Genomic DNA, 54,182 nt, shown 5'->3' on the forward strand with positions numbered 1-54,182 from the left:
ATCCGCATACCGGTGCGACGGGATGTCGTAGTGGTCCCGCTCGAAGGCGCGCGAGGGGACGCCCAGCTTCTCGGCGAACGCGTGCAGTTCGTCGAAGGAGACGTCGCTGATCAGGTGGGACCACATGCGACCGTGGCCGGGCCAGGTCGGTGGGTCGATGTACACGGTCACGAGGACGACGACCCGCCCGTTGCGGTGCCCAGCGTGCCGACCGGGGCGACCTTCACGCCCGCCTTGTGGCAGACCCAGTGCGGGTCGGGGCCGAGCTCCGGCTCGACGTCGAGGGCGTGCGGGTCGCCGCCGCCGCAGACCGGGCACAGGGGCCAGCGGCCGTATGTCTCCAGCAGGGCGTCCTGGACGTCCTGCGCGACCAGCCCGGCGACGTACTCGACGCCCTCCGGCCACTGCTCCACCCACCATCGCCGCTGGACGACGGACTCCTCGACCATGGACACCACGTCCGCCGCGGCGACCTCGCCCGCGGCCAGATCGGCGAGTACGAGGGCGCGTGCCGCGTGCAGCGCCTGCTCCAGGGGGCTGATGGGGTGCATGCCCCCATTGTGCGCACTCTTGACCGGGACACCGCGCCGAAAATATCTTTCATGAGTGACCCAGGACGTGAAGGAAATTTTCTCCGGTGCGGCAGGCCGGGCGAGCGCGCCCCCCGCTCCCGCCGCCCTCGCCGCGAAGGTGCGCACGCTCGCACCCTCCATGACCCGCTCCATGCAGCGCGTCGCCGAGGCCGTCGCGGGCGACCCGGCCGGCTGCGCGGCCCTCACGGTCACCGGCCTCGCCGAGCTGACCGGCACCAGCGAGGCGACGGTCGTACGGACGGCCCGGCTGCTCGGGTATCCCGGATACCGGGATCTGCGGCTCGCGCTCGCCGGGCTCGCGGCGCAGCAGCAGTCGGGGCGGGCGCCCGCCATCACCACCGACATCGCGGTCGACGATCCGATCGCCGACGTCGTGGCGAAACTCGCGTACGACGAGCAGCAGACGCTGGCCGACACGGCGGCCGGGCTGGACACGGTGCAGTTGGGGGCGGCGGTCGCCGCGGCGGCGGTCGCGCGGCGCATCGATGTGTACGGCGTCGGGGCGTCCGGCCTCGTCGCCCAGGACCTCACCCAGAAGCTGTTGCGGATAGGGCTGATAGCCCAGGCGCACAGTGATCCGCATCTGGCCGTGACGAACGCGGTGCAGTTGCGGTCGGGGGACGTCGCCATCGCGATCACGCACTCCGGGTCCACCGGGGACGTCATCGAGCCGTTGCGGGTCGCCTTCGAGCGCGGGGCCACGACGGTGGCGATCACGGGCCGGCCGGACGGGGCGGTCGCCCAGTACGCCGACCATGTGCTGACGACGTCGACCGCGCGGGAGAGCGAGTTGAGGCCCGCGGCCATGTCCTCCCGGACCAGTCAACTCCTCGTGGTGGACTGCCTGTTCGTGGGGGTGGCGCAGAAGACGTACGAGACGGCGGCGCCGGCGCTGGCCGCTTCGTACGAGGCACTGGCGCACCGGCACCGCAGGTAGTCACAGGTAGTCACAGCAGACGTCGTAGGCAGTGCAGGCAGTCGCAGACACGAGACCGGACCGCACATCTGAAAGAGCCGCCCCCATGACCTCCACCTCCAACCCCCGTGATCTCCGCGCCGAGTTGGAATCGCTGACCACCGAGGCCTTCCGGCCCGAGCTCGCCGAGATCGACCGGTTGCCCACGCTCGACATCGCCCGGCTCATGAACGGCGAGGACGCCACCGTCCCGGCAGCCGTGGCCCGGCAGCTTCCGGCCATCGCCGCCGCGATCGACGCCGTCGCCGAGCGGATGGCGCGGGGCGGGCGGCTGATCTACGCCGGTGCCGGCACCGCCGGCCGGCTCGGCGTGCTGGACGCCTCCGAGTGCCCGCCCACCTTCAACACCGACCCGGAGCAGGTCGTCGGCCTGATCGCGGGCGGCCCCGACGCCATGGTCACCTCCGTCGAGGGCGCCGAGGACTCCGCGGAGCTCGCCCGCAGCGATCTCGACGCCCTGCGCCTGCTCGCCGCCGACACCGTGGTCGGCGTCTCCGCCTCCGGCCGCACCCCGTACGCGATCGCCGCCGTGCGGCACGCTCGCGCGCGGGGAGCGTTGACCATCGGCCTCGCCTGCAACGCCGACAGCGCGCTGGCGGCGGCCGCCGAGCACGGCATCGAGGTCGTCGTCGGCCCGGAGCTGCTCACCGGCTCCACCCGCCTCAAGGCGGGCACGGCGCAGAAGCTCGTCCTCAACATGCTCTCGACGATCACGATGATCCGGCTCGGCAAGACCTACGGGAACCTGATGGTCGACGTACGCGCCTCGAACGAGAAGCTGCGCGCCCGCTCGCGCCGGATCGTCGCCCTCGCCACGGGCGCCTCGGACGACGAGATCGAGCGCGCCCTCGCGGCCACCGACGGCGAGGTGAAGAACGCGATCCTCACCCTCCTGGCCGACGTCGACGGCCCCACGGCGGCCCGCCTGCTGGAGGACTCGGACGGGCATCTACGGGCGGCGCTGGCGGCTGCGGCCCGCTGACCGTCAGGGCTGCAGGCAGGCATTCTGCAGGCCCTGTATCACTCGTTCCGGTGACCGTCGCCCACCACAGAGTTTATGCTGTTGGCGACATAATACGGTGCGCGGCATGAACGACCTGTACGTGATCGAGTTGGAGCCCGAGGTGCGGTCCTGGCTTGAGCTGCTTCCCGACAACCAGCACCGGAAGGTGGAGGAGTACGCCGATGTGCTCGCCACCCTGGGGCCGCGGACACCCATGCCATTCGCTCGGCCTCTGGAAGAAGGGGTGTACGAACTGCGCCCCACGCTGGGCGGTGTGGCCACGCGGATCACGTACTGGTTCGCACCGGAGCACCGCATCGTGTTGCTCACCGTCTTCCGCAAGACCCGGATGCACGAGGCGGCACAGGTTGCCCGTGCGGTGGCCACCCGTAAGGTGTGCGCCGACGGGCACGGACCGGCTCACAGGACGTACAGCCGCGGCGAGGAAGGAGCCCCGCGATGAACCACACCCACTGGAGGCTGGCCCGCGAGAAGAAGCTGGCCGAGGGGGACACGGAGTCCCCGGAGGTCGCGGCCGAGCGCGCGGAGATCCGGCTGGCCATGGCCTTCGCCAAGGCCGTGTACGACCGCCGCAAGGAACTGGGGTTGTCCCAGGCCGAGCTCGCCGAGCGCGCCGGGCTCACCCAGGCGAAGATCTCCCGCGTCGAAGGCGCCGACACCGTACCGACTCTCCCCTTGCTGCGACGCCTGGCCCTGGCCCTGGACGCTTCCCTGAACATCGCCTTGGACGACGATCGCGAGGAGGTCACTTTCGTCGCACATTCGGCTGCCTGACACCGAGGCTGCGGTGTACTCACCCCTCAGCAAGGCAGCCGGCCTTCGTTGTTGGCCCTGCGCACCCGAGCCCGCAGCACCTCCTCCGGCGGCGCCACCCCCACCGCCTCCGGCGGGCACTCCCACTCCCGGCCGCCGCCGACCGGCCGCAGCTGCACCCGCCCGCCGACATGCCCCATGACCTCACCGAGCCGCCCGTCCCGCACATCGGTTGCGTACGCACCGACCGCCGGCCGCTCCCCGCGCAGCACGGACGCCAGCTTCTCCGCCGTACGGACATTGCAGCGCCCGAGGTCGACGAGCGCGAACGGCTCCTCGCTCGCCGCGGTCACGGGATCGACGCACAGGGACGGCAGCGCCACCCCGACGCCCGTGAGGGCCTCCCGCAGGCTTTCGACGACTTCTTCGGTCGACCGCACGTCGCTCCTACCTCCACGCTGAGTTTGCTGTTCACAACACAGCGTGTCCGCAACGCCCCTAACCTGGCCATACGAAACGTTCCAACAACCCCCTCCGTCCGACAGGGAGTTGCACATGCCGGGACCGAAGGACCTCGATCCGTCGTCATCGCCACGGGCTCTGCTGGGCGCGGAATTGCGGCACGCGCGCGAGAAGGCCGGGTTGAGCCAGGAGGAGCTGGGGCTACGGCTGTTCGTGAGCGGGTCTTTCATCGGGCAGTTGGAGGCGGGGACTCGGCGGATGCAGCCGGAGTATGCGCGGTTGCTGGATGAGGTGTTGGAGACGGGGGGCTTCTTCGCCCGGAATTGCAAGGCGGCGGCCAAGTCCAAGTATCACGAGGACTTCGTGGAGGCAGCGGAGGCCGAGGCCCACTCGACGATGATCAGGCAGTACGCGCAACTCCTGATTCCCGGGCTGCTCCAGACACCCGCGTACGCACGGGCCGTGAACCGCGCGTACGACCCCACGGCGTCGGAGGAAACCATCGACGCCTGGGTAGAAGGCCGCATGGACCGGACCCGCCTGCTCGACCACCCAACAAAGCCGGTGTTGTGGACGGTGATTGACGAGGCGGCCCTGCGCCGGGAGACCGGGGGTCGAGAGGTGATGGCGGAGTCGATGCGCCACATCACCTCCCTGATCCGCCGAAGGCGGGTCATCGCTCAGGTGCTGCCATTCGGCGCGGGGGCGCACGCGGCGATGGAAGGTGCCCTGAGACTGATGGAGTTCGAGGACGCGCCACCGCTGGTCTATTTCGAGGGGCCGGGCACCGGGCGGCTGGAGGACGACCCGGCCACGGTCTCTCGACTGAGGTTCAGGTTCGACCTTCTCGTGGCCTCCGCACTCCCGCAGGAGAAGTCCCTGGCCCTGATCGAGGCGTTGGCGCAGGATTACGCCCATGAGGAACATCCCTGACTACGACCTGATCGCGGCCACCTGGTTCAAGTCGAGCTACAGCGGCGGCGGCGGCAATGAGTGCCTGGAGGTCACCGACGCCCACCCCGGCGTCGTCCCCGTACGCGATTCCAAGAACCCTGACGGCCCGAAGCTCGCTTTCGGTACGGCGGCCTGGGCGGCGTTCGTCGAGGGCGTGGCGTCGATGACGTGACCGGCGCCGGGGTACCGGGTCCGGGCATCGCCGCCTTGTGAAGCTGTTCCATCTCCCAGCCCCCGGCGCGGTCCGGCTCGTCCCCGGTGAACACGACGACCACGCTGCCGTCCTGCGCCTTCACGGTGCTTCTGGTTCCCGCGTCGATGCCCTCCCCGGTGCTCCTCTCCCATTTCTGGTGGTGGATGGTGAGCTCGGTCCAGCGATAGGCCCTCAGGACACCTCGGGTGGCCACCACGACACCGTGCTGGAAGCAGTACAGCCGGGGAGTGGGGCCGCCCACGCGGCGCTCGATGCGGTCCGAGAAAGTGGCGTAACCCGAGACCAGGGTCACGAATACACCGAGGGGGGCGAACCAGCCGTGCCCGATGCCGCCCTCCCCTCTGACGATGTGCACGAGATCGAGCGTGGTGCCCCACCCCATGAACGCGGCCGGGGGCCCGAAGAAGATCCAGGCATTCGAAAAGGCAGGGCAGGCGAACCGCACGTAGCGGCCATAGGCAGCGTCCGCCCCCATGGCCAGCGCTCTGTCACGCTCCCGCTTACCCTTGCCCATGACGCCTCCCCGTGTTCCTGAGGGATGTTGCCCACCCTGAGCCCCCGAGCAACGGAAGGACCGGGCCGACCGACCATGAACCACGCCCAACTGACCGCCCTGGGCCGCGCCCTCCGCCTCCTCGGCGAGCACGGCGAGGCCCTCACCGCGGACACCCCCGACTCCAGGCTCCACGAGGTCAAGGCCGACCTCCGCCGCGCACTGGACCTGCTGGACGAGAGCGTCACGTCCGCCGCGCCCGCCACCCGCTGCCGCGAGCACCCGAACGGCCCGGTCGACGAGAACGCCCACGACCTCTGCCTGCTCTGCGAGACCCGGCGCCGTGCGGCCCGCCGCGCCGAGTTCAACGGCGGCCCCGTTCCCGCGCACGCCACCGAGACCGCCCCCTCCCGCTACGGCGTCAGCGCCGACCGCCCCCAGCCCCAGCAGCGCTGGCTGCCGGAGGCGTGGAACGGCCAGACCTGGCACCTGTGCGGGACGCCGAGACGGGACCGGCGCGAGGCCGAGCTGTATCTGGCCGCTCAGCGCCGCGGGCCCCGCCCCGCGATGGCGTACCGGCTGGTGCACGAGTTCACCGACTACGAGGTGCTGCGCGTCTGGGGCACACCCGTGAAGGTCGACATCGAGCCGCTCGGAAACCTCTAGCGCCGTCTACTTGAGCAGCGGGAGGGGCGCGAACTCGTACCCCTCCCACAGCCGTCGTGAGGTCTCCTCCGGATACGGCCCGACCTGCGCCTTCGGCCCGGCGTCCAGCACCTGGACCAGGCGCTCCCCCGGCTCGAACGCCGGCCAGCCCGGATCCCCGGTCCGCGCGAACGCCGTCCAGGACTCCCGGAAACGGGACGACAGCGCCTCCCCCTCCGCGGTGGCCCCCGTACCCGCGAACAGCAACTGCCCCAGGTCCGCCTGGAACGTGCCGAACAGCAGCGGAATGTCCAGCCCGTGGCAGGCGCCGAGGCCGCCCCCGCCGCCGGGGGCCGCCCAGGTCAGCTCGTACAGGTGAGCGCGACCGCCGCCCGCGAGCTGCGCCTCGGCCAGATGCAGGGAAGGCATGTTGAACAGCCAGTCCGTCTGCACGCGCTCGAACAGCTCACCCGGCGTGGCCTCCGGGAAGGCCGCGCGGTACGCCCGCTCCCCGTCCGGCCCCGGCCCGAACGTCCGCAGCGCCCAGCCCGCCTGCTCCTCCCCGATCTTGCCCAGCATCCCGCCGAGCGCGAGGAACAGCCGGAACTCGTCCCGGTTGTGCCCGACGAGCAGGTCGACGTCCTTCGCCGCGCCCGCCCTCAGCGCCTGCCAGGGCGTGCACGGCAGCACCTCGCCGTCGACCACCGGCGAGAAGGGGGTGGCCGTCGGCGCCACCTGCCCCCACCGGTCCGCGTACGACATCATCCGCGCGCTCAACGCCTCGCCCACCGAGGTCAGTTGCAGGGGATCGACGGTCGCGAGATCGGCCGCGGTCGGCCGCAGTCCCGCCTCCTCCGCGATGGCGGAGGCGATGTCACGGGCCAGCTCGCCGGAGAAGTAGGTGCCCGGCACGCTCTGCGCGACCGCCCGCCGGAAGAGGCCCCGCGCGCTCGGCATGGCCAGCAGCGAGGCCACCGACCCGGCCCCCGCGGACTCCCCGAAGACGGTCACCTGCCCGGGGTCCCCGCCGAACTCGGCGATGTTGTCCCGCACCCACTCCAGCGCGGCCACCTGGTCGAGCAGCCCGCGGTTGGCAGGCGCCCCCTCGATGAGCGCGAACCCCTCGATCCCCACCCGGTAGTTGAGCGTCACGACGACCAGGTCACCGTCACGCGCGATGCGCTGCGCGTCGTAACCGGGACTGCCGGAGTGCCCCAGCTTGTAGGCCCCGCCGTAGATCCACACCATCACCGGCCGAAGACCGCCCGAATCCGCCTCCGGAGTCCAGACATTGACGGTCAGCCAGTCATCGCCCTCGGGGACGTTCAGCACGGCCCTGCGCCCCTGGAAGCCGGACTCCTGGGGAGGCGGCGGCCCGAACTCGTACGCCTCCCGGGTCCCCTCCCAGGCCCGCACCGGCCGCGGCGCCCCGAACCGGTCCTTCCCGACGGGCGGTTCGGCGAACGGAATGCCGCGGAACACCGTCAGCCCGTCCTCACGGCGCCCACGCACGGCTCCGGCGACGGTACGCACGACAGTGGTCGTCATCATCAACTCCTGGTCTGGACTGCTGCGGGCCGCCACATGGTCGTCACCACCTGGCCGGTGGCAAGGGTGATCTCGTCCCTCACGGTAAATCCGACGCTCTCGTACCGCTCGAGATTGGCGGGGTTGGTCGACTCCAGGTAGGCGGGGGCTCCGAGGGCGTCGATCCGGGCGAGGCTCTCGGCGAGCAGGGCCATCCCGAGCCCCTTGCCGCGATGATCGCTGTGCGTGCCGAGGATGGTGAGGTAGAAGAACGGCTCGCTGGGATGTGCCGCCTCGAACTGCTCCCCGATCCGCATGACCGCCCGCGCCACCTCGGGGCTCGTGACCCCGGCCAGACGCCCCTCCAGCCCCTCCGCCTCCTCAGCCGTGAGTTCGACCCCGCCCGGCGGAATCCAGACGGCGGCAGCCTCGACGCCCGGCGTCACCAGTGTCCACGGATACCGCAGAGCGGACCCCGCATAAACCCGCCACATGACCGCCGCCTGCTCGGCCCGCCGCCCCTCGTCGGGAAAGGCGGGCCCCCACACCGGGTCGTGAAGGAAGGCGGAGGTGAAGACGGAGACGATGGCATCGATGTCGGCGGGCGTGGCGAGGCGGGCTGGAGTGTGCGTCATACGCCCATCTTCAACCAGCCCGTACGGCCGCTGTTTTCAGCCCGTCCGGCGTTTGAGGACGAGGCCCAAGGCCGATGGGGGGTCTGGGTGCGCACCCCCCAAGGGCCGCGCACCCCCACCGGCCCGCACCGCACAGCTCAGCTGCTCAGCTCAGCGTCTTCAACGCACTCGCCGAGTACGGCTGAAGCTCATCACTCCGCCCGGCCAGCACCTTCGCCGCCCACTCGGGATCCTGCAGCAGCGCCCGTCCGACGGCGACGAAGTCATACTCCTCGCGCTCCAGCCGGTCCAGCAGGTCATCGATGCCCCGGACCGGCGACCCCTCCCCGGCGAACCCGCGGATGAAGTCCCCGTCGAGCCCGACCGACCCGACGGTGATGGTCGGCCGCCCGGTCAGCTTCTTCGTCCAGCCCGCGAGGTTGAGGTCGGAGCCGTCGAACTCCGGCAGCCAGTACCGCCGCGTGGAGGCGTGGAACGCGTCCACACCGGCGGCGGCCAGCGGCGCGAGGATGGCCTCCAGTTCCTCCGGCGTCTCGGCGAGCCGGGCGTCGTACGCCTCCTGCTTCCACTGCGAGTACCGGAAGATGACCGGGAACTCCGGCGAGACGGCCTCCCGTACGGCCGCCACGATCTCCGCCGCGAACTTCGTACGGGCCACGGGGTCGCCGCCGTACGCGTCCGTACGCCGGTTGGTGCCGGCCCACAGGAACTGGTCGAGGAGGTAGCCGTGCGCGCCGTGCAGTTCGACGCCGTCGAAGCCGATGCGCTCGGCGGCGACCGCGGACTCGACGAACGCGCCGATGACGGCGTCGATGTCGGCCTGCGTCATGGGGGTGGCGTCCTCGACGCCGGTGACGCGCAGACCGGAGGGGCCGTGCGAGGGGGCGTCCGGGTAGGGGCCGTCGCCCTGGTTGCGGACCGTGCCGATGTGCCACAGCTGCGGAACGATCGTGCCGCCCGCCGCATGCACCGCCTCGGCGACCTTCTGCCAGCCCGCGAGCTGCTCCTCGCCGTGGAAGCGCGGTACGCGGTCGCTGTTGCCGGCCGACTCGTGGCCGACGTACGTGCCCTCGGTGACGATCAGTCCGACACCGGCGGCGGCCCGGCGGGCGTAGTACGACACCACGTCCTCGCCGGGTATGCCGCCCGGGGAGAACATGCGTGTCATGGGGGCCATGACGATGCGGTTGGGGACGGTCAGTCCGTTGATCGCGGTGGGCCGGGAGAGGACCTCGGCGGCGCGGGAGGGGGCGGTGGTCACGTGGGTGGGCTCCTCGTGCGGTGGCTGCGTCAACCGTCTGGTATGTGCACACGCATTGTTGCACCCGCTTAAGCAACTCTCCTATGACCTCGAACACGCCCGAGGGCGGCACCCCCTGTTTCCAGGGAGTGCCGCCCTCGGTTGGAACCCGAATCAGCCGGAGGCCGATCAGAAGTCCATGTCACCGCCCGGCATACCGCCACCGGCAGGCGCGGCGGCCTTCTCCGGCTTGTCGGCGATGACGGCCTCGGTGGTGAGGAAGAGCGCGGCGATGGAGGCGGCGTTCTGCAGGGCAGAGCGCGTGACCTTCGCCGGGTCGATGATGCCTTCCTTGACCAGGTCGACGTACTCGCCGGTCGCGGCGTTGAGGCCGTGACCCGGGGTGAGGTTGCGGACCTTCTCCACCACGACGCCGCCCTCGAGGCCGGCGTTGACGGCGATCTGCTTCAGCGGGGCCTCGAGCGCGATGCGCACGGCGTTGGCGCCGGTCGCCTCGTCACCCTGCAGGTCCAGCTTCTCGAAGACGGAGGACGCCTGGATGAGCGCGACGCCACCACCGGCGACGATGCCCTCCTCGACGGCGGCCTTCGCGTTGCGGACGGCGTCCTCGATGCGGTGCTTGCGCTCCTTGAGCTCCACCTCGGTGGCGGCACCGGCCTTGATGACCGCGACACCGCCGGCGAGCTTCGCCAGGCGCTCCTGCAGCTTCTCGCGGTCGTAGTCCGAGTCGCTGTTCTCGATCTCGGCGCGGATCTGGTTGACCCGGCCCTGCACCTGCTCCGTGGAGCCGGCGCCGTCGACGATGGTGGTCTCGTCCTTGGTGATGACCACCTTGCGGGCGCGGCCCAGCAGGTCGAGGGAGGTGTTCTCCAGCTTGAGACCGACCTCCTCGGAGATGACCTCGCCACCGGTGAGGATGGCGATGTCGTTCAGCATCGCCTTGCGGCGGTCGCCGAAGCCGGGGGCCTTGACCGCGACGGACTTGAAGGTGCCGCGGATCTTGTTGACGACCAGGGTCGACAGGGCCTCGCCCTCGACGTCCTCGGCGATGATCAGCAGCGGCTTGCCCGACTGCATGACCTTCTCCAGGAGCGGGAGCAGGTCCTTGACGGAACCGATCTTGGAGTTGGCGATCAGGATGTACGGGTCGTCGAGCGACGCCTCCATCCGCTCCATGTCGGTGGCGAAGTACGCCGAGATGTAGCCCTTGTCGAAGCGCATACCCTCGGTGAGCTCCAGCTCCAGACCGAAGGTCTGGGACTCCTCGACGGTGATGACGCCTTCCTTGCCGACCTTGTCCATGGCCTCGGCGATGAGCTCGCCGATCTGGGTGTCGGCGGCGGAGATGGAGGCCGTGGAAGCGATCTGCTCCTTGGTCTCGACATCCTTGGCCTGCTCGAGCAGGGCACCGGAGACGGCCTCGACGGCCTTCTCGATACCGCGCTTGAGGGCCATCGGGTTGGCGCCGGCGGCTACGTTGCGCAGGCCCTCCTTGACCAGGGCCTGGGCGAGAACGGTCGCGGTGGTCGTACCGTCACCGGCGACGTCGTCCGTCTTCTTGGCGACTTCCTTGACCAGCTCGGCGCCGATCTTCTCGTACGGGTCCTCGAGTTCGATCTCCTTGGCGATGGAGACACCATCGTTGGTGATCGTGGGGGCGCCCCACTTCTTCTCGAGGACGACGTTGCGGCCCTTGGGGCCGAGCGTCACCTTCACGGCGTCCGCGAGCTGGTTCATGCCGCGCTCGAGGCCGCGCCGCGCCTCCTCGTCGAACGCGATGATCTTGGCCATGTGAAGTGGTCCCTCCAGGACTGGGGGTGATTCCTTCGGACCGCGCCCGCGCCCGCGACGGACGGCACGCATGCCTCGTGGTTCCTTGCCCCACCTGGCCTGCGGGCCTCACCGACCCGGTCCATCTTTGTCACTCTCACCTTCAGAGTGCTAACGCCAATGATTAGCACTCGACCCATGCGAGTGCAAGCGGCTCTCGCGAGGTGGCCCCTCCTCCGCGGCCGCCCCCGGACATGCCGAAGGGCCCGCTCCCTCAGGTGCGGACCCTTCGATCAAGAACAGAAGAACGTCGCTGCAGTTAACCCGGCGCGTGCTTCAGCTGGTCGCCAGACGGACCATGTCCGCCTGCGGCCCCTTCTGGCCCTGCGAGATCTCGAAATCGACCCGCTGACCCTCTTCCAGGGTGCGGTAGCCGTCCATCTGAATCGCACTGTAGTGGACGAAAACATCCGCACCACCGTCGACCGCGATGAAGCCGTACCCCTTCTCCGCGTTGAACCACTTGACGGTGCCCTGAGCCATGCCTAACTCCCCTATTACTGGCCCTTGCACGGATCCACACTTCGCGGATCCGGGTCAGACCTCACCCCCCACGGTTGGGGGCGTGCGCCGGAACGCGTCGACCGCGGCTGAATGTATCTGTCCAACTGCCGTCTGCAACAGGTCAATCGGACGAGAATTCCGGGCACGAGCGGTCCGGACTTTAGGGAGAATTCGCCCGAATTCAGGGCAAGTCGGGCCCCATAAATGGAGCATAAGACGCAAAAAACCTGCACACTTTGGCTACTTCTCGCTGCCCGAGAAGTGAGAACTCATATGCATGCGGCAAGCGGAGTCGAGCAGGTTCCCCAACTGTACCGCGCTCAACCATGCAGAATTGCCCCCTCCGCTTCTCTCACGGAGGGGGCAATTCGATGAACTCTCGGTAATCAACGTTACCGACGGTAATAATCGGTCGTCCGACCTGTTTCGGTCAGCCTCCGGCCACGGCCGGGATGATCGAGACGCCCGCCCCGTCCGGAGTCGCCGTCTCCAGCCCCTGCTCGAACCGCACGTCGTCGTCGTTCACGTACACGTTGACGAAGCGGCGCAGCTTCCCCTGGTCGTCGAGAACGCGAGCGGCGATCCCGGTGTGGTTCTTCTCGAGATCGGCGATGACCTCGCCGAGGGTGCCGCCTTCGGCAGTCACCTCGGCCTGCCCGCCGGTGTAGGTGCGCAGGATGGTAGGGATACGAACGTTGACGCTCACGATGAACCTCCGGTCAGGGTGTGGCTTTTGAGGGGCGCGGGGCTGTGTCCATGTGCGGCTCCGCCGCGGGGCGCAACTACGCGAGCCCCGCCTCACGGAACGACTCAAGGCTCGGGCGAATCGTCGCAGTGAGCCCCGTACCGGCCACCGCGTCGAGGGTCTTGAGGCCATCGCCCGTGTTCAGCACGACAGTCGTGAGAGCGGGGTCGAGAACACCGTTCTCGATCAACTTGCGGGTCACACCCACGGTCACCCCACCGGCGGTCTCCGCAAAGATCCCCTCGGTCCGGGCGAGCAGCCGGATCGCGTCCACGATCTGCTCGTCGTTCACGTCCTCCACCGCCCCGCCGGTACGCCGGGCAATGTCGAGGACATAAGGACCATCCGCCGGATTGCCGATGGCCAGCGACTTGGCGATCGTGTTCGGCTTCTGCGGCCGTACGACGTCGTGCCCCGCCTTGTACGCGACGGAGACAGGGCTGCACCCCTCGGCCTGCGCCCCGAAGATCTTGTACGGCTTGTCCTCGACGAGCCCGAGCTTGATCAGCTCCTGCAGCCCCTTGTCGATCTTCGTGAGCTGAGAGCCGGAGGCGATCGGCACGACCAGCTGGTCCGGCAGCCGCCAGCCGAGCTGCTCGCAGATCTCGTACGCCAGGGTCTTGGACCCCTCCGCGTAGTACGGCCGCAGGTTGACGTTGACGAAGCCCCAGCCCTCGCCGGCCGGGTCGCCGATCAGCTCGGAGCAGAAACGGTTCACGTCGTCGTAGTTGCCGTCGATGCCGACGAGCTCGCCGCCGTAGACCGCGGCCATGACGACCTTGCCCTGCTCCAGGTCGTGCGGGATGAACACACAGGAACGGAAGCCGGCACGGGCGGCCGCGGCACCCACCGCACCGGCCAGGTTGCCGGTCGACGAGCAGGACAGGGTGGTGAAGTCGAAGGCGCGGGCGGCCTCGATGGCCTGGGCGACGACCCGGTCCTTGAAGGAGTGCGTCGGGTTGCCGGAGTCGTCCTTGACGTACAGGCCGCCGGTCACGCCCAGCTCGCGGGCGAGGTTGTCGGCCTTGACGAGCTTGGTCCAACCGGGGTTGATGTTGGGCTTGTCCGCCACGTCCGCCGGGACGGGCAGCAGCGGCGCATAACGCCAGATGTTCGCGGGACCCGCCTCGATCTGCTTGCGGAGCTCCTCGGTCTCGTAGGCCGAGAAGTCGTACGCGATCTCGAGCGGGCCGAAACACTCCTCGCAGGCGAAGACCGGGCCGAGGGGCACCTGGTGACCGCACTCTCGGCAGGAGAGCGCCGCGGCGGGACCGAGGTCGACGGTCGTGGAGTCGGTGGTGCTTGCAACAGTCTGCGCAGCCATGTGAGGCGAGGCCCTTTCTCCTCATCTTCCTCACGACGCATCTCGCCGTGAGACGGATTTGGCACCTTCCCTAGCCGGGAGCCTCGCGGAACGATCAGCATCGATCGGTACGAGACCGGCTGGAGGGTTGCCGGGGCTTCATCGGGCCGTGTCCCTCTGCCCCTCTGGATGAGCGGTATTCGGTTGTTCAACTAGTTCAACGCGGGACGACCCCCGACATGCGATGGTCACCAGCGTTGTTCAAGACTGTAACCGAAGGCCAGGACAGTTGAGATAGTCGTCCGAACCGCGAGATGGATCACAGATCCCGCGCTCGCCGAGAGAACGCAGAGGAGCCGCCTACGTGCTGGAAGAAGTCGAGCGCTGGCTGAGCACCCGCTCCTGGTCCCTGACCGATCGCCCTCTCCACCAGATCCTCGCCGCCAAGCAGCGCACCGGGCAGTCGGTCAGCGTCGTGCTGCCCGCGCTCAACGAGGAGGAGACGGTCGGCGACATCGTCGCGATCATCCGTCACGACCTGATGCAGCAGGTTCCGCTCGTCGACGAGATCGTCGTCGTCGACTCGGGGTCCACCGACCGCACGTCCGAGGTCGCCGCGGCGGCCGGGGCCAGGGTCGTCCACCGTGACGACATCCTGCCCCGCATCCCGACCGTTCCCGGAAAGGGCGAGGTGCTGTGGCGCTCGCTCCTGGTCACGAGCGGGGACATCGTCTGCTTCATCGACGCCGACCTGAAGGAGTTCTCCTCCGACTTCGTCTCCGGGATCGTCGGCCCGCTGCTCACCGAGCCGGGGGTCGACCTGGTCAAGGGCATGTACGACCGTCCGCTGGCCGGCGCGCAGGGCCAGGGAGGCCGGGTCACCGAGCTGATGGCGCGCCCCCTGCTGAACATGCACTGGCCGCAGCTGGCGGGCTTCGTGCAGCCGCTCGGCGGCGAGTACGCGGCCCGCCGCAGCCTGCTGGAACAGCTGCCGTTCCCCGTCGGGTACGGCGTCGAGCTGGGCATGCTGGTCGACGCCCTGCACCTGGTGGGCCTCGACGCGCTCGCCCAGGTGGACGTCGGGGTGCGCAAGCACCGCCACCAGGACGGGCAGGCGCTGGGCCGGATGTCCGCCGCGATCTACCGCACGGCACAGCTGCGGCTGGCCCGCGGCCATCTCATCCGTCCCTCCCTCACCCAGTTCGAACGGGGCGAGGACGGCTTCGAGCCGCGCACCTACTCCGTGGACACGGAGGAGCGGCCACCGATGGTGGAGATCGCGGAGTACGCGTCGCGCAAGGTCGCCTGAGGCGGCGCGTTTCGGGGTGGACGCGGTGTATACGGTCCACCCGCAGAGCGCATGCGTACGTTTGAGCGTTTACGGGCCGGGCTAGGTTGAGGCGTATGGCTTCCACGCACGGCGCAGGTCATCACGCAGGTCATCAGGTGCTGGTCGCGTCCAACCGCGGCCCGGTCTCGTACGAAGTGCAGGAGGACGGCTCGCTGGCCGCCAGGCGCGGCGGCGGCGGGCTGGTCTCCGGCCTCTCCGCGATCGGGCCCGACGCGGACGCCCTGTGGGTGTGCTCGGCGCTGTCCGACGGCGACCGCGAGGCGGTACGGCGCGGGGTCGGCGAGGACGGCGTGCGGATGCTGGACATCCCGGCCGACGTGCACGCCGACGCGTACAACGGCATCGCGAACTCGGTGCTGTGGTTCGTCCACCACATGCTGTACCAGACGCCGCTCGAGCCGGTGTTCGACGCGGAGTTCCGGCGGCAGTGGGCCTCGTACGAGACCTACAACCGGGCCTTCGCCGAGGCGCTGGCCCAGGAGGCGGCCGAGGGCGCGGCGGTGCTGGTGCAGGACTACCACCTGTGTCTGGTGCCGGGCCTGCTCCGCGAGCTCCGTCCCGATCTGCGCATCGGGCACTTCTCGCACACGCCGTGGGCGCCGGTGGACTACTTCCGGATGCTGCCGGACGACATCGCCGAGCAGCTTCTGCACGGCATGCTGGGCGCCGACCGGCTGGGTTTCTTGACCCGGCGCTGGGCGGACGCTTTCACGGCGTGCGCCACGGCGGTGGTGGGCGGCCTCGGGGGCACGGAGATCGGCGTGCACGGCCTGGGCGCGGACGCGGACTTCCTGCGCAGGCGGGCGCACGAGGCGGACGTCGACGAGCGTATGGCGGCCCTGCGGGAGCAGATCGGCGAGGGCCGGAAGACGATCGTGCGCGTCGACCGCACCGAGCTGTCCAAGAACATCGTGCGCGGGCTGCTGGCGTACAAGCAGCTCCTCGACGACCGGCCCGAGTGGCGGGAGCGGGTCGTGCACGTCGCCTTCGCCTACCCGTCGCGGCAGGACCTGGCCGTGTACCGGGACTACATGACAGAGGTGCAGAGGGTCGCGGAGGACATCAACTCCCGGTACGGAACGCCGGGTTGGACCCCGGTCGTGCTCCACCTGAAGGACGACTTCGCCCGCTCGCTGGCCGCGTACCGGCTGGGGGACGTGGCCCTGGTGAACCCCATCCGGGACGGCATGAACCTCGTCGCGAAGGAGGTGCCGGTCGTCTCCGACGAGGGCTGCGCGCTGGTGCTTTCGCGGGAGGCGGGGGCGTACGAGGAACTGGCCGAGGACGCGCTGACGGTGAATCCGTACGACGTGAGGGCTACGGCGGAGGCGCTGCACGCCGCGTTGTGCCTGCCGGCGGCTGAGCGGGCGGAGCGGTCGAAGCGGCTCGCTGCTGCGGCTACGGCGTTGCCGCCGGCGCAGTGGTTTGTTGACCAGCTGGAGGCTTTGCGGGGGTGAGGTCTGGGGGCTGCCGCCCCCAGACCCCCGCTTTCGGCCCTTGAGGGGCCTCGTCCTCAAACGCCGGACGGGCTGACGTGCTCCGCCAGGCTCCTCAGCAACCGCACGACCCCCTCCGGGCCGTCCACCACCAGGTCCGCTCGCTCCCGTAGTTCCGTGACCTCGTCGCTGCCGCTGCAGACCAGGAGGCCGGGGGTGCCGTCGGAGCGGAGTTTGTCGACGGCGGCGAAGGCGGGGAGGTCGCCGAGGTCGTCGCCTGCGTAGAGGACCGCCGACGCGTCGATCTCGCGGACGTACTCCAGGAGGGCCACTCCCTTGTCCATGCCCGGGGGGCGCAGTTCGAGGACCAGGCGGCCGGGTTCGACGATCAGGCCGTGACGGGTGGCGAGGTCGGTGAGGGGGGCGCGCAGGGCCTCGAAGGCCGCCTGGGGGTCGGAGGCGCGGCGGGTGTGGACCGCGACGGCGCGGCCCTTCTCCTCGATCCAGGTGCCCTGCCAGGCGCCGATGCGGTCGAGGAAGCCGGGGAGTTCGGCGCGGACGGCGGCGACCCCGGGGTGGGGGGCGGGTGCGCTGACGTTGCCGCTGACCGCGTCCCAGCGTTCGGCGCCGTAGTGGCCGAGGACGACCAGGTGCTCCAGGCCGGGGACGCCCGCGAAGCCGCCGTGCCGCACGGCGACGCCGGCCGGGCGGCCGGTGACCACCGCGACGGAGGCGATCCGCGGGGCGAGGGCGGCGAGCGCGGGCACCGCCTCCGGGTGGGCGCGGGCCTGCTCGGGGTCCGCCACGATCGGGGCGAGGGTGCCGTCGAAGTCCAGGCCGACCACCGTTTTCGCGGGGTTCGCGAGGATCGCGGCGAGCCCGTCCCGGCCTGCCTGCGTGGCGGGCGTCGGCAGGGGGTCCATGGAGTGCGTCGAGTCCTTGTCCGTATGGGTGCCCATACGGTGACCATAACCGCGCGGGGCAGGGCGCACCCATGGCTCAGGGGAGCGCCGGCCGTCAGCGCTCCGCTCGGCGCGTCTCGCGCACCCTGCGCAACCTGTTCACCGTCACCGGGTCGTGAGCGAGGGCCCGCTCGTCGTCCAGCAGGGCGTTGAGCAGCTGGTAGTAGCGGACGGGTGCCAGGCCCAGCTCCTCGCGTATGGCGCGCTCCTTGGCGCCGGGGCCCGCAAAGCCCCGGCGCTCGAGCGCCAGGACGGCCTGCTCGCGCTCGCCCAGAGGCTCACGCGACGCGCGGCCTCCCCCCTGCTCCTGGTCCATGTCCTGAACCGTAACCTGCGCCACTGACAGCGCCCGCGTCTAGTGGGAGTTCTCCGCCATGGACGCCGTCGACTCCAGCTGGGCGAGGGTGACCGCGGGGTTGCCGCCGGGGGCCACCGCGTTGCCTATGTGCTTCTTGACGGCCACGGCGACCGAGGCCCAGGAGGTCTTGTCGACGGGGTAGAGCTCGGACAGCGGCAGCTGCTTGAGGAACGGCGCCAGGGCGGCGTCCTGCCTGCCCGTGCTCATGACGTCGGAGGCGGAGGTGGTGACCGGCAGCAGGTCGTACTCGCGGGAGAAGGCGAGCACGTTCTTCTCGCTGTAGACGAAGTCGAGGAACTTGCCGATCTGCTCGGCGTGGCCGTTCTTCTTGAAGGCCATCATCCAGTCGGCGACCCCCATGGCGTTCTTGCTCACGCCGTCCTTGCCGGGCATCGGCACCATGCCGAACTTCACGCCCTTCTGCGCGGCGATCTTCATCAGCGAGGGGTGCCCGTTGAGCATGCCGACCTCGCCCCTGGCGAAGGCGGCGAAGGCGGAGGCGCGGTTGAGGCTGCCGGGCGCGACGGGACCGGTCAGCCCCTTGTCGACCAGGTCGTCCTTGAGCCAGTTGAAGGTGTCGATGTTCTGCGCGGAGTCGATGCCGTAGGTGCCGACGGTGTCGGTGTAACCGCCGCCGCCGCTCAGCAGCCACTGCATGGTCTCGGCCTGCGCCTCCTCCGGGCCGAGCGGCAGCGCGTACGGGAACTTCACACCGCGCGCCTTGAGCACCTTGGCGTCGGCCGCGAGCTCGTTCCAGGTCTTCGGAGGGGTGAGGCCGGCGTTCTTGAAGAGGGTCTTGTTGTAGAAGAGCAGCCGGGTGGAGGCGGCGAACGGCAGCCCGTACTGCACGCCCTTGACCTGCCCGGCGGTGGCCAGCTGGGAGGCGAAGTCGGCCTGGGTGCTGATGGAGAGCATGTCGTCGGCCGAGTAGAGCAGGCCCTTGTTCGCGTAGTCGGCGTACGCGCCTATCTGCGCCATGTCGGGCGCCTCGCCCGCGTCGACCAGCTCCTTGACCTTGCGGTCCACGTCGTTCCAGGAGTACACGGTGACGTCGATCTTCACCCCGGAGTGCCGGCTCTCGTACTCCCGGACCAGCCGGTCCCAGTACTTCTGGGAGCTGTTGGCGGCGGAGTCGCCGTAGTCCGCGGCGATCAGCTTCAGAGTGACGTCCCCCGGGCCGCCGCCGGTCAGGCCGCAGCCGCCGAGGACCGCCGTCATGCCCAGTGCGGACACCGCCGCGATCGTTCCTGTCCTACCCCGCCGCTGCACTGCTGTTGACCCCAACCCTACTGTCTCGCTGTTCAACATGTGGACACGATAGGTCTACACCACGTAAGTGGACTAGACCTCTTGCGGGTCCTCGGGCCACACTGTCCCCCGTGAGACATGTCATCGCCCTGGATGTGGGCGGCACCGGGATGAAGGCCGCGCTGGTCGCGCAGGACGGCGCCCTCCTCCACCAGACGCGCCGGGCGACCGGCCGCGAGCGCGGGCCGGAAGCGGTCGTCGAGGGCATCCTCGACTTCGCCGCCGAACTCAGCGCCCACGGCGCCGAGCAGTTCGGCGAGCCCGCGTCCGCCGCCGGCGTCGCCGTCCCCGGCATCGTCGACGCCGACCGGGGCATCGCCTCCTACGCGGCCAACCTCGGCTGGCGCGACATCCCCCTGCGCGATCTGCTCGCCGACCGGCTGGGCATCCCGGTCGCCCTCGGCCACGACGTACGCACCGGCGGTCTCGCGGAAGGCCGCATCGGCGCCGGCCAGGGCGCCGACCGCTTCCTCTTCGTCCCCCTCGGCACCGGCATCGCGGGCGCGATCGGCATCGCGGGCCGGGTGGAGGCGGGCGCGCACGGCTTCGCGGGCGAGATCGGCCACATCGTCGTACGGCCCGGGGGCAGCCCCTGTCCCTGCGGCCAGCGCGGCTGCCTGGAGCGCTACGCCTCCGCGGCGGCGGTCAGCGAGGCCTGGGCGCAGGCCTGCGGAGATCCGGATGCAGACGCCGCCGACTGCGCGAAGGCAGTCGCGTCCGGCGACCCGAACGCCGTCCGGGTCTGGCAGCACGCGATCGACGCCCTGGCCGACGGCCTGGTCACCGCCCTCACCCTGCTGGACCCCCGCACCCTGATCATCGGCGGCGGCCTGGCGGAGGCGGGGGACACGTTGTTCACACCGCTCAGGAAGGCCGTCGGGCGGCGGGTCACGTTCCAGAAACTGCCGACGATCGTCCCCGCGGCGCTGGGTGACACGGCGGGTTGTCTCGGTGCCGGGCTCCTGGCCTGGGATCTCCTCACTACAACTGACGGCACGGAGGTAACGCCCTGATGGCAACCCCCCAAGGGGCGCGGGGCCCCGCTGAATTTGCGGCTACCGCCGCGCGGGCGCGACCAGCCACGGACAACCCGCAGCCCGCAACCGGCACAGCGCCCCTCGTCCTGACCGGCGCAAACGTGGTCCTCCCCACCGGAACAGTCAACGACGGCCGTGTCATCGTCGAAGGCTCCCGCATCGCCGGCGCGGCTCCGGAGAACGCCAAGGCCGTCGACGTGACGGGGCACTGGCTGGTGCCAGGTTTCGTGGACCTGCACAACCACGGCGGCGGCGGAGCCTCCTTCACCTCGGGCACCGTCGAGGACGTCCTGAAGGGCATCCACACCCACCGCCTGCACGGCACGACCACCCTGGTCGCGTCGACCGTCACCGACGACATGGACCTCCTCGCCCAGCGGGCGGGCCTGCTGAGCGAGCTCGCCGAGCAGGGCGACATCGCCGGCATCCACTTCGAGGGCCCGTTCATCTCCCCGTGCCGCAAGGGCGCCCACTCCGAGAAGCTGCTGCGCGACCCGGACCCGGCGGCGGTGCGCAAACTGATCGACGCGGCCCGCGGCACGGCCAGGATGGTCACCCTCGCCACCGAACTCCCCGGCGGCCTCGACTCCGTACGCCTCCTCGCCGAACTCGGCGTCATCGCGGCGATCGGGCACACCGACGCGACGTACGAGCAGACGGTGGCGGCGATCGACGCGGGCGCCACGGTCGCGACCCACCTGTTCAACGCGATGCCGCAGATCGGCCACCGGGCCCCCGGTCCGATCACCGCCCTCCTTGAGGACGAACGCGTCACCGTCGAGCTCATCAACGACGGCACGCATCTGCACCCGGCCGCCCTCCAGCTCGCCTTCCATCACGCCGGCGCGGACCGGGTGGCCCTCATCACGGACGCGATGGACGCGGCGGGCTTCGGCGACGGCCGCTATCTGTTGGGCCCCTTGGAGGTAGAGGTCACGGACGGCGTGGCCCGTCTGGTGGAGGGTGGCTCCATCGCGGGGTCGACGCTCACGCTGGACCGGGCGTTCCAGCGGGCGGTGACGGTGGACGGGCTGCCGGTGGAGGACGTCGTCACCGCCATCTCGGCCAACCCCGCCAAGCTGCTCGGCCTGTACGACCGGATCGGCTCCCTGGAGCCCGGAAAGGACGCCGACCTGGTCGTTCTTGACCATCAATTCGCCCTCAAGGGCGTGATGCGGCGCGGTGAATGGGTGGTCGATCCCCAACTGGGCTGATCTGTCCGGCTGTTGAGGAAGGCGGTCGTCCTGCGAAAATGGGACGACCGCCGTCCGTTCGGCGGGCGTTCCGCATGCGTCTTCGGGGGAGGTCGGCCCAGGTGATCCTCACGGTCACGCTGAACACCGCTCTCGACCTCACCTACCGCGTACCGGCGCTCAAGCCGCACTCCTCGCACCGGATCACCGAGGTGACCGAACGGCCCGGCGGCAAGGGCCTGAACGTGGCGCGCGTGCTCGCGGCCCTCGGTCACGAAGTGACGGTCACCGGCTTCACGGGCGGCGCCACGGGCCGCACGGTCCAGGACCTGCTGACCGCCACCCCCGGCCTGGTGGACGCCCTCGTCCCGGTCGCGGGTCCCACAAGGCGCACGATCGCGCTGGTGGACGACCGGACCGGCGACACCACGCAACTCAACGAACCGGGCCCCACCATCGCCCCCGCCGAGTGGTCCGCCTTCCAGGAGGCCTACGAGGACCTGCTCGCACCGGCGTCCGCGGTGGCCCTGTGCGGCAGCCTGCCGCCCGGGGTGCCGGTGGGCGCGTACGCGGGCCTGATACGGCTCGCGAAGGCCGCCGGGGTGCCCGTGCTCCTGGACACCAGCGGCGAGCCCCTGCGCCGTGGGATCGCCGCCCGCCCGGACCTCGTCAAACCGAACGCCGAGGAACTGGCCGAACTCACCGGCTCCCACGACCCCCTGCGCGGCGCCCAGGACGCCCGCCGCCGGGGCGCCCGGTCGGTGGTCGCCTCCCTGGGCACACAGGGCCTCCTGGCAGTCACCCCGGAAGGCCGCTGGCACGCCACCCCACCGGCCCGCCTCCACGGCAACCCGACGGGCGCGGGCGACTCGGCGGTCGCGGGCCTGCTGTCGGGCCTGGCGGAACAACTCCCCTGGCCGGACCGCTTGTCCCGCGCGGTGGCCCTGTCGGCGGCGACCGTACTGGCGCCGGTGGCGGGGGAGTTCGACCGCGGGGCGTACGAGGAACTGGTGGGGCGGGTGGCGGTGACCGGGGAGGTCACCGCGGCCTGAAGCCGGCCCCTAGTTCTTGACCTGGCCCTTCTTCACCCACAACTGGTCCAGCAGGACGTTGCACTTGTCGCCGGCCTGGCAGGTCAGGGTCAGCGTGTTCGGGCCCTTCTTGAGGGTGGTCCAGGCGAAGGTCTTGGTCCAGCCCTTGGTGAAGTCGCCGTCCGGGCCATGCGCGAAGTTGCTCAGGTTGAACTTCCGACCCGACGGCGTGCCGTTGACGAGGAGCGTCATCGACTGGTCCTGACCGGGGACGCTGTAGGTCGCGAAGACCGTGTAGTCACCGGCCTCGGCAATGTTGTCGATGGTCCAGGTCACCGAGGAACCGACGTTGTTGAGATTGCCCACATAGGTGCCGTCCGCCGCCTTGGCACCCTGGACGTCCGACGCCTTGGCGGCCGTACCGCCCAGCTGAAGATCCTTCGCATCGGTCTTCGGCAGTTCCGCCGAAGCACTGCTGCTGGCCGACTGGCTCGGCTCAGCGCTCTGCGAAGTGGACGGCGTGCTGGAGGAACCGCCGCCCGCCTTGTCGTTGTTGGAGTTGCCGTTCATCATCGCCACGCCGATGCCGATCACGACGGCGGCGACCACCGCGATCGCGCCGATCAGCAGGCCCTTGGTGTTGGGGCCGCGGCGACCGCCGCCGCTGTACGCCGGCTGCTGCGGGGCCGTGGGAGCGCCGCCGCCGGGAAGGGTCTCCGGCGCCGCGTAATGGGCGTTCGGCTGGCCGTACGCGCCCTGCTGCTGCGGGACCTGCCCGTAGGCGGCCGTCTGCTGGACCTGGGCCGGCTGGCCGTACTGGCGCTGGCCGACGGCGCGGTTCCGGTTGACGGAGCCCGGGTAGCCGTAGCCGCCGCCACCGGACGGGGGCTGCGCTCCGTTGGCCTGCCCGTCGGCGTAGAGGTAGCCGAACGGGTCGTCGTCCTCGGGCGTGCTGGCGCCGTTGTTGCCGGACGTCATCTCCGTGGTACTCCTCAGCGGTGCGGGTCGAACGCGATACGTGGGGTCAGAATGGCGAGCCTACCCGCTCCGGCTGCCCCAAACGGGTGACTCGGATCGCATCCGTCCGCGGACCCGGCCCCTGACCTGGAGATCAGCCCGCGCGTCTGTGCTGTTTGGGACGAGATCGTTTCTCTACGTACATCCGCTCGTCGGCGGACTTCAACACTTCGTCCGCGGTCATGCCGCAGTGCGCCCACCCGATGCCGAAGCTGGCGCCCACGCGCACGGCCCGTCCCTCGGCGCGGATCGGCTGGATGATCTCGTTGCGCAGACGTACGGCCAGGTCCTGAGCGTCGGCCCGGCCGAGCCCGTCCGCGAGGATCACGAACTCGTCGCCGCCGAGCCGCGCGACCGTGTCGCCGTCGCGCACGGCCCGCGACAGCCGCCGGGCGACCTCGATGAGAACTGCGTCACCCGCGTTGTGCCCGAACCGGTCGTTGATCGACTTGAAGCCGTCGAGGTCGCAGAAGAGGACCGCGAGCCCCTTGGTGCCGTCGTCGTGGTCGCTCTGGGGGGCGGCGGTGTGCACATGGTGGTCGAAGCCGTCGTACACCTCGACGCCGCCGGACCGGAAGTCGAAGCCGTGGCCGCCCGCGTCGTAGACGGGATGGCCGTACGCCGCGTCCAGGGACTCCAGGGCGCCGGGGTTCCCGGTGCGCTGACAGAGGCGGGAGGAGAGGCGGGAGCGCAGCTCGGCGGAGTTCGGCAGGCCGGTGAGCGAGTCGTGGGAGGCGCGGTGGGCGAGCTGCAGCTCCCGCCGCTTGCGGTCCTCTATGTCCTCGACGTGGGTGAGCAGGAAGCGGGGACCGTCGGCGGCGTCCGCGACGACGGAGTTGCGCAGGCTGACCCAGACGTACGTGCCGTCGCGGCGTCCGAGGCGCAGTTCCGCCCGCCCGCCCTCCGCCGAGGTCCTCAGCAGGGTGCCGATGTCCTCGGGGTGGACGAGGTCGGAGAAGGCGTAGCGGCGCATCGCGGAGGCGGGGCGGCCGAGCAGGCGGCACAGCGCGTCGTTGGTGCGGAGGATCCGGCCGTGCTGGTCGCCGCCCATCTCCGCGATCGCCATGCCGGAGGGGGCGTACTCGAAGGCCTGCCTGAAGCTTTCCTCACTTGCCCGCAGGGCCTGCTGGTCCCTTTCGAGTCGGACCAGTGCCCGCTGCATATTCGCGCGTAGACGCGCGTTGCTGATCGCGATGGCGGCCTGGAACGCATACATCTGGAGCGCTTCGCGACCCCATGCGCCCGGCCGCCGGCCGTTGCGCGGCCGGTCCACGGACAGGACGCCGATCAGCTCGCCGCAGCTGCCGCCGGGAGAGGGGGGCGTGTACATGGGGGCGAACAGCCGGTCCGAGGGGTGCCACTCGTCGTCGAAGCGGGGCGCGGGGCCGTCGGTGTACCACTGCGGGACGTCGTCGTCGTCGAGGACCCAGCCCTCGGTGTGCGGTATGAACACCAGGTCGCCCCAGTGCTCGCCCATGGTCAGACGGCGCTCCCAGGACTCGCGGGAGCCGACCCGGCCGGTGATGAGCGCCTCGGCCGCCGGGTTTCCGGCGAAGGCGGCGACGACGAGGTCTCCGTCCGGACGTACGAGATTGACGCACGCCAGCTCGTACCCGAGACCGTTGACCACGCCGTCGGCGACGGTCTGCAGTGTGTCCGCCAGGCTTCGGGCCGTGTTCATGTCAGCCATGACCTGGTGAAGTTGTCGCAGGGTCGCAAGACGGACGTACGGCTCCGACTCGGTCTCCATGCTCGCCCTCCCCCCGAGACCTCGCAGCGAATCAAGGGTTCTCATCGGCGTATCGTCATTGGCAGCTTCCCAGCCACTGAATCACAGCGCGCTGCCCACTCGGTACACAGGGTCAACAATTAATGGCTCTTGTGACTCAAGTCACAGCTAAAGATGAACAATTGAGTGGTGTTTCTGCGTTTTCCCGATGCGTTTACTGAACGCAAAGTTTGTGGGGATGTGAAGAACCTTCGAACTCTCCGCCGATGGTCCTAGGTCCGGTATCGGCCCGGGGCCCGATGCGGCGGGCACTGGGCGGACACTAGCGTCTCGGAACGTGCCGAACACTCCCGCTGCCACGTTCCCGATCACTGCCCCGCCCGCCTCCGGGCATGCTGAGGGGGTGAGCAACGAGGAGTTCCGCGCCGCCATGTCCCGGCTGGCCGCGGGTGTGGTCCTGGTGACCGCGCAGGAGCCGCCGCTCGATCCGGACGACCCGACGGCACCGGGCGGCGAGGACGTCGGCATGACGGCGACGGCCTTCATGTCCGTCTCCCTGGACCCGCCCCTGGTCCTGGTCAGCCTGCGCGAGGGCTCCCGCATGGACGACCTGCTCGACGAGCAGCCCCTGTGGGCGGTCTCGGTCCTCTCCGAAAGCCAACGCCACATCGCGGGCCGCTTCGCCATGAAGGGCCGCATCAGCGACCGCCTGTTGTTCGAGGACATCCCGTACGTCCGAGGAGAGGCGACCGGGGCTCCCCTGGTGGGCGGCGCCCTGGCCACCCTGGAGTGCCGCACGGAGCAGCGCGTACGGGCCGGCGACCACACCCTGGTGATCGGCCGTGTGCTTACGGCTGAGGTACCGAGCGCGGACGGGGGACCGCTGGCGTACTTCCGGGGGCGGTATCGGCAGTTGGGCTGAACTGGGCACACCTTTCAGCCCGTCCGGCGTCGGAGAACGGGGCGGGGCCCCCTCCGAGCACCGGCCCGCATCTCTCAGCCCGTCCGGCGTCGGAGGACGAGACGGGGCCCGCATCTCTCAGCCCGTCCGGCGTCGGAGGACGAGGCAGGGCCCGCATCTCTCAGCCCGTCCAACGTCGGAGGACGAGGCAGGGCCCGCATCTCTCAGCCCGTCCAGCGTCGGAGAACGGGGCAGGGCCCGCATCTCTCAGCCCGTCCAGCGTCGGAGAACGGGGCAGGGCCCGCATCTCTCAGCCCGTCCAGCGTCGGAGGACGGGGCAGGGCCCGCATCTCTCAGCCCGTCCGGCGTCGGAGGACGAGGCCGTTCAGGCCGATCGGGGTCCGGGGCGGAGCCCCGAAACCGGGTGCAGGGGCGGAGCCCCGCGAGGGGTGCAGGGGACGCAGTCCCCGCCGGGGCCCAGGGGCGGAGCCCCTGACGGGGTCGAAGGGGCGGAGCCCCTGGGGACGGGACGGGTAGGGGCGGCGGGGGCGATAAAACCGCCCCGGGACAGTCCTAGCCCACGAGGGTGACCTCCTGCTCCGCCACCCGCGCAGCGTCCAGCACGATGTCGATGACAGCGATCCGCTCCCGTACGAACGTGAAGGCCAACGTCCGGTCCAGCCGCCCATCGATGAACACGGCCAGCCCCGTGACACCGTCGACCAGCGCAGGCCGCGAAACCGCCCCGAAGTGCCGGAAGCTGGACGCCCCCTTGGCGACCGCTGCCGCCCCCGTGGTCACACCGACATCGGTGCGCGCAACGACGTCCGGGTCGAGCAAGTCCACCAGGGCGTCGAAGTCCCCCTCCCGCGCGGCCGCCAAAAACGCGTCCACAACCTCCCGCTGCCGCACCCGATCGGCATCGTGCGCCTCCGCCCCCCGCACCCGCCGCCGCGCCCGACTGGCCAACTGCCGCGCCGCCTCCGGACTCCGCCCCACGATCTCCGCGACCTCCTCGTACGACACGGCAAACAGGTCATGCAGCACGAACGCCAGCCGCTCAGCAGGCGTCAGCGTCTCGAGTACGACGAGCAACGCGACGCCGACGGAGTCCGCGAGCAACGCGTCCTGCTCGGGGTCGGCCCCGACGGAAACGGCCGCCACGCGCGCGTCGGCCGTCCCGCCTTCCCACGGCTCCTCCGCCCGCGATTTGCGGGAGCGCAGCATGTCCAGACAGACCCGCCCGACGACGGTCGTGAGCCAGGCACCCAGGTTGTCCACCTGACGAGCGTCGGTACGACTCAGCCGAAACCACGCCTCCTGCACCGCGTCATCAGCCTCGGCGCCGGAACCGAGCATTCGGTAGGCAACGGCCCGCAGATGACTCCGGTGCGATTCGAATCGCCGGGCAAGGAATTCGCCGTCCAACGGAAATTCGCTCTTGTTCATCGTCACAGCTCCCGCACTCCGGCCCGTCAGGTCTCCTACTTGACGGACCGGACGCGGGCGATGTGACAAAGGACGTTCTACGAATGCTTTCCGCGCCCCGGGCCGCCTTACGACCAGTCCCGCCCGGACCGCCCCCGCTTCGTATCGGAGCGCTGCTTCTTCTCCCGCAACCGCCGCTCATTGATCCCGCGCGGAATACGGGTCGGCCGGCGCGGCTTGGGCGGCGGCGCGCTGGCCTCGGCGAGGAGGGCGGCGAGCCGTACGGCGGCGGTCTCGCGATTGCGCCACTGGGACCGGTGTTCGGAGGCACGGACGACGACGACACCGTCGACGAGCCGTCCGGCCAGCCGCTCCAGCGCCCGCTGCTTCCACACCTCGGGCAGGGCTTCGGTCTTCGCCAGGTCGAACCGCAGCTCCACCTGCGAGTCACTGGTGTTGACGTGCTGCCCGCCGGGCCCCGACGACCGCGAGAAACGCCACATGAGCTCCGCCTCGGGGAGCGAGACGGAGCCGCGGATGAGGTAGGGACCGGACATGCCCACCATGGTCCCGCAGCTGACCGGCACACGTCACGCGAATAACGTTCACCCCGTGTTCGGTAAAGAAAGTAAAGACACATGGAACCTTGGGCACCCCTCTTGGCGTTGGTAGGGGTAGCTGTAGCTTCATGCCCGTACGACCCGTACCGGCCACATCGCCGTACGCAAAACGAGGGAAAGGACTCCCAACCATGGCTGTAAGCCTGTCCAAGGGTGGCAACGTCTCGCTCACCAAGGAGGCTCCGGGCCTGACCGCCGTCACCGTGGGCCTCGGCTGGGACGTCCGCACCACCACCGGCACGGACTTCGACCTCGACGCCTCCGCGATCGCGGTCAACGCGCAGGGCAAGGTCTTCTCGGACGCCCACTTCGTCTTCTTCAACAACAAGCAGACCCCGGACAACACCATCGTCCACACCGGTGACAACCGCACCGGCGAGGGCGAGGGCGACGACGAGGCGATCAACGTCAACCTGGCGGGCCTCCCGGCCGACATCGACAAGATCGTCTTCCCGGTCTCCATCTACGACGCGGAGAACCGCTCGCAGAACTTCGGCCAGGTCCGCAACGCCTACATCCGCATCATCAACCAGGCCGGCGGCGCGGAGATCGCCCGCTACGACCTCTCGGAGGACGCGGCCACGGAGACGGCCATGGTCTTCGGCGAGCTCTACCGCAACGGCGCGGAGTGGAAGTTCCGCGCAGTGGGCCAGGGCTACGCCTCGGGCCTGGTGGGCATCGCCCAGGACTTCGGCGTGAACGTCTGAGGGACGCTGCACAGCGATCCAGGGGCCCTCGGTCGACACCGAGGGCCCCTGCTCTGCACCTGCGTCCAGAGATCCTTGGGCAAGATCTTCGACCCCCGCACCGGCACCGGCGCCGTCCTCACCGACATCCACCCCACCCCCGACGGCCCCCGCTACGCCACCCGCAAGGACTTCGTCCACGGCGAGGACGTCACCATCGGCGACTGGACGATCTCCACGGACGGCCTGCCGCGCTACCAGCCCATGGGCCGGTAGTAACCCAACACCGCCGCCAACTGCGCAAACCACTCCCCCAGCTGCGCCCTCGGCTTCGCCTGCACCACGCACTCGTAGAACTGGCCGCTCGGCAGGACCACCGCCACCATCAGCGCCTTGCCGTTCGGGCTCGCCTTGTAGTGGATGCTGCCGATCTCCTGCCAGGAGAACTCGATGGCCGCACCGTGATCCTCGAAGGCGACGCCCGCGACGTCGACCACGACCGAGTTGTGGACGTCGACGGCCATGAACTCCGGTCCGTCGGCAGGGGGTTGGGGCGGAGTCGGGACCGGGGCATACGCACCCGGATGCGGAGCGGCGTACTGCGGTGGCGGCGGACCGAAGCCGGCCGGTGCCGTGGCAGGTGAGTGCGGCGGCGGGGGCGGTGGCTGCTGACCGTACGAGGGCTGATGGCCGTACGGCGGCTGCGGCGGTGTCGTCATCGTCGTCCGTCCCCGGAATCGTGGTGTGGCTACCGGGAAATCTTCCCAAAGGTCAGCGCGTGCTGCGGATACGTCAACGACAACGGCCCACGACACCGCGTGTGACGGATCCTCGACCAACTGCGCTTACAGAACTTGGAGTTGACCCGATCCCACCCGTCCGCATAGCGGATCCGCAGCAACGGCTTTCGGACACAAACACGTAAAGTCTTGACGGCGGCCTGTCAAACAGGCCGTTTCGGGTGTCACCCTCTCCTCGCTCGCCGCAACTCTGTGCCCCACCTGTGCCACGTCTATGTCACGTCTGTGCCTCCACCATGAGGCCGGCCCGAAGGAGACCGAGTGAGACAGCGTTCCCACGGCACCCGCAGCACCCGCAAGACCGCCCTTCGCACCGCCGCCCTGATCGGCTCCGCCGCGATGGTCGTGCTCGCCCTGCAGAACGGCGCCGCCACCGCGGCCCCCGACCACGGCAGCGGTGCCACCGCCCTTCCCCTCAGCGCCTCGGCCCGCGCCGCCGCCATCAAGTCCGCCCAGGAAGCGGCCGGTTCGACCGCCCGGGAACTCGGGCTCGGCGCGCGGGAGAAGCTCGTCGTCCAGGACGTCGTCAAGGACGCCGACGGCACCGTCCACACCCGCTACCAGCGCACCTACGCCGGCCTGCCCGTCCTCGGCGGCGACCTGGTCACCCACGTGGCAAGGGGCGGCGCGCTGAAGGGTGTCTCGAAGGCGACCAAGGCGCGGATATCCGTGGCGTCGACGGACGCCTCCATATCAGCCGCCACCGCGAAGAAGTCCGCCCTCGCCGGGAGCAAGGCCTCGACGGCCACCGCCCGCAAGGTCGTCTGGGCTGCCGGGGCCAAGCCCGTCCTCGCCTACGAGTCCGTCGTCAAGGGCCTGCAGCACGACGGCACCCCGAGCGAGCTGCACGTCATCACGGACGCCACCACGGGCAAGAAGATCTACGAGTACCAGGCCGTCGACACCGGCACGGGCACCAGCGAGTACAGCGGCACGGTCACCCTCGGCACCACGGCCTCCGCCTCCGGCGGCTACGACCTGATCGACGGCGGCCGCGGCGGCCACAAGACGTACGACCTGAACGGCGGTACGTCCGGCACCGGCACTCTCCTCCACGACGCGGACGACACCTGGGGCGACGGCACCCCGGCCAACCGCCAGACCGCCGCCGTCGACGCCGCCTACGGCGCCGCCGTCACCTGGGACTTCTACAAGTCGGCCTTCAACCGCAACGGCATCGCGGGCGACGGCAAGGCCGCCTACTCCCGGGTCCACTACGGCAACGCGTACGTCAACGCGTTCTGGAACGACAGCTGCTTCTGCATGACGTACGGCGACGGCTCGGGCAACACCCATCCGCTGACCTCGCTCGACGTGGCCGGGCACGAGATGAGCCACGGGCTGACCGCGGCCACGGCCGGCCTCAAGTACAGCCGGGAGTCGGGCGGGCTCAACGAGGCCACCTCCGACGTCTTCGGCACCTCGGTGGAGTTCTTCGCGAACAACCCCTCCGACCCCGGTGACTACCTCATCGGCGAGAAGATCGACATCAACGGCGACGGCACCCCGCTGCGCTACATGGACAAGCCCAGCAAGGACGGCAGCTCGGCAGACTACTGGTCGCGCAACGTCGGCCGCCTCGACGTCCACAACTCGTCGGGCGTCGCCAACCACTTCTTCTATCTGCTGAGCGAGGGCAGCGGGGCGAAGACCATCAACGGGGTCTCCTACAACTCCCCGACATACGACGGCTCGACGGTCACCGGCATCGGCCGCGCCAAGGCCGACCAGATCTGGTACAGGGCCCTGACCACGTACTTCACCTCCTCGACCACCTACGCGGGCGCCCGCACCGCCACCCTCCAGGCGGCGAGCGACCTGTACGGCGCGGGCAGCGCGGAGTACAACGCGGTGGCCGCGGCCTGGAAGGCCGTCAACGTCAACTGACGTCCGCACACCGGGGCTTGATCTGCCGGACCACCCGTCACAGGTGGTCCGGCCTTCCCTCCCCGTACAGCCAGTCCTTCCAGATCTCCTCGAAGTCCTTGTCCGGTGCCTTCTTCTCGACGTACGCCGTGAAGTCGTCGCTGTCCGCGTTGCCGTGGCGGTGAGCGGCGGCCCAGCCCTGGATGATGTCGTAGAAGGTGTCGTCGCCGACGGTCTGCCGGATCTTGTGCAGGACCATCGCGCCGCGCTCGTAGACGGGGCTGTCGGAGATGTGCGCCGCATCGCTCGGCTCGGCCGGCGGGAAGGCCCAGATGTCCTTGTCGCCGTCCTCGTAGCGGGACTCGAAGGTCTCCTGGCAGGTGTCGCCGCCGTGGTCCTCGTCCCACAGCCACTCCGCGTACGTCGCGAAGCCCTCGTTGAGCCACATGTCCCGCCAGCTCTTCGGTGTGACGGAGTCGCCGTACCACTGGTGGGCCAGTTCGTGCACGAGCGTGCCGGTGTCGGGGGCACCGGGGAAGACGGGCCGGTTCTGGGTCTCCAGGGCGTACCCGGCGTCGTCCGGGCGGTCGACGACGGCGCCGGTGGAGGAGAAGGGGTACGGCCCGAAGTTGGTCTCCTCCCACTCGATGATCTCGGGGAGCTTCGCCAGCACCTCCCGGCTCGCGTTCGCCTCGGTCGGGTCGACGGCGACGTACACCGGCAGGTGCTTGCCGCCGATGGTGTACCGGCTGATGTCGTAGTGGCCGATGGCGAGGGTGGCGAGGTAGGTCGCCATCGGTTCGGCGGTGTGCCAGGTGTAGGTCGTACGGCCGGCGCTGCTCGTCTCGCCCGTCAGCTCCCCGTTGGACACGGCCTGCAGGCCCTTCGGGACGGTGACGGCGATGTCGTACGACGCCTTGTCGGAGGGGTGGTTGTTGCCGGGGAACCACGCCATGGAGCCGATGGGCTCGCCGAGCGCGAGCGCGCCGTCGGCGGTGCGCAGCCAGCCCTCCTCGGACTCGTCGGGGTCGGTGATGGTCACCGGGCTGCCGGAGTAGCGGACGGTGACCCGGAAGGTCTCCCGGGCCCGGAGGTCGTCGCGCGGGCGGACGGTGAGCTCCTGGCCGGTGCGGTTCCAGCGGGCGCGGCTGCCCTCCACGGTGACCTCGTCGACGTGCAGCCCCTCGAGGTCGAGGTCGAAGGCGGAGAGGTTCTGGGTGGCGCGGGCGGTGATGGTGGCGGTGCCGGTGAGGCGGTGGCCGCCGGCGGGGTCGTAGGCGAGCTTCAGGTCGTAGTGGCCGACGTCGTACCCGCCGTTGCCCGCCTTCGGGAAGTACGGGTCACGCAGGCCGGAGCCGCCCGGCGTGCCGTGGACACCGCCGCCGCTGCACGCGGCCAGGGCCGGGGCCAGGAGCGCGGCGAGGGCGCAGAGAACTGCGGGCGCTCGGCGCGCCACGCGGGCGCGGCGGGCTGCGGGGACGACGGGTACGGGTCTGGGCACGCCGGTGATCCTATGGCGGCGTGACACCATCTCGTACGTGCTCGACATCGGCTATGCCCTCTCCAACCGTTTCCCGGATCCCCCGCAGACGGACTACCGCAGCGCGGACGTCCACGCCCTGCGGCACGACCTGTTCTGCGGTGACGTCTATCTCGCCGACACCAAGGCGGACCGGGAACTGTCCACAGCCTGGGGATGGGTGCCGGTGCTCGACTTCGCGTGGGCGCTGTGCGACATCGTGGAGCGCCTCGACCGCGACCCGGCGGGCTCGCGCGCGTCGCGGCCCCAGCGCGCCGAGCTGGACTTCACCGAGTCCACCGACCGCATGCTCTTCGAGCGGCGGTTCGGCTGGGTGGACGTGGAGGCCGACTGGATGCCGGCGGAGGAGCCGCCGCTCAGCTTCTCCCACGGTGAGCTGCGGCGGGAGGCGCGGGACTTTCTGCATGATCTGATCGCCGACCTGGTCGATCTGCATGAGGACCTCGGGGAGAATCCGGCGATCTGGACCCTGCAGGCCCGGTTTCCCCGGTTGCCGTGAGTCGGCGTGACCGTCCTGGGGCTGCCGCCCCCAGACCCCCGCTCCGGCCTGAACGGCCTCGTCCTCAAACGCCGGACAGGCTGAAAGGATCAAGCCCCGCCCGGCAGAGATCGAGCCCGGCCGATACCGAAGAATCCGAACCCCGCCGAAAAGTACGAACCCCCTCGGCCCCCACCCCGAATCAACCCTCCACCCGAATCCCCATCTCCGCCGCCAGCACCGGCGCCAGATCCATCAGTTGACCCGGACTGATCACCGCCCCCGCCAGCCGGTCCACGCCGCGCGCGATGCCGAGCTCCGCCGCCGCTCTCAGGTCCACGTCCTTCAGGGTCGCCGCGGTGAGGTCCGCCTCCTTCAGGACGCAGTCCACGAACTCCACGCGCTCGAGCCGGGCGCCCCCGAAGTCCGGCTCCACCAGCACGCAGCTCTCGAAGACGACGTCCTTGAGTCCGGCCGCGCGCAGGTTCAGGTAGTCGATCTTGCCGCCGCGGATCACCACCCGCTCCAGAACCGCCCCGTGCAGCTGCACCCCGCCGAGGCGGGCGTCGACCACCTCGACGTCGCGCAGGGTGGCCTCGGCGAGGTTCGTGCCGACCCCGCGCAGCCCCGTCAGGACCGAGTCGAGGATCCGCGCGTGCTGCAGCCCCGTCTCGTCCAGCGCGCACCCCGTCACTGCGCAGTCCATGAAGCGGGCGCCGCCGCCGTCCTGCCCGGCGAGGTCCGCCTCCCGGAACTCCAGCCCGTCGTAGTCCCCGTCCGGCTCCAACTCCCCGCCCTCGAACGGCTCCAGCGCAGGCAGTCGCACCTCCGGCCGCCGCGCCCCCTTCACCGCCGTACCGCTGGAACCGCCCATCCCGCCCGCCTCTCTCCGCGCCATGCCCCCATGGTGCACTCCGCCACTGACAACGGTCCTGACCAGGGAGAACGCCACCTCTGTCACATTCCGGGGGCCCAAACCGTCGTATGCAACAACGGCAACGACGGCAGACGCGAAAGGAGGAGGGACCCGGCCGCACCGAGGGATACCGGCCACCTTGACCTCAAGCGAGCTTGAGGTTGAACGCTGGGGGCCTGACAAGCAATCGATGGGGGATTTCACCATGCACGCCATCCGGCTCCATGCCTTCGGCCCCGCCGAGAACCTCCGCTACGAGGAGGTGGAGGACCCGCTGCCGGGCCCCGGCCAGATCCGTATTGCCGTAGCGGCGGCGGGAGTGCACCTGCTCGACACCGCCCTCCGGGAGGGCGAGCAGGGACCGCTGCCCGAGCCGACCCGGCTGCCCACCGTTCCGGGCCGCGAGGTCGCCGGAGTCGTCGAGTCGCTCGGCGAGGGCGTCGCCGCGCTCTGGCTCGGCAAGCGCGTGGTCGCCCACCTCGGGTTCGCCCCCGGCGGCTACGCCGAGCTGGCCGTCGCCGACGTCGACCGTGTGCACGAGATCCCCGCGAACCTGGACTTCGCCGCGGCCGTCGCCATGATCGGAACAGGGCGTACGGCGATGGGGATCGTGCAGTTCGCCGAGCTCGGCCCGGACGCCGTGGCCGTGATCCCGGCCGCCGCGGGCGGCATCGGCACCCTGCTCGTGCAGTACGCGAAGAACGCCGGCGCCACCGTCGTCGGCCTCGCGGGCGGCCCGGAGAAGACGGCACGGGTGGCGGCAGGCGGTGCCGACCTCGCCGTCGACTACGAGGAACCGGGGTGGCCGGACAAGGTCCGCGCCCACCTCGGCGGACGTGCCGCCACCGTCGTCCTCGACGGCGTGGGCGGCGAGGTCGCACGCCACTGCACACAGCTGCTCGGCCCCGGCGGCAGACACCTCGTCTTCGGCTGGTCGGCCGCGGGCGTCCGGGGCGGCGAGCCCTATCTCGTGGACGGCGTCTCCGAACAGGTCCTCGGCCCCGTGATGATGCGGAAGGCCGGCGGCCCCAACCCCGTACAGACCCTGGAACTGCGCGCCCTCGCCGAAGCAGCCGCGGGCAGGCTGACCCCCGTCGTGCAGCGCTTCCCGCTGGCCGAGGCGGCGGCCGCGCACCGTGCGCTCGAGACGCGCGGAACGAGCGGAAAGGTGGTACTGGAGCCATGACCAGGCACAAGGCATCCGCAGATGCGATACCTACCGATTCATGGTCTTCTGACCGAGTGAGCGTCACCCGTACAGGCGAAGCCACCCCTCCCGTGGACGCCGACCCCCGCCGCTGGTGGGGCCTGGTGGTCATCGCGCTCGCACAGCTCATGGTCGTCCTCGACGCGACCATCGTGAACATCGCGCTTCCCTCCGCCCAGCGCGACCTGGGCATGTCCGACGGCAACCGGCAGTGGGTGATCACGGCCTACACGCTGGCCTTCGGCGGTCTGCTGCTGCTCGGCGGGCGCATCGCGGACCTGGTGGGCCGCAAGCGGACGTTCGTCTTCGGGCTGATCGGCTTCGCCGCCGCGTCCGCGCTCGGCGGCGCCGCCACCGGTTCCGGCATGCTCTTCGGCGCCCGCGCGCTGCAGGGAGTCTTCGCCGCCGTCCTCGCGCCCTCCGCGCTGTCCCTGCTCACCACGACGTTCACCGACCCGAAGGAGCGCGGAAAGGCCTTCGGCATCTACGGCGCCCTGGCCGGCAGCGGATCTGCGATCGGCTTCATCGTCGGCGGTCTGCTCACCGAGTACCTGGACTGGCGCTGGTGCCTGTACGTCAACGTGCCCATCGCGATCATCGCCGTCTTCGGCGCCTTCGCCCTGCTGCACGACCGCCCGGGCCGCAAGGGCGCCCGCCTCGACGTGCCGGGAGCGGTGCTGGGCTGCGGCGGACTGGTCGCCATCGTCTACGGCTTCAGCGAGGCCGAGCCGAGGGGCTGGACCGACCCGCTGGTGCTGGCGCTGTTCGCGGTCGGCGTCGCGCTCCTCGTGGTCTTCGTGTGGTGGCAGAACCGGGCCCCGATGCCCCTGCTTCCGCTGCACATCGTCAAGGACCGCAACCGTGCGGGGTGCTTCCTGACCATGATGCTCGCCGTCATCGGCATGTTCGGCCTGTTCCTGTTCCTGACCTACTACCTGCAGGTGGTGCTCGGCTACTCGCCGGTGAAGACCGGCCTGGCCTATCTGCCGCTGACCGCCGCGATCATCACCGGCTCCACGCAGATCTCCGCCCGGCTGCTGCAGCACGTGGCGCCGCGGATGCTGATGGTCCCCGGCATGGTCCTCGCGTCCGGCGGCATGATGATCCTGACCCGGATGACCACGCACTCGTCGTACGCGACCGAGATCATGCCCGGTCTGATCCTGATGGGTCTCGGCATGGGCCTGACCTTCATGCCGGTCTTCGCCACCGCGACGGCGGGCGTCGCCCCGCACGACTCCGGTGTGACCTCGGCGACCGTCAACACCTCGCAGCAGGTGGGCGGTTCGATCGGTACGGCCCTGCTGAACACCATCGCCACCACCAGCAGCACGGCGTACATCGCCGCCCATCTCCACAACCCGGCGCAGAAGGCCCTGATCGTCAAGGAGGGCGTCGTCCACGGCTACACCGTCGCCATCTGGTGGGCCGCCGGAATCATGCTGCTGGCCGGCCTGGTCGCGGGCCTGATGGTCACGGCGAAGGCGCCGAAACACGGGGCAGCCGCCGAGACGCCGGTGCCGGAGCCGGTCGCATAGGGGGCACGAGAACGGGGAGGGGCCGCACGGACCGCGGGCCCCTCCCCTTTTCGTCAGTGCCGCCCGGCCACCCGATCGGCGAACTGCGCCAGCTTCGAGGACTCCGCGCTGTACGTGGCGCGTTCCCGCCGGTCCGCGGCCCGGTAGGTGGCGTACATCCCCTGCACCCCGAGCCACCGCAACGGCTCCGGCTCCCACTTGCGCACCTTGTGCCCGACCCACGGCAGTTCGGTCAGCTCCGTCCGGCCGCCCTGCCCCGAGTCGAACTGCACCAGGTCCCTGAGCGTCCGCGCCGCGAGATTCGTCGTCGCCACCCCCGACCCGACATAGCCGCCCGCCCAGCCGAGCCCCGTCGACCGGTCCAGGGTCACCGTCGCGCACCAGTCCCGCGGCACCCCGAGCACCCCCGACCAGGCATGCTCGATCCCCACTCCCGCCAGCGAGGGGAAGAACCGCACCAGGACCTCCCGCAGCGCCTCGACCGTCTCCGCCTGCGTCCGCCCGTCGTTGTCGGTCCTCGACCCGAAGCGGTACGGCACTCCGCGCCCGCCGAGCGCGATCCGCCCGTCGGCGGTCCGCTGCGCGTACATGTACGCGTGCGCCATGTCCCCGAGCGTCTCCAGCCCGTCCCACCCGACCGACTCCCACTGCTCGGCGCTGAGCGGCTCGGTCGCGATCATCGAGGAGTTCATGGGCAGCCAGGTGCGCCGCTGCCCCTTCAGACTCGCGGTGAAGCCCTCCGTGCAGCGCAGGACATAGGGTGCCCGGACCGTCCCGTACGGCGTCACCGCGTGCTTCGGCCGGATCTCCGCCACCGGCGTCAGCTCGTGGATCGTCACCCCGAGTGCCTCCACGGCGGCCGCCAGACCTTTCACCAGCTTCACCGGGTGCAGCCGCGCCCCGTGCGGGGTCCAGGTCGACCCGACCGCGTCCGCGACCCGGATCCGCTCGGCGGTCTCCCCGGCGCCGTACAGCTCACGGTCCTTCTCCCCGTACGACAGCTCGAGCTCGTGGAAGGCCTTGAGCCGCGCCAACTGGGCGGGAGTGGTGGCGACTTCGAGCACCCCGCCCTTGTGGATGTCGGCCTCGATGCCCTCCTCGTGCGCCGCCCTGACCACCTCGTCCACGGTCCCGTTCATGGCCTTCTGCAGCCGTACGGCGGCCTCACGCCCGTGCAGCTTCGCGTACCGGTCACGTCCGGCGATCCCGTTGTACAGCCAGCCCCCGTTGCGTCCGGAGGCCCCGTACCCGCAGAACTTCTGCTCCAGGACGGTGATCCGGAGGAAGGGGGCCGCCTTCTTCAGGTAGTACGCGGTCCACAGTCCCGTGTACCCGCCCCCGACGATCACGACGTCGGCGGACGCGTCACCGCCGAGCGGCTCCCGCACCGCCGGGAAACCGTCGTCCGCATACCAGTACGAGACACCGCCGTTCACGACACTGCTCACCGAGCTGCTCATGGCCGGAAAGCTAACCCCTCAGGGCGGAAACTGTCTCCCTCGGATCCCATGCCTTCCCCCGCCCCCTGACCAGCGGATAACACCCGAGCCCGATCAGTACCGACACAAAATGCCCGAAGTCGGTGAAGGTCGGCGCGCCCGCGAGCGGAGCCCCGTACACAAAGAAGACGACCGCCAGATACAGATACCGCCAGGGCGCCGCGATCCGGTAGGCCAGCACCCCCACCACCCCTGCGAGCGCATAACTCACCCCGATGTCGAGGGTGTTGACGGCCGAGTGCTTCACCACCCCGTCCTGCACCGCCTTCAGCAGGGCCCCCTCGCTGATCAGCGTCGCCAGCACATGCGCGGCCACGCACACCATCAGCCACCGCAGCGTCCCCAGCCACCGCTCGGCCTGCGCATGGAAGACGGTGTACTGGAAGGCGACGTAGAGGAACTCATACGGAAACCAGTCACCGCCGTCGATCCACATCGCGCTCTGCAGCAGCACCCGCCCGGGGTCGTTCGACAGTTCATGGATGTTCGTGGACCGCTGCCGCAGGAACTCCTGCTCGAAGTGCGGCGACATGTGATGCAACGCGACGGTGGTGACGAACAGGACGGCCAGCCACAGATACGTGCCCGGCGCGCTGCACACGTAGGCCCACACCCGCTGCCCGAGCCCCCGGTCAATTCGCATGAGGCGATTCACGCACGTAAGTATCGTCGCAAGGGTGATCGACATTCCGGGTGAGCTGGCGGCGGCACAGGAGAAGTTCAACGGCGAGGCGGGACGGGCCTTCATCGCGGGCCTGCCGCACCTGGCAGAGGAGTTCCTCGACCGCTGGGAGCTACGACTGGACGGGCGCCCCATGCACGGAGTCACCGCCCTCGTCCTCCCGGTCCTGCGCTCCGACGACACCCCTGCCGTGCTGAAGCTGCAACTGCTGGACGAGGAGAGCGTGGGCGAGCCGGTGGCCCTGCGCCTGTGGGACGGTGACGGCGCGGTCCGCCTCCTCGCCCACGACGGGACGACCCACACCATGCTCCTGGAACGCCTCGACCACACCCGCATGCTCGCGCGGCTCCCCGACACCCGCGAGGCCGTCCTGGTCATCGCCCGCCTGCTCGCCCACCTCACCACCACCCCGGCCCCGGAAGGCATGCGCCGCCTCGGCGACATCGCCCAGGCCATGCTGGACCGGGTCCCCTGGGCCCTGAAACACATCCCGGACCCCGAAACCCGCAGCCTGGTCACGGACTGCGCGGCCGCCGTACGAGAAGTCCTGGACGAACCGGGCGACCGCCTCCTCCACTGGGACCTGCACGACGAGAACGTCCTGGCCGCAGACCGCGCCCCCTGGCTCGCCATCGACCCCAAACCCCTGGCGGGCGACCCAGGTTTCGAACTCTGGCCGGCCCTCGCCAACCGTTTCGACGCCGACGAGATCCGCTGGCGCTTCGACGCGATGACGGACGTACTGGGCCTGGACCGCGCACGCGCGCGTGCCTGGACGCTGGGCAGGCTCCTGCAGAACACCCTCTGGGACGTGGAGGACGGCCGCACACCGGAGCCCAGCGACCTGGAGATCGCCAGGCGCCTGCGCAGCGCCCCGTGAGGGGCACACAAATCAAGCCACCCCGCGTAACCTCACGGAGTGATCCGCGAAGCAACCCCCGCCGACATCCCCTTCATCCACACCCTGATCCGCGAACTGGCCGCCTATGAGAAGGCGCCGCAGGAGGCGAGGGCCACCGAGGCCCAGCTCCACGACGCCCTCTTCGGCGGCCGCCCCGCCGCCTACGCCCACATCGCCACCGACGACACCACCGGCACCCCCGTCGGCTTCGCCTTCTGGTTCCTCAGCTTCTCCACCTGGCGCGGCGTCCACGGCATCTACCTGGAGGACCTCTACGTCCGCCCCACCGCCAGAGGCGCCGGCCACGGCAGAGCCCTCCTGACCGAGCTGGCCCGCATCTGCGCGGAGCGCGGCTACGAGCGCCTCGAATGGTCCGTCCTGGACTGGAACACCCCGGCCATCGCCTTCTACGAGTCCCTCGGCGCCCGCCCGCAGGACGAGTGGACGGTGTACCGGCTGACGGACGACGCGCTCAAGAAGCTGGCCGACCGGAGCAGCTGACGCCAGGAAGTGCAAAAGCCCAGGCCGGATTGCTCCTGACCTGGGCGAGAAGCGGTAGCGCGGCTGCTCAGAGGGCCTTGCTGTTGCAGCCCATGTCCGAACCGAGGTGGGCGGGCTGGGCACCCGGGTCGCCTTCGCCGTTGAGCGCGCCGCCCAGCAGGCCGTTGAGGGCGCCGAGGTTGCCGATGACGTCGACGTTCATGTCGTGCGAGCGGCACTCGATGTCCTGCATGACGTCGATGTCGTGCCCCGGCTCGCCGTGTGCGAAGGCCGGGCCGACCCCGAAGGCGCCGATGCTGCCGAGGACAGCGGCGCCCACGATGGCGACCTTCTGAAGCTTGCGCATTTCTTCTCCATTGATCGAGCGGAAGTGATCTGCAGCAGATCGAGTTGGGACGACGGGCAACCAGCGGGCGGCCATCAGCCGAGTCGGGGCAGACCCAGGTTCCCGACGGGAGGAGCCGCAACCTGTCCGAGACCGAGCCCGGGCACCTGCGGTGCTGCGCTGGCGGGCGAGACCAGCGGGTCGATGAGCGGGTTCACCTGGGGGTTGAACTGCGGGTTCACCTGGGGGGCGACATGCGGAGCCGGCTCCGGGTTGAAGACCTGGGGCATGGCGACCTGCGGGGCGACCTTCGGCATGACCTCGGGCGACGACTGCGGGGCGACCTGCGGCTGAACCAGCGGCTGCTGCTGCGGCGCGGCCTGCGGGGCGGACGCCGGCGCACCGGCCTGCGCACCGCCCACCGACGAGGCGACGGCGGTGGCCTGGCTCGGCTGCGGCGCGGCCTGCGGGGCGGGCGCCTGGGGCACGTACTGCGGGGCCGGCTGGGCGTAGGACTGCGGGCCACCGGACTGCGCGGTGCTGTCCGCGGTGGACGCGGCAACGGCCCGCGGCGGAGCGCTCTGCGGGGGTGCCGGGTAGTACTGGGGAGCCGGGGCCGGGTAGTACTGCGGGGGCGGTGCCGGGGCCGGGTAGTAGGCGGGCGCCGGGGCCGCGTACTGCGGCGCCGGGTAGTACGCGGGCGCCGGGGCCGGGTAGTAGGGGGCAGCCGGAGCGCCACCGGGGTACCCGGGGTAGGCGTCGGCATGGCTGACGCCGGCGCCGATGGCGGACAGACCGCCGGCCGCTGCTACGACGAGCGCGGCCTTGTGAATCTTTCGCATGGAACCCTCGGCCCTTCAATACCTTTGCAGGGAAATCCGTTGTATTCAGTGCTGTGTTGCGTGCGCTCAGTCTGATGTTCACGCCGGAGCCGACAGCGGATCCCCTTGCCCCTCTCACCGGTTCATGGTCGCTGCCCTCTCCCTGCTGGCAACGACATTTCCTTCTGAGCGGTCACGGGATCAAGAATTCCGTCACCCATTTGGAATTGATCGGATAACCGGCCTGCCGGGGGGCGAACGGGTGACTGCTCCCCGACTGCCGTGACTGGCCCGGAACTTGCTTCGTTCCCCACGGGGACAGAGCGAAGACCCATCACCCACCGCAGCCGCCCAGGGCAGCAAGAGCAGCCACAACTCCACTGGCTCATCTGCTATTTCAGTACGTCCATGCCAGGTCAATGAAGGGCCGAAGGTTCCATGCGCAAGTTCCAGCACGTCGCGCTCGTCGTAGCAGCGGCCGGCGGTCTGTCCGCCATCGGCGTCGGCCCCAGTGTCGCCGCCGCTCCCGTCGCCCACGGCAACAGCGCTCCGCCCCCGGGCCCCGCCATGGCCGGCGCCTTCACGGCCACCCAGGCCACCGCCCACGCGTCCGGTCCGTCCGGCCCCTCCGCCCCCCGCCAGGCGGCCCCGGCACAGCCCGCCGAGGTGGCTCCGCAGGTCAACCCGCAGATCAACCCGCAGCTCAACCCGCACATCTCCTCGCCGTCGGCGCCGACGCAGTCCAGTGGCGCGGCCGACCAGTTCAACCTCTTCCGCCCCGCCCAGGAGTGCAGCCCGCAGTCCGTGCTCAACGCGAACCTTCCGGTCGCCGTGCTCGCCGCCGCCGAGACCAAGGGCGTCGCGTGCACCCAGGCCAACAGCCAGGCGAACGCCCTCGCCAAGGCCCACTAGGAGCCGCCGAGGCCCACCGGGGATCGCCGGACGACTTCAGGGAGCTGCCGCAACAAGATCACAGGACACGGCGCGTCGCTAGGTGATTGTCGGTTATTTCCTATTATTCTCCGTAACTGTAAGAAGTCGATCTGTTACGGATCGCACCCACTCACTCCACCGGAGATGACATGCACCAGCTTCGCAAGGCTGCCGTCCTGGTCGCCGCCCTCAGCACCGTCGGACTCCTCGGTGCCGGCACCGCTCAGGCTCACGACGACGGGGGCAAGGGCGGCAAGGGTGGCGACAAGTTCAACGTGCTGCAGAGCTCCAACTGCAAGTCGCACGACCTGAACGTCGACGTCCTCGGCCAGGTCGGCATCCTCAACGGCCTGCTCGGCAACGCGCTCAACGGCGAGGGCAACGCCGGAGGCCAGGACACCCACATCGGCTCGAGCATGGGCTGCAACAACAGCGCCTTCTAGTCGAATGACGGTCGCATAGACGGCCGAGAGCGGGAAGCAGGTCCCGGCACCGAGCTCCAGACTCGGTGCCGGGGCCCCCTTTTTTTGTCACGCCAGTGATATTTCCGGGCATCGACCAGGGCAGTGAGGATGATCCCGAATTCGGCGCGCCGCACAGTCTTTTACGGGTATTTCTTATTAGCCTCCGTAACTGCACGAAGTCGATCCGTCACGGATCGCATCCACTTCACTCCACCGGAGATGTCATGCACAAGCTTCGCAAGGCTGCCGTCCTGGTCGCTGCCCTCAGCAGCGTCGGACTCCTGAGCGCCGGCGCCGCCCACGCCGATCAGGGCGGCTTCGGCTCGGGCGAAGGCGGCCATCGCGGCGGTGGCTTCAACATTCTGCAGAGCACCACCTGCCGTTCGCACGACGCCAACGTCGACGTCCTCGGCCAGGTCGGCATCCTCAACGGCGTGGCGGGCAACCTGCTGAACGGCGAGGGCAACCCGGGCGCCCAGGACACCCATCTGGGTTCGGACATGGGCTGCAACAACAGCGTCGGCAAGTAAGCCGGAAAGCAGGCCGAAAGTCAGAACAGTCCTCGGTGCCCCGGCCGTTCGGCCGGGGCACCCGGGCTTTCACAGGGCCGGAACGTCCCACAGGACCGGAACGCCGCACAGGACCGGAATGCCGAAATGCCGGATCGGGAGTTGTCCCGGTCCGGCATTCGTCGATCGCACCTCAGAAGTCGAAGTGCGGCGTCTTGACACGCGGCGCCGTGACATGGGGCGCCGTGACATGGAACGCCCTGATGTGAGGCCGCTTGAACCCCTTGGGCGTCGGCGCCTTGTTGGTGCAGTCCACCACCGGCCCGACATGCGTCGACCCGTTGTTGAGCATGCCGTCCTCGGGCAGCACCAGTCGCGGCCGCGCCGTCGTCGAGCAGCTCTGCGACTGCTTGACGACAAACGTGCCGTGCTTGTCCTTGTGGACACTCTCACTCTTGTGCACGCAGATGATTTCCCCTGCAGCATTGGTCTTGCAGCCACGCGGGTTCTCGCTCGCCTGCGCGTGCACGGCCCCGACGCAGATCACGGCGAGACTTCCGAGGATCCCCGAGACGGTTGCGATTTTCTGCCGACTGAACATGCGCTGTGTTCCTTTGATCGAAATACTGGTACAGCCCGGACGCGCACCCTGATGGGTTTACTGCGCGTCCGGGCTGCCTTTGCCGTTGAGGGTTTTGTTCAGGTCGTTGCGCCAGAGGCTTCTTTACCTGGAGCCGTACGGGGTGGCGTACTGCGGCGCGTACTGCGGCGCCGCCTGGGGTGCGGCGTACTGGGGCGCGTACTGCGGCGCGGCAATGTACTGGGGGGCGACGTACTGGGGCACGAAGTACTGGGGCGCGGGCTGCAGTGCGGCCATCGGGGCGGCCTGCGGCGCGGCCGGCGGCGCGAAGTTGACGTTCATCGGCGCGAAGTACGGAGCGGCCTGCGGGGCACCGTACGGAGCCGCCTGCGGCGCGTCGTGCGGAGCCCATCCCCCGCCGCTGCCGTAGGCCACGGCGTTGGCCTGCGAGGAAGCCACCGCGGTGGCCCCGCCGCCCCAGCCGTCGGTGGCGCTGCTGACGCCGGCCCCGAGGGCGGAGAGCCCCGCGACCGCTGCAATCACTGCCGCGGCGCGCTGAAACTTGCGCATGATTAGACCCTTTCCTAGCTGGGCGGGAAGCCCTGGCTCGACTACTTAATGTGAGCATATACACACGAAACGTAGTCATTTGGGATCTTGGGCCCTTCTGTGCACCGTGTCGGCTTATGCCAAAGCAGCCTTCCGCCCGCTCGGCCGCGGACTGGGAGAGGAAAGGGATGTTGCGGGACGGGCAGTTGATGATGCGACTCGGTCGCGCACTCGGCGCTCACCCGTAAAACGACGATTCCCCCGGCCCAAGTCACGGTCGGGAAGCGGCAGTCACCCATCTGCCACGGAGGGCCGAGAAAAACGGCACAGAAAAAGCGGACGGCCGGTCCGGGTCGCCCCGGTCCGGCCGTCCGTCGCTTTGAAGTGCGGGCCTCAGCCCAGAATGCCACCGGGCAGTTCCGAGGGGGTGTCCCTGTCGTCGACCCCTGTGTCGTTGGGGGAACAGGTCACTGCGGGGCCGATCTTGGTGCTCCCGCTGTTCAGCAGGGGGATGACGGGCAGCTCCATGGGCTTCTGCGGGGTGCAGGTGTTGGCCCGGCGGACGATGAAGTCCTCACCGTCGGACGTCTTGCCCGCGAACCGCTGGACACATGTGACATCGCCCGACGCGCTCACCGTGCAGGCTCCCGGGCCCGCTGCCGCGTACGCCTGAGTGGCTCCGGCGCAGGTCACGGCGAGGCCGTACAGAAGCCCCGAGACGGCCGCGATCTTCTTCCTACTGAGCATGTGATCCGTTTCCTTTGTGAGGGGCACCCGGGCGCCGTGCGCCGCGGACCGGCCCGTTTCGCCTACGAAGTGAAGGGCTGACCTGCTGAAGGAACTTCCAGTGCCATCACGAACGCATGCGGGCCACCGGCGCGGCCTCGCGCTCCGGGCGGCCACACGTGAACGGGCCCCTGCGGGGGGTGACCCCGAGGGGCTCGCGGAAAGCGTCGCGCACGATTACGAAGTGAAGGCGTTGTTGAACTGACCGCAGGTGGTGTCGAAGGTCTCGGAGAGACCGAGCACGCCGATCGGGAGGTCGCCGTCGGCCACGGTCTGCGGACTGCACTCCTGGTACGGCCGGTAGTGCTCCGTCACCTTCGGCTTGGTGTCGCGAACGTGGCCGTGGCCATGGCCGTGGGCGTAGGCGGTGCCGGCGCCGGCACCGATGACGGAGAGACCGCCAGCCGCCACTGCTGCTGCGATCATGGCCTGTTGAAGCTTGCGCATGAAACCCTCGGTCCTTCATTGCCTGGATGTCGAGGCAGATTGCCTACTGTGACTGGACGAACACTAGCAGTAACGACTAGGCATTCCACACTGCCCGATATCCCGTGTCCACTCGACGCGCGGCAACTCCGGCTTACGCAAAGTCCGTTCGAAGGTGCGCGTATTCTCCCTGTACGAGAATGGAGGCCACTCGCCCCCGGCCGGTATGAACTCCGGTTTCTCGAGCGCGACTTGTTCGTATGTTGAAATGCCCGGACCAGTGAATAGCGGTGTCCCGCCAACCGATTGGCGCACATCCGCCGATCACTCAATCCACTCAAAAGTGGGAACACCCCATGTTCCGGGTATCTCCTTTCGCGGTCGCGGCATTCCCTTGATCGGGTCCGCCCGATTCGGGCTCCAACTGCGACAGGAGACGCCCGTGCGAATCACCGACATCCAGCGCTGCGAAGTCCGGCCCGGACGGCTCGTCGAGTGGGCGCTCAGTCCGGCGACCGTCACCGTGGCGGAGGGACTTCCGGAGGACCCCCGGCCGCCGGCGTACGTCCAGGAGTCGCACATCAGAACCGCCCGATCGGTGCACGAGGACGGCCTGTTCGTGCCCACCTGGGTCGGTACGGCATTCGACATCCCGGGCACGATCGACCTCGACGCGCTGCAGGAGGCACTGCGCAGCTGGACGCTCCGGCACGAGACGCTGCGCAGCGGATTCCGCTGGGACGGTGACGAGATGCGCCGTTTCACGCTCGCCACCGAGGACGTGTCCCTGCACCGGGAGGACATCGGCGACTTCCCCGACCCGGCGCTGCTCGTCCAGCACCTCCAGGACCGCTTCGACTCCTCCGCGAGCGCGCTGAGCTGGCCCAACTTCCTCTACACGGCGGTCGTCAGGGACGACGGCGCGAGCCTGTACATCGCCTTCGACCACAGCAATGTCGACTCCTACTCCATCCAGCGCATGCCCGCCGAGATCAACGAGCTCTACACGGCGGCCGCCGAGGGACGCCCCGTCGAGGAGTCACCGGTCGGCAGCTACGTCGACTTCTGCGAGATCGAGCGCGCGGACGCGGACCGCATCGACGGCACCCACGCCATCGTCGGCCGCTGGCGGGACTTCATCCGGCGGTGCAACGGCAAGCTGCCCAACTTCCCCGTCGACCTGGGTGTCGAGCCCGGTGGTGACCTGCCCAGGCAGAAGCTGATGCGCGAGATGCTGGTCGACGCGGACGCCGCCGCGGCGTTCGAGTCGTACTGCCGGCCCTTCGGCGGCAGCCTCGTCGGCGTCCTGGCCGCCACCAGCCTCATCGTCCACGAGATCGGCGGACAGCCCGTCTACCGCGCCGTCGTGCCCTTCCACACCCGGGTGAAGTCCAAGTGGTCCAACTCGGTGGGCTGGTACGTCGGCGGCGCCCCGATCGAGGTCGCCATCGACGAGGCACCCGACTTCCCCACCGCGCTGACCGCCGTGCGCGCCGAGCTGCAGGCCAACAGGTCGCTGGCGCGCATGCCGCTCGCCCGCGTGCTGCGGCTGCTCGGCGAGGACTTCCGGCCGACCTCGCCCGACCTGTACTCGATCGTCTCGTTCGTCGACGCACGGGGAATCCCCGGGGCCGAGCGCTGGGACGAGCTGGCGGCCTACGGACTGGTGCGGGTCTCCTACGGCGACCAGGTGTGCATCTGGCTGAACCGGCTGCACGAGGGCCTGTGGTTCACCTGCCGCTACCCCGACACCGACATCGCGTACAAGAACATGCGGCTGTACGTCGAGCGGCTGCGGGACGTCATCCTCACCGTGGCCGGCGAGCAGCGGGCCAGCGAACTCGCACCGCACGAACTCGCCGGTTGAACGCAACGCACAGGGGGCGGCCCCGCACGGGGCCGCCCCCTGTTCACCGAGCCCCCTGTCGGATTCGAACCGACGACCTTCGCTTTACAAGAGCGGCGCTCTGACCAGCTGAGCTAAGGAGGCCTGCACGCAGGCTTCGCGTGCGTGCCCGTGCAGTGTACCCAGGTCCCGGCCGGCGCCTGTCGAAAATTTCCGCGAAGTTCACAGGCCCGGGGGTACTGACAGATCAGGCGAACGCCAGGTAGCGTCCTGAGCCAGTTCACCCTCGTGGACTACACCACCTTCCTACAACGGATCGTCCGGCACGTTCCTGCCGGTAGAAGGGGGCCCATCACCATGGCCACTGTTACGTTCGACAAGGCGACCCGGATCTACCCGGGCACCGAGAAGCCCGCCGTCGACGGTCTGGAGATCGAAGTCGGGGACGGCGAGTTCCTCGTCCTCGTCGGTCCGTCCGGCTGCGGCAAGTCCACCTCGCTCCGCATGCTCGCGGGGCTCGAGGACGTGAACGCCGGCGCCATCCGCATCGGTGACCGCGACGTCACGCACCTGCCGCCTAAGGACCGGGACATCGCCATGGTGTTCCAGAACTACGCGCTGTACCCGCACATGACCGTCGCCGACAACATGGGCTTCGCGCTCAAGATCGCCGGCGTCAACAAGGCGGAGATCCGCAAGAAGGTCGAGGAGGCCGCGAAGATCCTCGACCTCACCGAGTACCTGGACCGCAAGCCGAAGGCCCTCTCCGGTGGTCAGCGCCAGCGTGTCGCGATGGGCCGCGCCATCGTCCGTGAGCCGCAGGTCTTCCTCATGGACGAGCCGCTGTCCAACCTGGACGCCAAGCTCCGTGTGTCCACCCGTACGCAGATCGCGTCGCTGCAGCGCCGTCTCGGCATCACCACCGTCTACGTCACCCACGACCAGGTCGAGGCCATGACGATGGGCGACCGCGTGGCCGTGCTCAAGGACGGTCTGCTCCAGCAGGTCGACTCGCCGCGCAACATGTACGACAAGCCCGCCAACCTCTTCGTCGCCGGCTTCATCGGCTCCCCCGCCATGAACCTGGTCGAGGTCCCGATCACCGACGGCGGCGTGAAGTTCGGCAACAGCGTCGTCCCGGTCAACCGTGACGCCCTGAAGGCCGCCTCCGACAAGGGCGACCGCACCGTCACCGTCGGTGTCCGTCCCGAGCACTTCGACATCGTCGAGGAGGGTGGCGGCGTCGCCGCCGCCCTGTCGAAGGACACCGAGGACAAGCCGGCCGGTCTCGCGGTCTCCGTGAACGTCGTCGAGGAGCTCGGCGCCGACGGCTACGTCTACGGCACCGCCGAGGTCGGCGGCGAGACCAAGGACCTGGTCGTCCGTGTCGAGGGCCGCCGGGTGCCGGAGAAGGGCTCGACCCTGCACGTGGTGCCCCGCCCGGGCGAGACGCACGTGTTCTCGACCTCCACGGGTGAGCGTCTCACCGACTGAGGCCACTCGGCCGACCGGCAACTCCCGAAACACCCAACCCGGGTAATTCACCCAGGTTGACGAAGAGGGGCCCCGCAGACGCCTGCGGGGCCCCTCTTGTTGTCGATATTTACCCCGGCACATCGGTCATTTCGAGCACCGTGCGTCAACTTCACGCACGATTCGAAGCGGCTTCTCGTCCCCCGAATTGATTACTAAATGTCGCCAAATCATCACCTGGCGCTACTCTCACTCGCGTGAAGCACTCCACTAACCAACAGACGCGACGCGGCCGGGGCCCCGCCCGCCGGATCGGCCGTACGCTCGCCCTTGTCCTGCCCGTCGTCCTGGTGCTTTCCGGGACCCTCGCGGTCACCCGAGTCAACTGGACGGGAAACCCCGCGGACTCGGTGCTCACCGCCTCGGACGCGTCCGACATCACCTCGGACGCCAAGGCCGCCCACCGCGCCCCCGAGGACGTGCTGCGCGACAAGCTCCTGGGCGAGCTCCAGGAGGAGGACCCGGGCACGGTCCTCACGCATCTGCAGCAGGCCGTGAACGAGCGCCCGTCGCTCGCGAAGCACTGCGTGTCCATCGCCCGGTCCCTGGGCCGCGCCGCGGTCCGCATGTACGGCCCCACGCGCGCCCAGTCGTACGCCCGCCCGGTCTGCGACACCTCCTTCGCCTCGGGCGTCGCCGCCGCGCTCAGCTGAGACGGAACCGTCCCTCCTCCGCCGTGGGCCCCACGGACGGTTCGGAGGAGGGTAACGGCTGATTAAGGAACGGCTGCCGGCTCCGGGCGTGGGCGGGAGGCACCGTACAGTTCGGTCATGACCCATCCGAGCGCCGCGACCCGCCCCGTTCAAGCCGTCGTCCTGGCCGGTGGCCAGGGCTCACGGCTGCGCCCGTACACCGACGACCGGCCCAAGCCGATGGTCGAGATCCCCGGCACGGGGACTCCGATCATCGGCCATCAGCTTGTCTGGCTGGCCGAGGAGGGCGTGACGGACGTGGTGGTCAGCTGCGGCCATCTCGCCGAGGTGCTGCAGGACTGGCTGAACTCCGCCGACCTGCCGGTGAAGGTGACGACGGTCGTCGAGACGGAGCCTCTCGGACGGGGCGGCGGGCTGAAGTACGCCGCCGCCCGGCTTCCCCACCCGGACCAGCCCTGGTACGCCACCAACGGCGACATCTGGACCCGCTTCTCGCTGCGGGACATGGCCGACTTCCACACGGAGCGCGACGCGGTCGCGACGCTGGCCCTGGCCCGGCCGCGCATCCCGTGGGGCGCGGTGAAGACGGACGGCTTCGGGCACATCACGGACTTCATCGAGGCGCCGCCGTCGACGTTCGAGATCAACGCGGGTGTGTACGTCTTCTCTCCCGAGTTCGCCGATCTGCTCCCGGAGCGGGGGGATCACGAGCGGACGACGTTCCCTCATCTGGCCCGTGAGCGGCGGCTGGCCGGGTTCACGATCCCGCAGGGGGCGTACTGGCGCGCCATCGATACGGCGAAGGATCTGACCGAGGCGGCGAAGGAGCTGGCCGCTCTGGGGCGGTGAGGCGCTCCTAGGCGGGTGAGAGCTCGGTCGACCAGGTTGTTGTGCGTCTGCGGGTGAGTGGGGGCTTGTCGCGCAGTTCCCCGCGCCCCTTAAAAGCAGGGCGTTGCAACTCCCGGACGCAAAGAGGCCCCGCACGTTCTCCGTGCAGGGGCCCCTTTGTATGGACTCGGTGCCCATCGGCTCGGGTTACCCCAGTAGGCCGCCCACCAGGCCCGGGTCGCCCGAGGAGGAGCCGCCGGAGCCTGTGCCGCCGTCCGTGCCGCCGGAGGTGGGGCCGGAGCTGGTGCTGGGGGCGCCGCCGCCGGACGGTGAGGAGTGCTGGCGCGGGGTGCGGCCCGCGGTGCCCTGGGTCTGGCTGGGGGCGCCGCCGGTCGCGGTGGCGCCCGGCGTGGTCGCCGCGCCGGTCGGCGTGGAACCGGCGGTGGCGCCGTGGGTCGGCGTGTGCGAGGCCGAGGGCGACTGGCTGTGGCTCTTGTGCGGCTGCTGCGGGAGCGGGGATCCCGGCAGTTCGTTGCGCGGGGCCTCGCCGGGACCGGGGACGATGACCCGGTCGGCGTCGCGGACCGCACCGCCGAGCAGCGAGCCGATGAGCAGGGTCAGGCCGGTCACGATCGCCGTGATGAGGGCGCCGCGGCGCAGGACGTAGGCGCGCAGGTCCCAGATGTCGGAGGAGGGTCCCAGACGCCGCCAGGCGCTGCCGGCGAGGCGGCCGTCGACGGAGTAGACGGGGGCGCCGGCGATGATCAGCGGGGACCAGGCGGCGAGGTAGATGATGTCGGGGGCGTCGTAGGCGGGAACGGTCTTCCAGCTGACGGTGACGATCAGCGCGGCCGACAGCAGTGCGCCGAAGACGGCGGCGACCCGCTGCCAGCAGCCCAGCACCGTCAGCACGCCCACGACGACCTGCGCGAAGGCGATGACCAGGCCGGAGCCGACGGGGTGCTGCAGGGCGAACTGCCGCAGCGGCTCGGCGACTTCCCACGGGTGCAGGGTGTTCAGCCACTTGACCATGGAGCCGCGCTTGCCGCCGTCGAAGTAGACGGGGTCGCACAGCTTGCCCATGCCGGCGTAGATGGAGATGAAGCCGAGGAAGATGCGCAGCGGGAGCAGGACGACGCCGAGGTTCATCCGGCGGCCCGGGTAGTAGGCGTGCCGTGCCGGGTCGACGCCCTGGCGCCTGGCGGGCCGGTCGGCGTCCTCCTCGTCGAACTCGCCGAACTCGTCGGAGTCGTCGAACCCCTCGGGGTCGTCGAACTCGCCGGTCTCGTCGAAGTCCTCGAACTCCTGGCCGCCGTAGGCCTGTTCCTCGTCGTATCCGCTGCCGGCGGTGCGCATGCCGGGGAGGAGTCGGGTGCCGACGATGTCGCCCGTGGGGCGGCCGCGCTGGGCGCCGACGATCGGGGTCTCCACGGTCTGTTCCAGCTCGTCGTAGGCCTCGTCGTAGCCGCCGACCTCGACGCGCGGGATGACCTGGGTGGCTCCCGCGTCGGCCGACTGGTCGTCGCCGTGCCGGACGCTGCCGCCGCGCACGGCCTGGAGCAGGCGGTGCGCGCCGGTGTCGTCGGGGGCCGACCTGCCGCTCCAGACGACCGGCCGACGTCGGGCGCCCGCGCCCGCTCGGCCCGCGGCGGTACCGGCGGCGGGCGTGCGGGCGGTGTCCTGGGTGGCGGTCAAGTGCCGTGCGATCCGCGGCGATCGGGTGCGGGCCGAGGCGCCGAGCTGCACACGGAAGCTCGCATGATTGACGATGACCTGCGCCGGATCGCTCGGCACCTTCACCATGCTCAGCGCGGGAGCGTCATCGAATCCCGACGGGCCGTCCCCCGGGGGCGTGCGGGGTGTTCTGGTGTCCACACTCATCTAACCGAGTGACGTGTCGTTAGGACACTGCTTTGACCCGCCGGATGTGTCCGGATCGCGTCAACGTTGTCCGTGACGCCCAGATTGACCCGCACGAGTGACGGCACGAACGCGTGTCCAACCACAGGCCGCGCGGCTTCGAGCGGCGGCACCGGCCTCCGACCGGTGGGCGCCGCCTGCCTGCGCCGCCCCGCGGTCGAGCCCTCCGCCGAGCCGCCTCATACTCGGCGCCACCCGGCATCGACATCCGCACCCGGAAGTCGCACGCCCCCTCTCGACCGCCACCCTCGCACACCGGCGGCTTCGAGACGGCTGCACCGGCCTCCGACCGGCGGCCTCCGCCTGCCTGCGCCGGCTTCCGTCAGACCCGCCGCCGAGCCGCCTCGTACAGAACGATCCCCGCCGCCACACCGGCGTTCAGCGACTCCGCACCGCCCGGCATCGGAATCCGCACGCGGAAGTCGCAGGTTTCGCCGACGAGGCGGGACAGGCCCTTGCCCTCGCTGCCGACCACGATCACGACGGGGCCCTCCAGGGCCTCCAGCTCACCGATCTCGTGCTCGCCGTCGGCGGCGAGGCCGACGATCGCGATGCCCTGCTTCTTGTACGCCTCCAGGGCGCGCGTCAGGTTGGTGGCGCGGGCGACGGGTGTACGGGCTGCCGTACCGGCGGACGTCTTCCAGGCGCCGGCGGTCATGCCGGCCGCGCGCCGCTCGGGCACGACGACGCCGTGGCCGCCGAAGGCGGAGACGGAACGGACGACGGCACCCAGGTTGCGCGGGTCGGTCACGCCGTCCAGGGCGACGATCAGCGGGTCCTCGCCCTCGTCGTAGGCAGCGCTCGCCAGGTCCTCGGGGTGCGCGTACTCGTACGGCGGGACCTGGAGGACGAGCCCCTGGTGGTTGAGGCCGTTGGTCATGCGGTCGAGCTCGGGGCGCGGGGCCTCCATGAGGTTGATCCCGCCGCGCTCGGCGGCCAGTTGGAGGGCCTCGCGGACCCGCTCGTCGTTGTCGATGAACTGCTGGACGTAGAGCGTGGAGGCGGGCACGCCCTCGCGCAGCGCCTCGACCACCGGATTGCGGCCGACGACCAGCTCGGACGACGACTTGCCGCCGCGGCCGCGCGCCACCGGACGGCGCTGCGC

General features: G+C 70.0%; 57 protein-coding genes, 1 tRNA gene, 1 pseudogene and 1 riboswitch (2 of these 60 cut by a window edge). Of the genes and pseudogenes, 28 read left to right on the forward strand and 31 right to left on the reverse strand.

The annotated features are described in order from the left end of the window. Positions 1-171: the 5' portion of a DUF4031 domain-containing protein gene (locus ACIBW9_RS24670; RefSeq protein ID WP_398958419.1), read on the reverse strand. It extends 108 nt beyond the left edge of the window; the window shows 171 of its 279 coding nt (coding positions 1-171); the start codon lies at positions 169-171; the stop codon falls past the left edge of the window. Then, a complete protein-coding gene (locus ACIBW9_RS24675) occupies positions 168-551 on the reverse strand; it encodes a hypothetical protein (RefSeq protein ID WP_398958421.1) in 384 nt (127 codons plus the stop codon). Before ACIBW9_RS24675 ends, ACIBW9_RS24670 begins: the two co-directional genes overlap by 4 nt. Positions 552-606: 55 nt before the next feature. On the opposite strand from ACIBW9_RS24675, the gene ACIBW9_RS24680 reads away from it, so the two are divergent. From ACIBW9_RS24680 to ACIBW9_RS24695, 4 genes are all read left to right on the forward strand, one after another. Continuing rightward, positions 607-1,530: a MurR/RpiR family transcriptional regulator gene (locus tag ACIBW9_RS24680; RefSeq protein WP_398958423.1), complete on the forward strand. Its 924-nt coding sequence runs from the start codon at positions 607-609 to the stop codon at positions 1,528-1,530. 85 nt (positions 1,531-1,615) lie between these two features. After that, positions 1,616-2,551 carry an N-acetylmuramic acid 6-phosphate etherase gene (gene murQ, locus ACIBW9_RS24685; RefSeq protein WP_398958425.1) on the forward strand — a complete coding sequence of 312 codons (936 nt, stop codon included), beginning with the start codon at positions 1,616-1,618 and terminating at the stop codon, positions 2,549-2,551. Between the two features lie 106 nt (positions 2,552-2,657). Further along, positions 2,658-3,035 carry a type II toxin-antitoxin system RelE/ParE family toxin gene (locus ACIBW9_RS24690; protein WP_398958427.1) on the forward strand — a complete coding sequence of 126 codons (378 nt, stop codon included), beginning with the start codon at positions 2,658-2,660 and terminating at the stop codon, positions 3,033-3,035. Next, complete coding sequence (locus tag ACIBW9_RS24695) at positions 3,032-3,367, forward strand: helix-turn-helix domain-containing protein (protein ID WP_398958429.1); 336 nt, start codon at positions 3,032-3,034, stop codon at positions 3,365-3,367. Before ACIBW9_RS24690 ends, ACIBW9_RS24695 begins: the two co-directional genes overlap by 4 nt. Positions 3,368-3,393: 26 nt before the next feature. Here ACIBW9_RS24695 and ACIBW9_RS24700 read toward each other — a convergent pair whose 3' ends face one another. Next, positions 3,394-3,786 carry a hypothetical protein gene (locus ACIBW9_RS24700; protein ID WP_398958431.1) on the reverse strand — a complete coding sequence of 131 codons (393 nt, stop codon included), beginning with the start codon at positions 3,784-3,786 and terminating at the stop codon, positions 3,394-3,396. Positions 3,787-3,901: 115 nt separating this feature from the next. On the opposite strand from ACIBW9_RS24700, the gene ACIBW9_RS24705 reads away from it, so the two are divergent. The 3 genes from ACIBW9_RS24705 to ACIBW9_RS24715 all read left to right on the forward strand — a co-directional run bounded on the left by ACIBW9_RS24705 (position 3,902) and on the right by ACIBW9_RS24715 (position 6,135). Beyond that, the gene (locus ACIBW9_RS24705) at positions 3,902-4,741 is read left to right on the forward strand and encodes a helix-turn-helix domain-containing protein (protein ID WP_398958433.1); all 840 of its coding nucleotides are present in this window, start codon (positions 3,902-3,904) and stop codon (positions 4,739-4,741) included. Next, on the forward strand, positions 4,725-4,934 hold the full coding sequence (locus ACIBW9_RS24710; protein ID WP_398958434.1) for a DUF397 domain-containing protein: 210 nt from the start codon (positions 4,725-4,727) through the stop codon (positions 4,932-4,934). Before ACIBW9_RS24705 ends, ACIBW9_RS24710 begins: the two co-directional genes overlap by 17 nt. A 631-nt stretch (positions 4,935-5,565) precedes the next feature. Next, positions 5,566-6,135 carry a hypothetical protein gene (locus tag ACIBW9_RS24715; protein ID WP_398958436.1) on the forward strand — a complete coding sequence of 190 codons (570 nt, stop codon included), beginning with the start codon at positions 5,566-5,568 and terminating at the stop codon, positions 6,133-6,135. A 6-nt stretch (positions 6,136-6,141) separates the two neighbouring features. Here the strand turns inward: ACIBW9_RS24715 and ACIBW9_RS24720 are convergent, their stop codons facing one another. The 7 genes from ACIBW9_RS24720 to thrC all read right to left on the reverse strand — a co-directional run bounded on the left by ACIBW9_RS24720 (position 6,142) and on the right by thrC (position 13,940). Further along, positions 6,142-7,662, reverse strand: a complete 1,521-nt coding sequence (locus tag ACIBW9_RS24720; RefSeq protein WP_398958438.1) for a carboxylesterase/lipase family protein — start codon at positions 7,660-7,662, stop codon at positions 6,142-6,144. A gap of 2 nt (positions 7,663-7,664) precedes the next feature. Next, positions 7,665-8,276: a GNAT family N-acetyltransferase gene (locus ACIBW9_RS24725; RefSeq protein ID WP_398958440.1), complete on the reverse strand. Its 612-nt coding sequence runs from the start codon at positions 8,274-8,276 to the stop codon at positions 7,665-7,667. A 145-nt stretch (positions 8,277-8,421) separates the two neighbouring features. Continuing rightward, a complete protein-coding gene (locus ACIBW9_RS24730; RefSeq protein ID WP_398958442.1) occupies positions 8,422-9,537 on the reverse strand; it encodes an NADH:flavin oxidoreductase in 1,116 nt (371 codons plus the stop codon). A 168-nt stretch (positions 9,538-9,705) separates the two neighbouring features. Then, on the reverse strand, positions 9,706-11,328 hold the full coding sequence (gene groL, locus ACIBW9_RS24735; RefSeq protein ID WP_398958444.1) for a chaperonin GroEL: 1,623 nt from the start codon (positions 11,326-11,328) through the stop codon (positions 9,706-9,708). Positions 11,329-11,643: 315 nt separating this feature from the next. Continuing rightward, on the reverse strand, positions 11,644-11,850 hold the full coding sequence (locus ACIBW9_RS24740; RefSeq protein WP_019057200.1) for a cold-shock protein: 207 nt from the start codon (positions 11,848-11,850) through the stop codon (positions 11,644-11,646). A 451-nt stretch (positions 11,851-12,301) separates the two neighbouring features. Next, a complete protein-coding gene (locus ACIBW9_RS24745) occupies positions 12,302-12,577 on the reverse strand; it encodes a MoaD/ThiS family protein (RefSeq protein WP_030941262.1) in 276 nt (91 codons plus the stop codon). Positions 12,578-12,653: 76 nt separating this feature from the next. Further along, positions 12,654-13,940: a threonine synthase gene (gene thrC / locus ACIBW9_RS24750; protein WP_398958446.1), complete on the reverse strand. Its 1,287-nt coding sequence runs from the start codon at positions 13,938-13,940 to the stop codon at positions 12,654-12,656. Positions 13,941-13,958: 18 nt separating this feature from the next. Then, positions 13,959-14,115, reverse strand: a riboswitch (SAM riboswitch). Positions 14,116-14,283: 168 nt separating this feature from the next. On the opposite strand from thrC, the gene ACIBW9_RS24755 reads away from it, so the two are divergent. Together ACIBW9_RS24755 and ACIBW9_RS24760 are read left to right on the forward strand one after the other, a co-directional pair. After that, positions 14,284-15,228 carry a glucosyl-3-phosphoglycerate synthase gene (locus tag ACIBW9_RS24755; RefSeq protein ID WP_398958448.1) on the forward strand — a complete coding sequence of 315 codons (945 nt, stop codon included), beginning with the start codon at positions 14,284-14,286 and terminating at the stop codon, positions 15,226-15,228. Positions 15,229-15,323: 95 nt separating this feature from the next. After that, positions 15,324-16,727 carry a trehalose-6-phosphate synthase gene (locus tag ACIBW9_RS24760; protein WP_398958449.1) on the forward strand — a complete coding sequence of 468 codons (1,404 nt, stop codon included), beginning with the start codon at positions 15,324-15,326 and terminating at the stop codon, positions 16,725-16,727. 56 nt (positions 16,728-16,783) lie between these two features. Here the strand turns inward: ACIBW9_RS24760 and otsB are convergent, their stop codons facing one another. From otsB to ACIBW9_RS24775, 3 genes are read right to left on the reverse strand one after another with little or no spacing between them, the layout of a single operon-like run. After that, positions 16,784-17,665, reverse strand: a complete 882-nt coding sequence (otsB, locus tag ACIBW9_RS24765) for a trehalose-phosphatase (protein ID WP_398958452.1) — start codon at positions 17,663-17,665, stop codon at positions 16,784-16,786. Between the two features lie 58 nt (positions 17,666-17,723). Further along, positions 17,724-17,984 carry a DUF3263 domain-containing protein gene (locus tag ACIBW9_RS24770; RefSeq protein WP_398958454.1) on the reverse strand — a complete coding sequence of 87 codons (261 nt, stop codon included), beginning with the start codon at positions 17,982-17,984 and terminating at the stop codon, positions 17,724-17,726. Positions 17,985-18,023: 39 nt separating this feature from the next. Then, entirely contained in the window at positions 18,024-19,244 is a 1,221-nt protein-coding gene (locus tag ACIBW9_RS24775; RefSeq protein WP_398958719.1) for an ABC transporter substrate-binding protein, read from the reverse strand. A 161-nt stretch (positions 19,245-19,405) separates the two neighbouring features. Between ACIBW9_RS24775 and ACIBW9_RS24780 the strand changes: the two genes are divergently transcribed. From ACIBW9_RS24780 to ACIBW9_RS24790, 3 genes are all read left to right on the forward strand, one after another. Then, entirely contained in the window at positions 19,406-20,347 is a 942-nt protein-coding gene (locus tag ACIBW9_RS24780) for an ROK family protein (RefSeq protein ID WP_398958456.1), read from the forward strand. Continuing rightward, a complete protein-coding gene (gene nagA, locus ACIBW9_RS24785) occupies positions 20,347-21,585 on the forward strand; it encodes an N-acetylglucosamine-6-phosphate deacetylase (RefSeq protein WP_398958457.1) in 1,239 nt (412 codons plus the stop codon). Before ACIBW9_RS24780 ends, nagA begins: the two co-directional genes overlap by 1 nt. A gap of 101 nt (positions 21,586-21,686) precedes the next feature. Then, positions 21,687-22,616, forward strand: coding sequence for a 1-phosphofructokinase family hexose kinase (locus ACIBW9_RS24790; RefSeq protein ID WP_398958459.1), 930 nt, complete (start codon positions 21,687-21,689; stop codon positions 22,614-22,616). Positions 22,617-22,625: 9 nt separating this feature from the next. Here ACIBW9_RS24790 and ACIBW9_RS24795 read toward each other — a convergent pair whose 3' ends face one another. Beyond that, the gene (locus tag ACIBW9_RS24795; RefSeq protein WP_398958462.1) at positions 22,626-23,573 is read right to left on the reverse strand and encodes a CBM35 domain-containing protein; all 948 of its coding nucleotides are present in this window, start codon (positions 23,571-23,573) and stop codon (positions 22,626-22,628) included. Positions 23,574-23,706: 133 nt separating this feature from the next. Beyond that, complete coding sequence (gene cdgB, locus ACIBW9_RS24800; RefSeq protein WP_398958464.1) at positions 23,707-25,362, reverse strand: diguanylate cyclase CdgB; 1,656 nt, start codon at positions 25,360-25,362, stop codon at positions 23,707-23,709. A gap of 316 nt (positions 25,363-25,678) precedes the next feature. Between cdgB and ACIBW9_RS24805 the strand changes: the two genes are divergently transcribed. Further along, the gene (locus ACIBW9_RS24805; RefSeq protein ID WP_398958466.1) at positions 25,679-26,263 is read left to right on the forward strand and encodes a flavin reductase family protein; all 585 of its coding nucleotides are present in this window, start codon (positions 25,679-25,681) and stop codon (positions 26,261-26,263) included. 552 nt (positions 26,264-26,815) lie between these two features. Here the strand turns inward: ACIBW9_RS24805 and ACIBW9_RS24810 are convergent. Next, a complete protein-coding gene (locus ACIBW9_RS24810) occupies positions 26,816-27,691 on the reverse strand; it encodes a sigma-70 family RNA polymerase sigma factor (protein ID WP_398958468.1) in 876 nt (291 codons plus the stop codon). A gap of 107 nt (positions 27,692-27,798) precedes the next feature. Next, positions 27,799-28,236 (reverse strand): alternative ribosome rescue aminoacyl-tRNA hydrolase ArfB, encoded by a 438-nt coding sequence (arfB, locus tag ACIBW9_RS24815; protein ID WP_398958470.1) that lies wholly within the window; start codon positions 28,234-28,236, stop codon positions 27,799-27,801. Positions 28,237-28,421: 185 nt separating this feature from the next. Between arfB and ACIBW9_RS24820 the strand changes: the two genes are divergently transcribed. Beyond that, positions 28,422-28,997: a TerD family protein gene (locus ACIBW9_RS24820; RefSeq protein ID WP_351480735.1), complete on the forward strand. Its 576-nt coding sequence runs from the start codon at positions 28,422-28,424 to the stop codon at positions 28,995-28,997. Between the two features lie 84 nt (positions 28,998-29,081). Then, positions 29,082-29,252: pseudogene (locus ACIBW9_RS24825) on the forward strand (Uma2 family endonuclease); the annotation flags it as partial. Here the strand turns inward: ACIBW9_RS24825 and ACIBW9_RS24830 are convergent. After that, complete coding sequence (locus ACIBW9_RS24830; RefSeq protein WP_398958473.1) at positions 29,231-29,695, reverse strand: hypothetical protein; 465 nt, start codon at positions 29,693-29,695, stop codon at positions 29,231-29,233. The pseudogene ACIBW9_RS24825 and the gene ACIBW9_RS24830 overlap by 22 nt on opposite strands. Before the next feature lie 420 nt (positions 29,696-30,115). Between ACIBW9_RS24830 and ACIBW9_RS24835 the strand changes: the two genes are divergently transcribed. Further along, positions 30,116-31,663: a M4 family metallopeptidase gene (locus ACIBW9_RS24835; protein ID WP_398958721.1), complete on the forward strand. Its 1,548-nt coding sequence runs from the start codon at positions 30,116-30,118 to the stop codon at positions 31,661-31,663. A 37-nt stretch (positions 31,664-31,700) separates the two neighbouring features. Here ACIBW9_RS24835 and ACIBW9_RS24840 read toward each other — a convergent pair whose 3' ends face one another. After that, positions 31,701-33,173 (reverse strand): M1 family metallopeptidase, encoded by a 1,473-nt coding sequence (locus ACIBW9_RS24840; RefSeq protein ID WP_398958723.1) that lies wholly within the window; start codon positions 33,171-33,173, stop codon positions 31,701-31,703. Between the two features lie 7 nt (positions 33,174-33,180). Here ACIBW9_RS24840 and ACIBW9_RS24845 point away from each other — a divergent pair, with 7 nt between their 5' ends. Next, complete coding sequence (locus ACIBW9_RS24845; protein WP_398958474.1) at positions 33,181-33,681, forward strand: hypothetical protein; 501 nt, start codon at positions 33,181-33,183, stop codon at positions 33,679-33,681. 181 nt (positions 33,682-33,862) lie between these two features. Here ACIBW9_RS24845 and ACIBW9_RS24850 read toward each other — a convergent pair whose 3' ends face one another. Then, the gene (locus ACIBW9_RS24850) at positions 33,863-34,558 is read right to left on the reverse strand and encodes a pentapeptide repeat-containing protein (RefSeq protein WP_398958477.1); all 696 of its coding nucleotides are present in this window, start codon (positions 34,556-34,558) and stop codon (positions 33,863-33,865) included. Positions 34,559-34,781: 223 nt separating this feature from the next. On the opposite strand from ACIBW9_RS24850, the gene ACIBW9_RS24855 reads away from it, so the two are divergent. Both ACIBW9_RS24855 and ACIBW9_RS24860 read left to right on the forward strand, forming a co-directional pair. Then, positions 34,782-35,762, forward strand: coding sequence for a zinc-binding dehydrogenase (locus ACIBW9_RS24855; RefSeq protein ID WP_398958479.1), 981 nt, complete (start codon positions 34,782-34,784; stop codon positions 35,760-35,762). Then, entirely contained in the window at positions 35,759-37,321 is a 1,563-nt protein-coding gene (locus tag ACIBW9_RS24860) for an MFS transporter (RefSeq protein ID WP_398958482.1), read from the forward strand. Before ACIBW9_RS24855 ends, ACIBW9_RS24860 begins: the two co-directional genes overlap by 4 nt. A 53-nt stretch (positions 37,322-37,374) precedes the next feature. Here the strand turns inward: ACIBW9_RS24860 and ACIBW9_RS24865 are convergent, their stop codons facing one another. Both ACIBW9_RS24865 and ACIBW9_RS24870 read right to left on the reverse strand, forming a co-directional pair. After that, complete coding sequence (locus ACIBW9_RS24865; protein WP_398958484.1) at positions 37,375-38,781, reverse strand: NAD(P)/FAD-dependent oxidoreductase; 1,407 nt, start codon at positions 38,779-38,781, stop codon at positions 37,375-37,377. A 10-nt stretch (positions 38,782-38,791) separates the two neighbouring features. Beyond that, complete coding sequence (locus ACIBW9_RS24870) at positions 38,792-39,463, reverse strand: rhomboid-like protein (protein ID WP_398958486.1); 672 nt, start codon at positions 39,461-39,463, stop codon at positions 38,792-38,794. On the opposite strand from ACIBW9_RS24870, the gene ACIBW9_RS24875 reads away from it, so the two are divergent. Next, positions 39,462-40,382, forward strand: a complete 921-nt coding sequence (locus ACIBW9_RS24875; RefSeq protein ID WP_398958488.1) for an aminoglycoside phosphotransferase family protein — start codon at positions 39,462-39,464, stop codon at positions 40,380-40,382. The two genes, ACIBW9_RS24870 and ACIBW9_RS24875, sit on opposite strands and share 2 nt — an antisense overlap. Positions 40,383-40,421: 39 nt before the next feature. Beyond that, positions 40,422-40,904, forward strand: a complete 483-nt coding sequence (locus ACIBW9_RS24880; RefSeq protein WP_398958490.1) for a GNAT family N-acetyltransferase — start codon at positions 40,422-40,424, stop codon at positions 40,902-40,904. 67 nt (positions 40,905-40,971) lie between these two features. Here the strand turns inward: ACIBW9_RS24880 and ACIBW9_RS24885 are convergent, their stop codons facing one another. Together ACIBW9_RS24885 and ACIBW9_RS24890 are read right to left on the reverse strand one after the other, a co-directional pair. Beyond that, the gene (locus ACIBW9_RS24885) at positions 40,972-41,250 is read right to left on the reverse strand and encodes a hypothetical protein (protein ID WP_351480701.1); all 279 of its coding nucleotides are present in this window, start codon (positions 41,248-41,250) and stop codon (positions 40,972-40,974) included. A gap of 74 nt (positions 41,251-41,324) precedes the next feature. Continuing rightward, positions 41,325-42,071, reverse strand: coding sequence for a hypothetical protein (locus ACIBW9_RS24890; RefSeq protein ID WP_389087176.1), 747 nt, complete (start codon positions 42,069-42,071; stop codon positions 41,325-41,327). A gap of 417 nt (positions 42,072-42,488) precedes the next feature. Between ACIBW9_RS24890 and ACIBW9_RS24895 the strand changes: the two genes are divergently transcribed. The 3 genes from ACIBW9_RS24895 (at position 42,489) to ACIBW9_RS24905 (ending at position 43,977) form a co-directional block, all read left to right on the forward strand. Beyond that, positions 42,489-42,962, forward strand: coding sequence for a hypothetical protein (locus ACIBW9_RS24895; RefSeq protein WP_398958493.1), 474 nt, complete (start codon positions 42,489-42,491; stop codon positions 42,960-42,962). A gap of 170 nt (positions 42,963-43,132) precedes the next feature. After that, on the forward strand, positions 43,133-43,426 hold the full coding sequence (locus ACIBW9_RS24900) for a hypothetical protein (protein WP_030941334.1): 294 nt from the start codon (positions 43,133-43,135) through the stop codon (positions 43,424-43,426). A gap of 245 nt (positions 43,427-43,671) precedes the next feature. After that, entirely contained in the window at positions 43,672-43,977 is a 306-nt protein-coding gene (locus ACIBW9_RS24905) for a hypothetical protein (RefSeq protein ID WP_115907393.1), read from the forward strand. 172 nt (positions 43,978-44,149) lie between these two features. On the opposite strand, the gene ACIBW9_RS24910 is transcribed toward ACIBW9_RS24905, so the two are convergent. The 4 genes from ACIBW9_RS24910 to ACIBW9_RS24925 all read right to left on the reverse strand — a co-directional run bounded on the left by ACIBW9_RS24910 (position 44,150) and on the right by ACIBW9_RS24925 (position 46,318). Beyond that, on the reverse strand, positions 44,150-44,557 hold the full coding sequence (locus ACIBW9_RS24910) for a hypothetical protein (RefSeq protein ID WP_398958495.1): 408 nt from the start codon (positions 44,555-44,557) through the stop codon (positions 44,150-44,152). A 123-nt stretch (positions 44,558-44,680) separates the two neighbouring features. After that, a complete protein-coding gene (locus ACIBW9_RS24915) occupies positions 44,681-45,106 on the reverse strand; it encodes a hypothetical protein (protein WP_398958497.1) in 426 nt (141 codons plus the stop codon). 372 nt (positions 45,107-45,478) lie between these two features. After that, the gene (locus ACIBW9_RS24920; protein ID WP_389087164.1) at positions 45,479-45,832 is read right to left on the reverse strand and encodes a hypothetical protein; all 354 of its coding nucleotides are present in this window, start codon (positions 45,830-45,832) and stop codon (positions 45,479-45,481) included. A gap of 216 nt (positions 45,833-46,048) precedes the next feature. Continuing rightward, entirely contained in the window at positions 46,049-46,318 is a 270-nt protein-coding gene (locus ACIBW9_RS24925; protein ID WP_389087161.1) for a hypothetical protein, read from the reverse strand. A 421-nt stretch (positions 46,319-46,739) separates the two neighbouring features. On the opposite strand from ACIBW9_RS24925, the gene ACIBW9_RS24930 reads away from it, so the two are divergent. Then, on the forward strand, positions 46,740-48,164 hold the full coding sequence (locus ACIBW9_RS24930; protein ID WP_398958500.1) for a condensation domain-containing protein: 1,425 nt from the start codon (positions 46,740-46,742) through the stop codon (positions 48,162-48,164). Positions 48,165-48,213: 49 nt separating this feature from the next. On the opposite strand, the gene ACIBW9_RS24935 is transcribed toward ACIBW9_RS24930, so the two are convergent. After that, positions 48,214-48,287, reverse strand: a tRNA-Thr gene (locus ACIBW9_RS24935). Between the two features lie 213 nt (positions 48,288-48,500). On the opposite strand from ACIBW9_RS24935, the gene ACIBW9_RS24940 reads away from it, so the two are divergent. The 3 genes from ACIBW9_RS24940 (at position 48,501) to ACIBW9_RS24950 (ending at position 51,178) form a co-directional block, all read left to right on the forward strand. After that, positions 48,501-49,637 carry a sn-glycerol-3-phosphate ABC transporter ATP-binding protein UgpC gene (locus ACIBW9_RS24940; protein WP_344399557.1) on the forward strand — a complete coding sequence of 379 codons (1,137 nt, stop codon included), beginning with the start codon at positions 48,501-48,503 and terminating at the stop codon, positions 49,635-49,637. 236 nt (positions 49,638-49,873) lie between these two features. Then, positions 49,874-50,329: a hypothetical protein gene (locus ACIBW9_RS24945; RefSeq protein ID WP_398958503.1), complete on the forward strand. Its 456-nt coding sequence runs from the start codon at positions 49,874-49,876 to the stop codon at positions 50,327-50,329. Between the two features lie 117 nt (positions 50,330-50,446). Further along, complete coding sequence (locus tag ACIBW9_RS24950) at positions 50,447-51,178, forward strand: NDP-sugar synthase (RefSeq protein WP_398958505.1); 732 nt, start codon at positions 50,447-50,449, stop codon at positions 51,176-51,178. 186 nt (positions 51,179-51,364) lie between these two features. On the opposite strand, the gene ACIBW9_RS24955 is transcribed toward ACIBW9_RS24950, so the two are convergent. Together ACIBW9_RS24955 and rlmB are read right to left on the reverse strand one after the other, a co-directional pair. Then, positions 51,365-53,038, reverse strand: a complete 1,674-nt coding sequence (locus ACIBW9_RS24955; protein ID WP_398958507.1) for a DoxX family membrane protein — start codon at positions 53,036-53,038, stop codon at positions 51,365-51,367. Between the two features lie 361 nt (positions 53,039-53,399). Next, positions 53,400-54,182, reverse strand: partial view of a 23S rRNA (guanosine(2251)-2'-O)-methyltransferase RlmB gene (gene rlmB, locus ACIBW9_RS24960; protein WP_398958509.1) — the 3' portion only. 159 nt of this gene lie beyond the right edge of the window; the window shows 783 of its 942 coding nt (coding positions 160-942); its start codon lies beyond the right edge, outside the window; it ends in the stop codon at positions 53,400-53,402.

The sequence above is a fragment of the Streptomyces sp. NPDC049541 genome, from assembly GCF_044465725.1.
Taxonomy (GTDB): domain Bacteria; phylum Actinomycetota; class Actinomycetes; order Streptomycetales; family Streptomycetaceae; genus Streptomyces.

Bases quoted from the DNA above. Each gene is read 5' to 3' on its own strand.
- ACIBW9_RS24675 (WP_398958421.1), bottom strand. From the start codon at position 551: ATGCACCCCATCAGCCCCCTGGAGCAGGCGCTGCACGCGGCACGCGCC.
- murQ (WP_398958425.1), top strand. From the start codon at position 1,616: ATGACCTCCACCTCCAACCCCCGTGATCTCCGCGCCGAGTTGGAATCG.
- ACIBW9_RS24690 (WP_398958427.1), top strand. From the start codon at position 2,658: ATGAACGACCTGTACGTGATCGAGTTGGAGCCCGAGGTGCGGTCCTGG.
- ACIBW9_RS24695 (WP_398958429.1), top strand. From the start codon at position 3,032: ATGAACCACACCCACTGGAGGCTGGCCCGCGAGAAGAAGCTGGCCGAG.
- ACIBW9_RS24705 (WP_398958433.1), top strand. From the start codon at position 3,902: ATGCCGGGACCGAAGGACCTCGATCCGTCGTCATCGCCACGGGCTCTG.
- ACIBW9_RS24710 (WP_398958434.1), top strand. From the start codon at position 4,725: ATGAGGAACATCCCTGACTACGACCTGATCGCGGCCACCTGGTTCAAG.
- ACIBW9_RS24715 (WP_398958436.1), top strand. From the start codon at position 5,566: ATGAACCACGCCCAACTGACCGCCCTGGGCCGCGCCCTCCGCCTCCTC.
- ACIBW9_RS24720 (WP_398958438.1), bottom strand. From the start codon at position 7,662: ATGACGACCACTGTCGTGCGTACCGTCGCCGGAGCCGTGCGTGGGCGC.
- ACIBW9_RS24725 (WP_398958440.1), bottom strand. From the start codon at position 8,276: ATGACGCACACTCCAGCCCGCCTCGCCACGCCCGCCGACATCGATGCC.
- groL (WP_398958444.1), bottom strand. From the start codon at position 11,328: ATGGCCAAGATCATCGCGTTCGACGAGGAGGCGCGGCGCGGCCTCGAG.
- ACIBW9_RS24740 (WP_019057200.1), bottom strand. From the start codon at position 11,850: ATGGCTCAGGGCACCGTCAAGTGGTTCAACGCGGAGAAGGGGTACGGC.
- thrC (WP_398958446.1), bottom strand. From the start codon at position 13,940: ATGGCTGCGCAGACTGTTGCAAGCACCACCGACTCCACGACCGTCGAC.
- ACIBW9_RS24760 (WP_398958449.1), top strand. From the start codon at position 15,324: ATGGCTTCCACGCACGGCGCAGGTCATCACGCAGGTCATCAGGTGCTG.
- otsB (WP_398958452.1), bottom strand. From the start codon at position 17,665: ATGGGCACCCATACGGACAAGGACTCGACGCACTCCATGGACCCCCTG.
- ACIBW9_RS24770 (WP_398958454.1), bottom strand. From the start codon at position 17,984: ATGGACCAGGAGCAGGGGGGAGGCCGCGCGTCGCGTGAGCCTCTGGGC.
- ACIBW9_RS24775 (WP_398958719.1), bottom strand. From the start codon at position 19,244: ATGACGGCGGTCCTCGGCGGCTGCGGCCTGACCGGCGGCGGCCCGGGG.
- nagA (WP_398958457.1), top strand. From the start codon at position 20,347: ATGGCAACCCCCCAAGGGGCGCGGGGCCCCGCTGAATTTGCGGCTACC.
- ACIBW9_RS24795 (WP_398958462.1), bottom strand. From the start codon at position 23,573: ATGACGTCCGGCAACAACGGCGCCAGCACGCCCGAGGACGACGACCCG.
- cdgB (WP_398958464.1), bottom strand. From the start codon at position 25,362: ATGGAGACCGAGTCGGAGCCGTACGTCCGTCTTGCGACCCTGCGACAA.
- ACIBW9_RS24810 (WP_398958468.1), bottom strand. From the start codon at position 27,691: ATGAACAAGAGCGAATTTCCGTTGGACGGCGAATTCCTTGCCCGGCGA.
- arfB (WP_398958470.1), bottom strand. From the start codon at position 28,236: ATGGTGGGCATGTCCGGTCCCTACCTCATCCGCGGCTCCGTCTCGCTC.
- ACIBW9_RS24820 (WP_351480735.1), top strand. From the start codon at position 28,422: ATGGCTGTAAGCCTGTCCAAGGGTGGCAACGTCTCGCTCACCAAGGAG.
- ACIBW9_RS24830 (WP_398958473.1), bottom strand. From the start codon at position 29,695: ATGACGACACCGCCGCAGCCGCCGTACGGCCATCAGCCCTCGTACGGT.
- ACIBW9_RS24835 (WP_398958721.1), top strand. From the start codon at position 30,116: ATGGTCGTGCTCGCCCTGCAGAACGGCGCCGCCACCGCGGCCCCCGAC.
- ACIBW9_RS24840 (WP_398958723.1), bottom strand. From the start codon at position 33,173: ATGGTGTCACGCCGCCATAGGATCACCGGCGTGCCCAGACCCGTACCC.
- ACIBW9_RS24850 (WP_398958477.1), bottom strand. From the start codon at position 34,558: ATGGCGCGGAGAGAGGCGGGCGGGATGGGCGGTTCCAGCGGTACGGCG.
- ACIBW9_RS24855 (WP_398958479.1), top strand. From the start codon at position 34,782: ATGCACGCCATCCGGCTCCATGCCTTCGGCCCCGCCGAGAACCTCCGC.
- ACIBW9_RS24860 (WP_398958482.1), top strand. From the start codon at position 35,759: ATGACCAGGCACAAGGCATCCGCAGATGCGATACCTACCGATTCATGG.
- ACIBW9_RS24865 (WP_398958484.1), bottom strand. From the start codon at position 38,781: ATGAGCAGCTCGGTGAGCAGTGTCGTGAACGGCGGTGTCTCGTACTGG.
- ACIBW9_RS24875 (WP_398958488.1), top strand. From the start codon at position 39,462: ATGAGGCGATTCACGCACGTAAGTATCGTCGCAAGGGTGATCGACATT.
- ACIBW9_RS24870 (WP_398958486.1), bottom strand. From the start codon at position 39,463: ATGCGAATTGACCGGGGGCTCGGGCAGCGGGTGTGGGCCTACGTGTGC.
- ACIBW9_RS24885 (WP_351480701.1), bottom strand. From the start codon at position 41,250: ATGCGCAAGCTTCAGAAGGTCGCCATCGTGGGCGCCGCTGTCCTCGGC.
- ACIBW9_RS24890 (WP_389087176.1), bottom strand. From the start codon at position 42,071: ATGCGAAAGATTCACAAGGCCGCGCTCGTCGTAGCAGCGGCCGGCGGT.
- ACIBW9_RS24895 (WP_398958493.1), top strand. From the start codon at position 42,489: ATGCGCAAGTTCCAGCACGTCGCGCTCGTCGTAGCAGCGGCCGGCGGT.
- ACIBW9_RS24900 (WP_030941334.1), top strand. From the start codon at position 43,133: ATGCACCAGCTTCGCAAGGCTGCCGTCCTGGTCGCCGCCCTCAGCACC.
- ACIBW9_RS24905 (WP_115907393.1), top strand. From the start codon at position 43,672: ATGCACAAGCTTCGCAAGGCTGCCGTCCTGGTCGCTGCCCTCAGCAGC.
- ACIBW9_RS24910 (WP_398958495.1), bottom strand. From the start codon at position 44,557: ATGTTCAGTCGGCAGAAAATCGCAACCGTCTCGGGGATCCTCGGAAGT.
- ACIBW9_RS24915 (WP_398958497.1), bottom strand. From the start codon at position 45,106: ATGCGCAAGTTTCAGCGCGCCGCGGCAGTGATTGCAGCGGTCGCGGGG.
- ACIBW9_RS24920 (WP_389087164.1), bottom strand. From the start codon at position 45,832: ATGCTCAGTAGGAAGAAGATCGCGGCCGTCTCGGGGCTTCTGTACGGC.
- ACIBW9_RS24925 (WP_389087161.1), bottom strand. From the start codon at position 46,318: ATGCGCAAGCTTCAACAGGCCATGATCGCAGCAGCAGTGGCGGCTGGC.
- ACIBW9_RS24940 (WP_344399557.1), top strand. From the start codon at position 48,501: ATGGCCACTGTTACGTTCGACAAGGCGACCCGGATCTACCCGGGCACC.
- ACIBW9_RS24950 (WP_398958505.1), top strand. From the start codon at position 50,447: ATGACCCATCCGAGCGCCGCGACCCGCCCCGTTCAAGCCGTCGTCCTG.
- ACIBW9_RS24955 (WP_398958507.1), bottom strand. From the start codon at position 53,038: ATGAGTGTGGACACCAGAACACCCCGCACGCCCCCGGGGGACGGCCCG.